Source organism: Pantoea sp. E2023-21 (genome assembly GCF_051302795.1).
In the GTDB taxonomy this organism is placed as follows: domain Bacteria; phylum Pseudomonadota; class Gammaproteobacteria; order Enterobacterales; family Enterobacteriaceae; genus Pantoea; species Pantoea ludwigii_A.
On sequence record NZ_CP195344.1, the window covers coordinates 4,014,695 to 4,072,365 of the forward strand.

Consider the following 57,671-nt stretch of genomic DNA (forward strand, 5'->3'; position numbering starts at 1 on the left):
AAGGGAAGAAAAATATCTTCTCTGGACGCATTCTGGAAATTGAAGGTCTGCCAGACTTGAAAGTTGAGCAGGCATTTGAACTCTCAGATGCATCAGCCGAACGCTCTGCCGCCGGTTGTTCAATCAAGTTGAGCAAAGAGCCGATTATCGAGTATTTGAACTCTAACATCGTGCTGCTGAAGTGGATGATCTCGGAAGGCTACGGCGATCGTCGTACGCTGGAGCGCCGCGTTGAAGGCATGGAAAAATGGCTGGCCGATCCGCAACTGCTGGAAGGCGATGCGGATGCTGACTACGCTGCGGTGATCGACATCGATCTGGCGGACATTAAAGAGCCCATTCTCTGTGCACCGAACGATCCAGACGATGCACGTTGGTTGTCTGACGTGCAGGGCGAGCAAATCGATGAAGTATTTATCGGTTCGTGCATGACTAACATCGGTCACTTCCGCGCAGCCGGCAAACTGCTGGATGCCCATAAAGGCCAGCTGCCAACCCGTCTTTGGGTTGCGCCGCCGACTAAAATGGACGCCGCGCAGCTGACTGAAGAGGGCTATTACAGCGTGTTCGGTAAGAGCGGCGCGCGTATCGAGATTCCGGGCTGTTCACTGTGCATGGGTAACCAGGCGCGAGTGAAGGATGGCGCGACGGTGGTTTCCACCTCCACGCGTAACTTCCCGAACCGTCTGGGTAATGGTGCGAACGTCTTCCTGGCATCGGCTGAACTGGCCGCGGTAGCCTCGCTACTCGGTAAATTGCCAACGCCGGACGAGTACCAACAGTTTATGTTGCAGGTGGATAAGACCGCGGCAGACACTTACCGTTACCTCAACTTTGATCAGCTGGGACAATACACTGACAAAGCAGATAGCGTAATCTTCCAGACTGCCGTTTAATCGGTTATCGGGATGAACTGAGGGACGATGAAAATCGTCCCTTTTTTTATGCCCTTTTTTCTGCTGACATCTCCAGGCATAATGCGAGCGCGATCCCACTTTATTCAGCGTGCTGCGCACAAAATGCACTAATACGCTGCCGCACGGCACGTCATCAGTAAGAGGCAAACCCATGGAGTATGAATTTCTGCGTGATTTGACCGGTCAGGTCAAAGTGCGTATGTCGATGGACCACGAAGCGGTGGGGCACTGGTTCAATGAAGAGGTCAAAGACAATCTGCCGTTACTGGATGAGGTTGAGGCTGCAGCTAAGCAGGTGAAAGGTACCATCAATCAGTGGCAGCGTGTCGGGCATGAATACACGCTATGGCTGGATGAAGAAGAGGTGATGATTCGTGCCAATCAGCTGGCGCTGGAAGATGATGGCATGGAAGAGGGGATGACCTATTACGATGAAGAGAGTTTGTCGTTTTGCGGTGTGGAAGACTTCCTCGCGGTGATTGCGGCTTATCGGCGGTTTTTAGCCGGTAAATAACACTGACGCATTGACGCGTTCCTGCTGCTATTTGGCTGCGATTGGAATTAACCTCACAATGCGCTGCGTCGCCCTCTCCCGTGGAAGAGGGCTGGGCTGATTACTTAACGTAAGCCAGTAAACTCAACGAATCGCGCGCCAGCGACTTACATTTTTTGTCGTTGGTAATGGCGATGCCGCTCAAATCCTTGTAGCTCTCTTCGCCAAGCGACTTCATATTGTAGTTACTGTAGTTGCTTAAATCCCAACGGTTCTGTTGGGCGAAAAACACCAGCGCTTTGCGAATCTGCGCGTCCGGCAAATCCTGATAACCACAATCGTTCTTGAGATAAACGAACACGGCGGTGAGGTCTGCCAGATCTTCAGCTTCGGATTCGCTTAGAGCAAAACTGGTGGAGGAGAAGCCAAGGAGTCCCGCCAGCAGCAGGATCTTGATGCCTTTCGTCATAATCATTCTCAACAAGGGACAATTTATTGACGTTAGCACAGTTATTGCCGCTATTCCGCTAAATTTGCCCTTTCGGGCCATTCCCCCGCTTTTTCTCGGCGCATTCTGTTTCAGGACTTGACCCTCCCGCAGGGTAAAGGTTTACGCTGTGCCCATATTCACGATAAGGATAAGAATATGCAACGTCGTCATTTTCTAAAATTGACTGCCGCACTCAGCGCCGCCGGTGCGCTGCCGCTGTGGAGCCGTTCACTAATGGCCGCCACGCGCCCCTTATTGCCGATCCCTTCCATTTTGGAACCTGACGCACGCGGCCAATACACGCTGACCGCCATGGCCGGCAGCAGCCAATGGAACGGTAAAGCGGTGCCAACCTGGGGTTACAACGGAGGATTGCTCGGTCCCGCGCTGCGTCTGCAGCGTGAAAAAGCCGTCACGGTGAATATCCATAACCAGCTTCCTGAGGCAACGACCTTGCACTGGCATGGACTGGAAATTCCCGGTGATGTTGATGGTGGACCGCAGGGCATCATTGCGCCGGGTGCCACGCGTCAGGTGAGTTTCACCCCCGATCAACCCGCCGCGACCTGCTGGTTCCATCCGCATCAACATGGCAAAACGGGTTACCATGTAGCGCAAGGCCTTGCCGGTTTAGTGCTGCTGGAAGATGAAGCATCCGGTCAGTTGCGTTTGCCGATGCAGTGGGGCGAAGACGATGTGCCGCTGATTTTCCAGGATAAGCAGTTGAACAAAGCGGGCACGCAAATCGATTATCAGCTTGATATTATGCGTGCCGCCGTCGGCTGGTTCGGCGATCTGATGCTCACGAACGGCGTACAATATCCACAGCATGCAGTCCCACGCGGCTGGCTGCGCCTGCGTTTGCTTAACGGTTGTAACGCGCGTTCACTGCATATCGCCACCAGCGATCAACGTCCGCTGTATGTGATCGGCAGCGACGGCGGTTTGCTGGCCGAGCCGGTGAAAGTTTCGAGCCTGCCGCTGTTGCCGGGCGAGCGTTTTGAAGTGCTGGTGGATACCTCAGATGGCAAAGCCTTCGACGTGGTGACGCTGCCGGTCACGCAGATGGGCATGACGCTGGCGCCGTTCGATCAGCCGCTGCCGCTGGTCAACATACTGCCGCTGCGTGTGATGGCGAGCGGCACGTTGCCAGACCAGTTGGTGGATCTGCCGCCGGTCCCTTCCACTGACGGCCTGCAAAGCCGTTGGCTGCAGCTGATGATGGATCCGCAACTCGATCAGCAAGGTATGCAGGCGCTAAGGGATCGTTACGGCGATAAAGCCATGGCCGGCATGAAAATGGATCACGGCAATATGGTCATGAGTAACAGCACTAAGCCGATGGATCATGGCGATATGGCGATGGATCACGGCAGCCACGGTAAAGCCGCCGCGTATGATTTCCACAATGGTAACAAGATCAACGGCCAGGCGTTCAACATGACTAAGCCGATGTTCAATGTCGAATTAGGCAAGCTGGAAAAGTGGACCATCTCCGGCGAAGGCGATCACATGCTGCATCCGTTCCACATTCACGGCACGCAGTTCCGCATTCTGTCAGAAAACGGCAAGCCGCCAGCGGCACATCGCGCCGGCTGGAAAGACATGGTCAGCGTCAACGGCTGGCGCAGCGAAGTGTTGGTGCGCTTCAATTATGTCGCCAATGCCGACCATGCCTATATGGCGCATTGTCATCTGCTGGAGCATGAAGATACCGGCATGATGCTCGGTTTTAGCGTCAGTTAACCGAGGCTTCCAGCGCCAGGCGGATATCTTCGATTAAATCATCAGGATGCTCGATACCAATCGACAAGCGCACAGTGGCATCGCTGATGCCAATGCGCTGCCGCACATCCTGCGGCACGCCCGAATGGGTGGTGCTAGCAGGATGGCTGGCGAGCGATTCGGTGCCGCCGAGGCTCACCGCCAACTTGAACAGTTCCAGCGTATTAAGGAAACGGAACGCTGCCGGTTGCCCACCACGAATATCAAATGAGAAGGTTGAACCCGCGCCGCTGCATTGACGCTGATACGTTTTACCGGCGGGACTCTCCGCATCCAGATACGGCAGCCAATGCAATTTTTCCACCTGCGGATGATCGCGCAAAAACGCCGCGACTTGCCCGGCATTGCTGGTGGCTTTCTCCATGCGCAGCGATAGCGTTTCCAGCGAGCGGCCAAGCATCCAGCTGGAGTGCGGATCCAACTGCGTGCCGATGGCACTGCGCAGCGAGCGCACTTTGCCGACCAGCGCTTTACTGCCGAGCACTGCGCCAGCAATTAAATCCGAATGCCCGCCGACATATTTGGTCAGTGAATAGAGCGACAAATCCGCGCCGTGCTGCAACGGATGCTGAAACACCGGGCCGAGCAGCGTGTTATCGCAGGCGAGGATTGGCCGTGAACCTTGCTGCTGCGCAATCACATCCGCCACTTGTTGCATCAACTGAATGTCTACCAGGCTGTTGGTGGGATTGGCGGGGGTCTCAATCAAAATCAGCGCCACGCGTCCGCGCTGCCACGCCAGCTTCGCCGCTTCATGCACCTTGTCTTCATTGGTGCCATCGCTGAAACCCACCGCTTTGATCTCCAAATCGTGCAGCGTTTTGCTCAGCAGGGTTTCGGTACCGCCGTACAGCGGCTGAGAATGCAGAATCACTTCGCCCGGACGCGCAAACGTCAGCAGCGTGGTGGCAATCGCCGACATGCCGGAGGAGAACAGCGCCGCGCTTTCAGCGCCTTCATACACCGCCAGCCGATCCTCAACGATTTCGCTGTTGGGATGGTTAAAGCGTGAATAGACCAATCCGCCACTTTTGCCTTCTGGCGGCTGCTTGCGTCCGGCGACAAAATCGAAAAAATCCTGTCCCTCTTCCGCGCTGTTAAACACAAAGGTGGAGGTGAGAAACACCGGCGGTTTCACCGCACCTTCCGACAGCTGCGGATCGTAACCGTAATTCAACATCTGCGTTTCCGGGTGCAACTCGCGCGTACCAATCCTGGTCTTTTTACTGGATGAAGCGGTCATAGGAACTCCAGAACTCAACGGTGAAGGGGCGGACGTGTCACTACAGTTAACGCCAGCGCGATAAATTTCGCCACGGAATCGTTTGCGTTCTGTGCGCGGCGTTAGACGTCAGCGCGACTATGATAGACTTCGTGGCTTTCCAAAAACCGTAATTGGACGCATGCAATGAAACATACCGTCGACGTGATGATCTCCGAACAAGAGATCGCAACCCGTATTGCCGAACTGGGCAAGCAGATTAGCGAAAACTACCGCGACAGCGGCAGCGAAATGGTGTTGGTGGGTCTGCTGCGCGGCTCCTTTATGTTTATGGCCGATCTATGCCGCACCATCGACGTGCCGCATGAAGTCGACTTCATGACGGCGTCAAGTTACGGCAGCGGCATGTCGAGCACCCGCGATGTGAAAATCCTCAAAGACCTTGATGAGGATATTCGTGGCAAAGATGTGTTGATCGTTGAAGACATCATCGATTCCGGCAACACGCTGAGTAAAGTGCGCGAAATCCTGCGCCTGCGTGAGCCAAAGTCGCTGGCGATTTGTACTTTGCTGGATAAGCCCGAGCGTCGTGAAGTAGATGTCACCGTGGAATACGTCGGCTTCACCATACCGGATGAGTTCGTGGTGGGCTTTGGTATTGATTACGCCCAGCGCTATCGCCATTTGCCGTATATCGGCAAAGTTATCCCGACCGGTGAATAACCGCACAATCGTCCAAGGCTAATCTCCCCCGCCTGCGATAAACTGCGCAGCCCGTGAGTCAATGACTTATGGGCTGGCTTGACTCTCTGCTAAACTCCATTGATTTCTTAATCTTAATGACCCGCGACAGCGCATGCAGATTCGCGCGCACTATCATTTCATAGGCCTTTGATGTCACTACAACAAGGTATGGATTCGCAATGACATATGCACTGGAAATTTCCGGGCTGACCAAAACCTATCCCGGCGGCGTACAGGCGCTGAAAGGACTCGATCTTAATGTGGAAGCGGGGGACTTTTACGCCCTGCTGGGGCCAAACGGTGCCGGAAAATCCACTACCATCGGCATTATCAGTTCGCTGGTGAATAAATCTGGCGGCAGCGTGCGGGTGTTTGGCTATGACCTGCAAAAAGATGTGGTCAACGCCAAGCGTCAGCTCGGACTGGTGCCGCAGGAATTCAACTTCAACCCGTTTGAAACCGTGATGCAGATTGTGGTTAATCAGGCCGGTTATTACGGTGTCGAACGCGCCGAAGCGAATAAGCGCGCGGAAAAATACCTCAATCAGCTCGATTTGTGGGGCAAACGTAACGAACGTGCGCGCATGCTTTCGGGGGGCATGAAGCGTCGCCTGATGATCGCGCGTGCGCTGATGCATGAGCCGAAGCTATTGATCCTGGATGAACCCACCGCCGGCGTCGATATCGAGCTGCGTCGTTCAATGTGGAGTTTCCTGAAAGAGCTGAATATCAAAGGCACCACCATCATCCTCACCACGCACTATCTGGAAGAGGCGGAGATGCTGTGCCGCAATATCGGTATTATCCAGAGCGGCGAGCTGGTGGAAAACACCTCGATGAAAGGTTTACTTTCCAAGCTGCAATCCGAAACCTTCATTCTGGATCTCGCCCCGCGCAGCCCACTGCCGCAGCTTGATGGCTTCCAGTATCGTCTGGTGGATACTTCTACGCTGGAAGTAGAAGTCATGCGCGAGCAAGGTTTGAATAGCGTGTTCAGTCAGCTGAGCGCGCAGGGCGTGCAGGTGTTGAGTATGCGAAATAAAGCTAACCGCCTTGAAGAGCTGTTCGTTAGCCTGACACAGGGAAAAACAGGAGTGAAAGCATGACGCACTTGTATTGGGTGGCGCTCAAGAGCATCTGGAGTAAAGAGATTAACCGCTTTGCCCGCATCTGGATTCAGACGCTGGTGCCGCCGGTGATCACCATGACGCTCTATTTCATCATCTTCGGCAACCTGATTGGTTCACGTATCGGCGATATGCACGGTTTCAGCTACATGCAGTTTATCGTGCCGGGCCTGATCATGATGGCGGTCATCACCAACGCTTACGCCAACGTGGCATCGTCGTTCTTTAGCGCCAAGTTCCAGCGCAACATTGAAGAGCTGCTGGTGGCGCCGGTGCCCACGCATATCATCATCGCCGGTTATGTCGGTGGCGGCGTGGCACGCGGCGTGTGTGTGGGGATTTTGGTGACGGCGATTTCGCTGTTCTTCGTCCCGTTCCACGTCCATTCATGGTCGATGGTGGCTATCACGCTGCTGCTGACGGCGATTCTGTTTTCGTTAGCGGGCCTGCTGAATGCGGTCTTCGCGCGTACTTTCGATGATATCAGCCTGATTCCGACCTTCGTGCTGACGCCATTAACCTATCTTGGCGGCGTGTTCTATTCGTTGACGCTACTGCCGCCATTCTGGCAAGCGGTGTCGAAGCTGAACCCGGTGGTGTATATGATCAGCGGCTTCCGTTACGGTTTCCTCGGCATCAACGATGTGCCGCTGGTGTTCACGCTGTCGGTGCTGATCGCCTTTATCGTGGTGTTTTATGTGCTGGTGTATACGCTGATTCAGCGTGGACGGGGATTGCGTACCTAATGATGGTCGCGGTCGCCATGAATGGCGACCCTACGAAATAACAAGGGCGCGGTGTAAAAACCGCGCCCTTGTTGTATCAGGCTACCTGAACCGGCAACGCTTTGGCGAGGCGCTTCATTTCGTTATCACCTTCGAAGTAGGCGACTTTCGGTTGCCAACTGCGGGCGACTTCATCTTCAACCTGCACATAAGAGCAGATGATCATAATATCGCCAGCGCAGGCGCAGCGTGCGGCGGCACCGTTAACTGAAATAATCTTCGAACCACGCTCGGCGGCGATAGCGTAGGTGGAAAAACGCTGGCCGTTGGTGACGTTGTAGATGTCGATGGCTTCATACTGCAGAATGCCGGATGCGTCGAGGAAATCCTGGTCAATGGCGCAGGAACCTTCGTAATGCAAATCTGCCTGGGTGACTTTTACGCGGTGCAGTTTGCCTTGAAGTACGGTGCGAATCATAACTGTCTAACCTTGTTAAGCTGCCAATAAACGACGGAAAACTACTCCGTCAGATCCACTTGCTGATTATCGATCAATCGCGCATTGCCGAGCCATGCGGCCATCAGAATCACCGCACGCTGGCTGTCGACGTTTAACGGTTGTAAGGTTTCGGCATCGCAAATCGCTAATCCGTCCGGACGGAAACCCTTCTCACGCAGCGCCACTTCCGCTTGCTCGATAATCTCTTCGACATGACGCTCGCCGTTGCTCAGACGTTCAGCCATGTTGTTCATCACCTGGCTGAGACCTGCCGCGATTTTACGCTCGTCGGCGGTGAGATAGCCATTGCGCGAACTCAGCGCCAAACCATCTTTAGCCCGCACCGTTGGCACGCCAACAATCTCAATATCGAAGCCCATATCCACCACCATCTTGCGGATAATTGCCAGCTGCTGAAAATCTTTCTCGCCAAAGCACGCGATGTCTGGCTGTACCAGATTGAACAGTTTACTGACCACGGTGGAAACGCCACGGAAATGGCCCGGACGACTGGCACCTTCCAGCAGCGAGGATAAGCCCGGCACCTCAACAAACGTCTGGCTGTCGAGACCTTGCGGATAGACTTCGGCCGGCGCGGGGGCGAATACGACATCGACGCTGTGACGATTAAGCTTCTCGCAATCGTCCTGTAGCGTACGCGGATAGCGCGCCAGATCGTCGGGACGCTCAAACTGCATTGGGTTAACGAAAATCGATACCACCACAATGTCGGCACGTTCACGCGCTTCATCGACCAACGTCAGATGTCCGTCATGCAGGTTGCCCATGGTGGGAACCAGCGCGATACGTTTGCCTGCCTGACGCCAGCGACGAATTTCACGGCGCAGCATCGGGAGTGTTTCAATGATCAGCACTGCAAATCTCCTGATTTACTGGAAACTGTGTTCAGCGGCGGGATAGAGGCCCGCTTCAACGTCGGCGATATAGTGGCGAATCGCCGCACGAATGTCGCCGGTTTCGGCGAGGAAATTTTTGGCAAACTTAGGAATGTGGCCGCCGGTAATGCCAAAGGCGTCGTGCATCACCAAAATCTGGCCGTCAGTCACGTTGCCCGCGCCAATACCGATCACCGGCACAGACAGCGCTTTAGTGACGCGTTCCGCCAGCGCCACCGGCACGCACTCCAGCACCAGCAGCTGCATACCTGCCGCTTCCAGCGCCAGCGCATCGGCCAGCAGGCGGTCGGCGGCGGCTTCATCACGGCCTTGCACTTTGTAGCCACCGAAGATGTTCACCGATTGTGGTGTCAGGCCCAGGTGACCGCACACCGGCACGGCGCGCTCGGTCAGCATACGTACGGTCTCCGCCAGCCATTCGCCGCCTTCCAGTTTCACCATATTGGCACCGGCGCGCATCAGCTGCGCAGCGTTGCTGAACGTCTGTTCTGGGGTGGCGTAACTCATAAATGGCAAGTCGGCCATCAGCAGTGCCAGCGGTGCGCCACGGCGCACGGCGGCGGTGTGATAAGCGATATCCGCCACGGTGACCGGTAAAGTCGATTCGTGGCCCTGCACGGTCATGCCGAGCGAGTCACCAATCAACATCACCTGAATGCCTTCATCGGCAAACAGACGGGCAAAACTGAAGTCATACGCCGTCAGCGTGGCAAATTTGCGACCGCTGGCTTTCAGTTGGCGTAAATGGGAGAGGGTTGTTGGTTTCATCACACGCTCCAGAGTTTTCTGATGCGCGCAGTGTACTACGGGTTACTCAGACCACAAACGGATAGCGCTGCGATTGAGCTGGGCGAGAAGGGTAGACAAGGCTTGACCGTTTGGTAGCGCCAGCTGCGGGGCAATTTCCAGCAACGGTACCAGCATAAAGGCGCGATTGTGCATATCGTAATGCGGCACGGTCAGGCGCGGCGTGTTAATTGTCGCGTTGCCAAACAGCATGATGTCGAGATCCAACGTGCGCGGTCCCCAACGTTCGGCTTTACGCACGCGGCCATGTTCCATTTCAATGCGTTGCGTATGGTCGAGCAGCGCTTCGGCTTCCAGCGCAGTTTCCAGCTCAACGACCGCATTGAGGTAATCAGGCTGATCCGGTGGGCCGTATGGCGGTGTGCGATACAACGATGAAGTGGTGATACGTGAGGTGTGCGGGAGGGCATCCAGCGCGGCCAACGCTGCATCAACCTGATGCAGCGGATCGGCCAGATTACTGCCTAAAGCGAGGAAAACGCGGGTCATTGTGCGCTGTTGGTATCGCGACGTGGCCCGGTTGGACGGCGGCGCGGACGGCGCGGTTTACGGCGCGGCGCCGGATCGTCACCCAGCGTCGTCATCATGGTTTTCTGCTGCACCGGCGCAGCGGCCTGGAACTCGCCCCACCAATGTGTCAGCTTTTGCAGTTCAGGATTCTTTTCCACGTCGGCACGCAGCGCCATCAAATCGTAGGCGGCACGGAACTTAGGATGCTCCATCAGCTTCCATGCACGTTTGCCGTGGCGGCGAGACATGCGCAACTGCAGCTGCCAGATATCGCGAATCAACGTGGTAATACGCTTCGGAATCGCCAGCGCGCGGCAGGCTTCATCCAGCGTTTCGTTCATCGACAGCGCGAAAGCATCGTAATAAGTCAGACCGCTTTCCTGCGCAATGCGCTCGGCGGATTCCAGTTGCGGATACCAGAACATCGCGGCGAACAGGAAGGCCGGATTGACGCGCATATCATTTTGAATACGCGTATCGGTATTTTTCAGCACTTGCGCCAGCATAAGCTCCATCAGGCTGTCGCTTTCAGCGGTGAAACCGCGTGTTAGCATCGGGAACAGCGGCTGGAACAGCTGATATTCACGCATCATTTGATAGGTGCGGTAGCCGTAACCCGCCTGCAGCAGCTTGAGCGACTCTTCAAACATACGTGCTGGAGGGATGTCATTCAGCAGCGTTGCCAGACGCGGAATCGGCTCGGCGGTTTCTGCCGCAATACGCATCTGCAGCTTGGCGGCGAAACGCACCACGCGCAGCATCCGCACCGGATCTTCGCGGTAGCGCGTTTCCGGATCGCCAATCATGCGAATGATGCCTTCCTGCAAATCGTGCAAGCCACCCACATAATCGCGCACGGTGAAATCCGCCACGCTGTAATAGAGGCTGTTGATGGTGAGATCGCGGCGCTGCGCATCATCTTCTATGCTGCCGAAAATGTTGTCGCGCAGCAGCATACCGTTCTGGCCACGCTGTGAGCTATTGCGATCTTCTTCGCTCTCTTCCTGATGATGACCACGGAAGGTTGCAACTTCGATCACTTCCGGACCGAACATCACATGCGCCAGACGGAAACGACGCCCCACCAAACGACAGTTGCGGAATAGCTTACGCATCTGCTCAGGCGTGGCGTTGGTGGTGATATCAAAATCTTTTGGCTTGCTGCCGAGCAGCAAATCGCGCACGCCGCCGCCAACCAGATAGGCTTCGTATCCGGCTTTATTCAGGCGATAGAGCACTTTGAGGGCGTTTTCGCTGATATCTTTGCGTGAGATGTTGTGGCTTTCTCGTGGAATGACAGTCATCAGATTTGGACTCTCAGTTTCCACCTCTTCAGGCGCCTCCTCATCACGCTTGAGGACTCTCCGGCAAAAATTAGCGACTCGGGTAAAAATGGGACACCTCGACAGTGATAAAAGGGTGTTAATAAAATCAGCGGCTAATCATAGCCTGTTGAGAACCATTTAGGAATGGCGATGTCGTTTCATCGCCTATCAGACCGTTCTGCAACGGAATCAGGCGGATATTCCACTGTGCGACCGCCTGTTTCAGCAGGCTTTCCAGCGATTCATCCTGCCAGCCCGGCGAAACCGGCTGACCAAGAAAGCGCAATGCCTGCACTAACAGCGGCCGCGCGTCACCGTCGGGCAACGCGGGGGCATGATTCTGCTTGGAAAGCTTGTTGCCATCACGATTGACCGCTAGCGGCAAATGCAGGTAATCCGGCACTGGCCAATCAAACTGCTGATACAGCGCAATCTGGCGCACCGTTGGCTCAATCAAGTCCGCGCCGCGCACAATTTCCGTCACGCCCTGAAAATGGTCATCGACCACCACCGCCAGGTTGTAAGCAAACAATCCATCCCGGCGGTGGATAATAAAATCTTCCTGTGCCAGCTGCGATTCAGCCTGCAAATGGCCACGCAGACGATCGTCAAAGCCGAAAACCGGCGCGTGCTGGCGCAGGCGCAGCGCGGCGTTCTCTGCCGGTAATTGCCCATCGCGGCAATGACCGTCGTAAAAACCGCCCAGCTGCTGAACGCGACTGCGCGTGCAGGTGCAGTAGTAACTTTGACGATGGGTTTGCAGCCAGCTTAATGCTGCGCGATACGCTTCATGACGCTGTGACTGCCACAGAACATCGCCATCCCAGTAAAGACCATAATGTTCCAGCTGCTGCAGAATACGCGTTGCGGCACCGGGAACTTCACGCGGGGGATCAATGTCTTCGATTCGCACCAGCCAGCGTCCCTGTTGCGCGCGCGCACTCAGGTAACTGCCTAAAGCAGCAATAAGCGAACCAAAATGCAGGTCACCAGAAGGGGAGGGAGCGAAGCGCCCAATGCAGGATGAAGTACTCATAATGAAGTGTACCGCACGTCGGGAAAACAGGGATTCTCCCGGCTGTGCGGTAGCAATTTTCTGACGGCCATTAGCCAGCCATCTGCTTCTCGCGGATTTCTGCCAGCGTTTTGCAGTCAATGCAGAGATCGGCAGTCGGACGCGCTTCAAGGCGGCGAATACCAATTTCTACACCGCAGGAGTCGCAGTAGCCAAAATCGTCGTCATCCACTTTCTTGAGCGTTTTCTCAATCTTTTTAATGAGTTTGCGCTCACGATCGCGGTTACGCAATTCCAGGCTGAACTCTTCTTCCTGTGCGGCACGGTCGACCGGATCCGGGAAGTTGGCAGCTTCGTCCTGCATATGCGACACAGTGCGATCTACTTCATCCCGAAGTTGGTTGCGCCAGGCTTCCAGAATCTTACGGAAATGGCCTAGCTGGGCGTCGTTCATATACTCTTCGCCCGGTTTCACCTGATACGGTTCCACTCCAGCGATGGCGAGGATACTCAGGGACGATGTTTTACGGTTTTGCCCTTCTTGCATGTTGTTTCTCCTGGATAACACGCACTACCCACCATATTTCAAGCTGCGGGTGTGTTGGCTGCGTTCAATCTGTTGCCGCCATCCTGCAACTCAAATTACTTAGGGTTTATCGATTCCCATAAAGGGAAAAAAACAGGCCGCTATAAATAGCAGAAGCAATCAAGGTTGGCAATTAATCCTGACCACTACTTGACAAGCCTCTGAACAATCGCGTATTCAGCGCCTCGCCCAGAACATTCCTATCACATCAAATTGCTATAAATATTACAACGCTACGTTAATCGGACGCGTCAGTAACATCTTTAACGGCGATATCTGAGCTTGATACGCTAACACCTCTACACCACAGCGCTGCGCCTGTTCCAGTAGTTCTGCGTATCGCACGTCGATATGGCGTGCCGGGGAAACGTCCTCAATCCCCGTATGCAAAACTGCGAACAACAAAACGGCTCGATGGCCTTCTGCCACGATAGTGCTCAGTTCGCGCAGATGCTTCTGTCCACGAGTCGTCACGGCATCCGGAAAATAGCCTTTACCTTCTTGTAAAAGGGTGACGGACTTAACTTCAATATAGCAGTTCGATCGGCCCTCCGCTTGCAGCAGAAAGTCAATTCGGCTTTTTTCCGTGCCGTATTTCACTTCAGGCTGGCAGCGGCTGTAAGCGGATAATTCCGGAATCATGTTGAGCATGAGCGCCTCACGCACCAGCGGGTTGGCACGCAGCGTATTCACGCAGATCCAGTGGCCTTGTTGGGTTTCGGTGAGCTCCCAACTGTGCGGATACTTTCGCGTGGCGCTGCTGGACGTCGAATACCACACGGTATCGCCGGGTGTGGCGCAGCCGGTCATCGCGCCGGTATTGGCGCAGTGAATGGTCAGCGTGTCACCTTCTGGCGTGACCACATCGGCTAAAAAACGCTTGTAACGGGCAATCAAACGGGCGGGTTTGAGCGGCGGATCGAACTCCATTTACTCTCCTGTGGATGATACTAGCGGCCAGCGGGCCAACGCCTGATAACGCGTGCGGCCGCGCGTCAGGTTTGAGGCGAACAGCGCAAAATGCTGGATTTCGGCGCGCCAGTGAAAACCGCGCGGTGGCAGCGCGATGTTTGGCGCAGCGTGGCGCAACAGCGTGACGTGCGGATGAAACGGCTGCGGACTTTGCGCGCAACCATGGCGTGCCGCTTGCGCGCGCAGCAGGCTCGCGAGCTGCAGCAATCCGCGCGGCGCACGCTGACAGCCCAGCCACACCACGCCGGGACGCGGCCAGTGACCGGCATCATCCAAATCGAGGGCAAAACCGGGCTGTTCGATGCGTGAGGCCAGCAGTTGCAGCCTGCGTGAAGTCTCATCGCTGACCTCGCCGAGAAACGCCAGCGTCAGGTGCAGGTTAGCTGCCGCCACCGGTTTTCCGGCCTCGGCGGCAAAATTATCTGCGCGCCACTGCACCAGCTGTTGCTGGAGTGGGTCGGGCAGTTCAAGAGCAAAAAACAGACGTTGCGTTGCCAGGTTGGCCTCCGGTAATCCGCGCCTCAGAGTGCTACAATGCGCGCCATCTTAGCACAGGCATTTGGGGAGTTGAGTTTGAGTGAGTTACCGGTAAGCGAGGTATTGCCTGCGTTGCTGGCCGCGCTGGCGCAGTCGCCGCAGGTGTTGCTGGCGGCGCCGACCGGCGCAGGTAAATCGACCTGGCTGCCGTTACAGCTGCTGCAATACGCCGCATTGCCTGGCCGTATTATCATGCTGGAGCCGCGTCGCCTGGCGGCGCGCAATGTGGCACAGCGCCTGGCGGAACAACTTGGCGAGCAGCCGGGCGGCATCGTCGGCTATCGCATGCGCGGTGAAAACTGCTGTGGTGCTAACACGCGCCTCGAAGTGGTCACCGAAGGCATTCTGACGCGCATGGTGCAGCGCGATCCGATGCTGGAAGGCATTTCGCTGGTGATTCTCGATGAATTCCACGAACGTAGCCTGCAGGCCGATCTCGCGCTGGCGCTGCTGCTTGATGTGCAGCAAGGACTGCGCGACGATCTGAAAATCCTGCTGATGTCAGCCACCCTCGACAATCAGCGGCTGCGTCAGTTGCTGCCGGATGCGCCTTTTGTGGTCTCGGAGGGCCGCAGTTTCCCGGTCACGCGCCGCTATGCCTCACTCAATAGCCAGCAACGCTTTGAAGACGCGGTGGCGCGCGAGGTCGCCCAACTGCTGCGCGAAGAAGCGGGGTCGCTGCTGCTGTTCCTGCCCGGTGTGGCGGAGATCGACCGGGTGAAGCGCGAGCTGGAAGCGCGGGTCAGTGACGAGGTGGATCTTTCTCCTTTATATGGCGCGTTATCGCTGGATGCGCAACGCCGCGCGATTCTGCCGTCTCCAGCGGGACGTCGCAAAGTGGTGTTGGCAACCAACATCGCCGAAACCAGTTTGACGATTGAAGGCATTCGTTTAGTGGTGGACAGCGCGCTGGAGCGTTCGGCGCAGTTTGACGTGCGCAGCGGCGTGACGCGGCTGCAAACCCAGCGCATCAGCCAGGCCTCAATGACGCAGCGCGCCGGGCGTGCCGGACGACTCGAACCCGGAATCTGTCTGCATCTACTGCCGCAGGAGCAGGCATTAAGAGCCGCAGCGCAGAGTGAACCGGAGATCCTCAATAGCGATTTAACCTCGCTGCAGATCGATTTGCTGCAGTGGGGCTGTCAGGATGCGGCACAGCTTAGCTGGCTCGACATGCCGCCGCCGCGCAACCTGCGCGCGGCGCGCGAGCAGTTAACCCGCTTAGGCGCGATGACGAACCAAACGCTCAATGCGCGTGGCCGCAAAATGGCTGCGCTGGGCAGCGATCCGCGACTAAGCGCGATACTGGTTGCTGCCGGTCAAAACAACGATGCCATCGCCAGCGCCGCGCTGCTGGTGGCGATTCTGGAAGATCCTCCGCGCAGCGGCAGCGCCGATCTGCGCGATGCACTCAATCATCCGCAGTCGCACTGGCAGCGTCGCGCACGGCAGTGGCAAAAGCGTCTCAACGCCAGCGGCGGCAGCGTGAATCCTGACCTGTTCCCGCAGCTATTAGCCGCCGGATTTGCCGATCGTCTGGCGCAGCGTCGTGGCGACAGCGCACGTTATCAGCTGGCGAACGGCATTGGTGCGATGCTTAACGAGCAGGATGGTTTGAGCCGCTACGAGTGGCTGATTGCGCCGACGCTGTTACAGGGCGCCAGCGCCGCCGATGCGCGCATGTTACTGGCGCTGCCGGTGGATATCGACGCGCTAAGCCGCGCGTGTCCCACGCTGATTGAGCAGCGTACCGACGTGGAGTGGGATGAAGAGAAAGGCACCTTGCGTGCGTGGAAACGCGAACTCATTGGTGCGCTGGTCCTAAAAGCGCAGCCGCAGGCGCGTCCAGAAGCTGAAATATTGCATCCGGCAATGCTGCGCTGGATCCGCGAAAAAGGATTGTCGGTGTTGGGCTGGAAAGCGGACGCTGAGCAGCTACGCTTGCGGGTACAGTGTGCTGCGCAGTGGTTGCCGGAAGAGGCGTGGCCGCCGCTGGACGATGAGAGTTTGCTCGACACGCTGGAGAACTGGCTGCTGCCGGAGATGAGCGCGGTGCGCGATCTGAAAGGATTGCAGAGCATCAATCTTGTCAGCGCATTATTACATTTGCTGACATGGTCACAACGTCAGCGGCTGGATACTGTGCTGCCAACTCATTACACTGTGCCGACCGGAAGCCGACTGCCGATCCGCTATGATGCGGATAAGCCGCCTGCGCTGGCGGTGCGGATTCAGGAGATGTTTGGCGAAGCACAAAATCCGGCGGTGGCGGATGGCCGCGTACCGCTAGTGTTGGAACTGCTCTCACCCGCGCACCGTCCGTTGCAGATCACCCGTGACCTCGCGGCGTTCTGGCGCGGTGCCTATCCCGAAGTGCAGAAAGAGATGAAAGGGCGCTATCCAAAGCATCCGTGGCCGGACGATCCGGCCAACGCCTTACCCACAAGGCGGACCAAGAAATTTTCATCGTGAAACGCTGTGGATCGAATTCAGAGGGTTCTGCCATGCGCAGCACGAGAAAGCAGTTAGAGTAACGGCCGCCGCCGTAGCAATACCTGGAGACTAAAAGCATGTCTGGGAACGATCGCGAACCTATTGGGCGCAAAGGAAAAGCGCCAAAGCCGCCGCGCAGCACTGCGCGTCGGGGTCGCCGCAGGGAACTTGATGATGATATCGATCAGGACGATTTTGACGAAGAAGATGAGGAGAGTGGACCGGTGCCACCAAAAGGTAAAGGTAAAGGAAAACGTCCGCCACGCGGCAAACGTCGCTGGTTAGGCTGGTTGATCAAGCTCTTCCTGGTGTTTGTGGTGGTGATGGCGGCCTGGGGCGTCTATCTCGACTCGGAAATCCGCAGCCGCATCGACGGTAAAGTGTGGCAACTGCCTGCCGCCGTTTATGGCCGCATGGTAAGCCTTGAACCGGGTATGTCTTACGACAAAAAAGAGATGATTGCGCTGCTAGAAGGCACGCAGTATCGCGAAGTGTCACGCATCACCCGTCCGGGCGAATTTAGCGTCAAAGGCAATACTATCGACCTGCTACGCCGTCCGTTTGATTTCCCGGACAGCAAAGAAGGGCAGATTAACGCGCGCCTGACGTTTAGCAACGATGAGCTAAGCGAGATTAAAAACCTCGATACCGGGCGTGATTTTGGCTTCTTCCGCCTCGATCCGCGTCTGATCACCATGTTGCAGTCACCGAACGGTGAGCAGCGTCTGTTCGTGCCGCGCGCCGGTTTCCCGGATCTGCTGGTCAGCACCTTGATCGCCACCGAAGATCGTCACTTCTACGAGCACGACGGCATTAGCCCGTATTCGATTGGTCGTGCGTTCCTCGCCAACATCACCGCCGGTAAAGCGGTGCAGGGCGGCAGTACGCTGACGCAGCAGTTGGTAAAAAACCTGTTCCTCACCAACGAGCGTTCGCTGTGGCGTAAAGCGCGTGAAGCCTATATGGCGGTGATCATGGATGCGCGCTACAGCAAAGATCGCATCCTCGAGCTGTATCTCAATGAGGTGTATCTCGGCCAGACCGGCAACGATCAGATCCGCGGCTTCCCGCTGGCGAGTCTTTACTATTTCGGTCGTCCGGTGGATGAGTTGAGCCTCGATCAGCAGGCGATGCTGGTGGGCATGGTGAAAGGGGCGTCGCTGTATAATCCGTGGCGCAACCCGAAACTGGCGCTGGAGCGACGTAATCTGGTGCTGCGTTTGCTGCAACAGCAGAACGTTATCGATCAAGAACTGTATGACATGCTGTCGGCACGTCCGCTTGGCGTGCAGCCGAAAGGCGGCGTGATCACGCCACAGCCGGCGTTTATGCAGATGGTGCGCAACGAGCTGCAGGCTAAACTCGGCGACAAAATGAAAGATCTCTCCGGCGTGAAGATTTTCACGACGCTGGATGCGATCTCGCAGGATGCTGCCGAGAAAGCGGTCATTGAAGGTATTCCAACGCTGAAAAAACAGCGTGGCCTGAAAGATCTGGAAACCGCGATGGTGGTGGTGGATCGCTTCAGTGGTGAAGTACGCGCCATGGTCGGCGGGGCCGATCCGCAGTTTGCCGGTTATAACCGTGCGCTGCAGGCGCGTCGTTCGATTGGCTCACTGGCAAAACCGGCGACTTATCTCACCGCGCTGAGCCAGCCGAACAGCTATCGCCTCAACAGCTGGATCGCCGATGAGCCGATTGCGCTGAAACAGCCGAACGGCACCATCTGGAAACCGATGAATGACGATCGTCGTTTCAGCGGCAAAGTGATGCTGGTGGATGCGTTAACCAACTCCATGAACGTGCCAACGGTCAATTTGGGTATGACGCTGGGGTTGAACGCGGTGATGGATACCTGGACCAAGCTGGGCGTGCCGAAAGATCAGCTGCATCCGGTGCCCTCTATGCTGTTGGGTGCATTGAATCTGACGCCGATTGAAGTGGCGCAGGCGTTCCAGTCGATCGCCAGCGGCGGTAACCGCGCTGACCTTTCCGCTGTACGCTCGGTGATTGCCGAAGATGGCACCGTGTTGTATCAGAGCTATCCACAGGCACAGCGGGTTGAACCGGCGCAGGCTGCGTATCTGACGCTTTACACCATGCAGCAGGTGGCGGATCACGGTACGGCGCGTGCGCTGGGTGCGCGTTATCCTAAAGCCCATCTGGCGGGCAAAACCGGTACCACCAATGATCTGATCGACAGCTGGTTTGCCGGTGTTGATGGCAAAGAAGTGGCGATTACCTGGGTGGGCCGCGATAACAACCAGAGTTCGAAGCTCTACGGGGCCAGCGGTGCGATGCAGCTTTACCGCCGCTATCTCGACAACCAGGCACCGATGCCGCTGGTGCTGACGCCGCCGGAAGATATCACGCAGATGAATGTCGATTCTGCCGGTAACTTTATCTGCGGTACGGGCAGCAGCACATGGCGTTCGCTGCCAGTCTGGTCTCTGGATCCGAATGCGCTGTGTCAGCAGCAGCAAGAGCAGGTTCAGCAACAACAGCAGCAGTTGCAGCAACAGCAACAGCAGGAACAACAGCAACAGCAGCAACAACAGCAACAACAGCAACCGCAGAATGAACAGAAAGATTCTGACGGCGTGGCAGGTTGGATTAAAGATATGTTCGGCAGCAAATAAGTTGCCGAGAAAACCAAGGGCGCTGCGGCGCCCTTTTTCATACTTAAGTCTTGTTGAATGGTCTTAGCGAGGCACAAATAATGTCAGCGATTTTTTCACCTGCCGTTTTTTCTTCAATTTGCAGTTCTTCCATCAAAACCTGCCCCCGGCTGGCTTTCATCGGATCGCGTCCAGCGACGATATTGTCGACGAAAGTGAAAATATCCTCCTCCTGCCAGGCCACGTCGTAGGCGTTATAGATAAAGTCAGCGGTGCGATTCAGGCCATAACAGCTTTCATGAGTCAGGTAGAGAATCGGTTTGTTCGACGGCAAATATTCGAACAAGAATGAACCCGCGTCGGCGAGCAATGCATCCGATCGGGCAAAAGTGAGTTTGTAATCATGCCCGCTATCCCACTCCACATTAGCGCGATGTTGTGCGGCATTAAGCAGTTGGTGATAGAGGCTGCGCGCGGCTGGGCTAGCATCCCCCATCCACTGACTCAGCAGCGGGTGAGGGCGAATGATCAGATGGATATCGTCACGTTCAATCAGCTTTAAAAAAGCGGCGCCGTAGATCGTGAAGGTGGTAGACATTTTGCGACCGTCAGGCAGCACAAAATGCGGCGTCCACAGCAACGTTTTGACCTTTGTGGCTGGCTTCTCGTCGTGGAGATGAAAGCGTCGCTGATAATGGTCAAACTTGGGGTGACCCGTCACATAAACGTGATCGTTGCCCGCGTCGCACTGAATACCAAACTCCGCTTTATGCCGCGCCGAACGAGAAAAAATCCACGTCGCCAGATTCTGGCACAGCAAATTAAATTGATAGCGCTGGACCTCTTCACTGATGCCGCTGTCGAGCGCATAAGGGATGTAAGCGATCTTCACGCCGCGTTCGTGCAAATATTCGCTGCGAAACGCTTCGGGTCGCGCTTCGTCGTAAGGGTTCTGCAGAAACACCACGTCCGGCTGACGGTCCTCCAACCGATACGCTTCAAATCCTGTGTAGTCGAGCCCTCTGTCGCGCAGAATGCCGCGCTGAATGTCGCCATTAACATCGCTCGCCTTCCAGTTGAGGTATGGCACCACCACGATGCGGCAATCGAACGCGGGGTTGGCCTGCATCGCGTCAATCACCGATTCAAAGTTCGTCCAGCCCGGCGGCCACTGGAAGTAAAAGTCGACTTTAATTGGGCCGGAGGTGGAGGGCGTGAATTTAGCAGGCGCAACGATTTGACTTAACGGCTTTCTGAAGAGCGTGCGGTAATCTACCGTTCTATTTTCGATATCGCTTTTATCGAGGCGCTGTGCACCGGCGTTGGGGAAGACGCCCAGCCATAGATCCCGCTGCATCAGGCTATTCCAATGCACATCCAGCGCATAGTCTGCCTGTGCGCCGCCCTGCAATTGAGCGTGTAGTGCCGCGCGATAATTCCCGATTAAGGTGGCGTAATAGTGCTGGTTAACAATATAGGCACATGCGCACCATGCGAAATTGGCACGTACAATATAGTTCACGCTGTTTAACGGCGTTACCCGACGATAATTTGCCGCCAGGAAAGCCACCTGCCAGTTAATGTTGGGCAGAGCGGTAAAGTAGCGATTGAGATTGTCGTAATTCGCCTGTGTTTCATTAAAGGCGAAGTCATCTTCAAGAATCAGCACGCGATCCCAGCCGTTGTCCCGCGCCATCTCCAGCGCCGCGATATGCGATTGCGTACAGCCGATGAACCCTTTTTCATGTTTTATCGCATCAAGACGTACGATTTTGTCGCTCGGCACGCCCAGTTTTTTGAGCTGCCTGGTGATGCGGGTTAATCGGTCTTTGCGTTTTTTTAAATTGATGAAAATAACGCGTTCAACAATATTCCAGTTTATTGAGGGCATGACATGGTCTGTATGAAGAGGGATGCCTGCTGTAAGCAAATATCGGGCCACTTTATAAATTGTTGATTGTCTTATTTATCGCGATTGAAAGCGGCTTCTGGAAGGGAATGAACTTCCTCTTTGCGGCAATGCTCCTTCCGTTAAAGGGGCAGCGAAATGCTTCGATGCATTTTTATTATTCTCGATCATAAACATGCGCGATCTGGTCGCAAACGCCCCGCCAACAGCCATTAGACGTTGCGAATATGGCGGGATTTCGCCTAAAATCCGTCCGTCATAATAATCATTCTCGTTTGTATTCGCCTGCATCGACTTTTTTCGAGAGACCTCATTTATGAATACGCGAAAGACTCATCCTTGTTCTTTACGTCCAGGCTCATCCCGCCGTCCACTGGCCTGGCTTATTTCCCTGACGTTGGGCACGTTAAGCGCACAGGCGCTGGCTGAAGATACCGTGGTGGTTAGCGCCGACGGTGGCAGCGGCGTCGCACAAGAGAAAGCGTGGGGCCCGTCGCCGACCATCGCAGCCAAACGCAGCGCCACTGGCACCAAAACCGATACGCCGATTGAGAAGAACCCGCAGTCAATCTCTGTGGTCACGCAGGAAGAGATGGCGATGAAAAACGTCACCAGCGTGAAAGGGGCTTTCAACTACACGCCAGGCGTATTAACCGGTAATCGCGGCAGCTCCAATGTGATCGATGCGTTGTCGATTCGCGGCTTCAGCGAAACCAACACCAACCAATATCTTGATGGCCTAAAACTACAGGGTGATAACTACTCTGAGTTCGCTATCGATCCCTATTTTCTTGAGCGTGCCGAGCTGTTGCGCGGTCCGGTTTCGGTGCTGTATGGCAAGAGTAATCCGGGCGGCGTAGTGTCGCTGGTAAGCAAGCGTCCAACGCAGGAGACGCTGCGTGAAGTGCAGTTCCAGATGGGCACCAATAATCAGTTTTCCACCGGTTTCGATTTCGGCGGCGCGCTGGATGATGACGGCGTTTACAGCTATCGCCTGACCGGACTCGCACGCAGCGCCGACGCACAGCAGGATATGAATAAAGAGAAGCGCTATACCATCGCGCCATCGTTCAGCTGGCGTCCGGATGAAAACACGCGCTTCGATCTGCTGACCTACTTCCAGAACGAACCGGAAACCGGCTACTACGGTTGGTTGCCGCGTCAGGGCACCGTGGTGGGGATGACGCGCCCGGACGGCAGCAGCTATAAATTGCCAACCAACTTTGATGAAGGCGAAGACAGCAACAAGATTTCGCGCAGCACCAAGATGGTGGGCTACAACTTCGAGCACAGTTTCAACGAGACATGGACGGTACGACAGAATCTGCGTTATGCGGATTTGAGAACCGATTATCGTAGTATTTATGGCAATGGTTATCTTCCTGCATCGCAACAAATCACCCGCGGTTCAGCGGTTTCCAATGAAAAACTCAATCAGTTTGCCGTCGATAACCAGGCACAGGCCAAATTCGCCACAGGCCAGGTTGATCACACGTTGTTGCTGGGTGTCGATTTCCAGCGCACCCGCAACGACATTGATGCGCAGTTTGGTACTGCATCACCGTTGAGTGCGGTAAATCCGCAATACGGCAACGATAGCGTGACGCCGTTTGCCGACCCTTATCAGCATCTTAATAAGCAACGTCAAACCGGCTTGTATGCACAGGATCAGATGGAGTGGAACCGCTGGGTGTTCACTCTTGGCGGCCGCTACGATTACGCCATGAACTCGGTCTACGACCGCGTAACGGATAAAGTTGATCGTCAGAACGATCAGGCTTTCACCTGGCGTGGCGGTCTGAACTATGTGTTTGATAACGGCATCGCGCCTTACTTCAGCTACAGCGAAGCTTTTATCCCGAATGCGGGCTCGACTTATGGTGGCGAAGCCTTCGATCCTTCGCGTGCCAAACAGTATGAAGCGGGGGTGAAATACGTACCGAAAGACCGTCCAGTGGTGTTGACGGCGGCGGTGTATCAGTTGACCAAAACCAAAAACCTGACGGCCGATCCGGACACGGTTAATCATCCATTTGCCAGTATTCAGAGTGGTGAGATCCGTTCACGCGGCGTGGAGCTGGAAGCTAAAGCGGCGCTGAATGCCAACATCAATATGACCGCGTCTTATACCTACACTGATGCGGAATACACCGAAGACACAAATCTCAAGGGTAAAACGCCGGTGCAGGTGCCGAAGCATATGGCATCGCTGTGGAGCGATTACACCTTCCATGAGACGGCGTTGTCGGGCGTGACCGTGGGTGCGGGTGTGCGTTATGTGGGTGAGAGCAAAGGGTTGTACGCCGATACAGAGCAGAACGGCAGTAACTCAAACCAAAACTTCGACGTAGCCGGTTACACCACCGTTGATGCCGCACTGAAATACGATCTCGCACGCTTTGGTATGCCGGGCTCAACCATCGGCGTTAATGTGAATAACCTGTTCAACCGTGAATATGTCGCCAGCTGCTACCGCGATTACGCCTGCTATTGGGGCGCTGAGCGCCAGATCGTTGGTACCGCGACCTTCCGCTTCTGATACTGATAAAAAGGGCGCTTAGGCGCCCATTAACCAGGGATTATCATGCAGCATCCGCACCATGCAGAAACCACCTTCAGGCTGGATAACGTCAGTTTTCGTGTGCCAGGCCGCACGCTGTTGCATCCGCTGTCTCTCACCTTTGCAGCGGGCAAAGTTACCGCGCTGATTGGCCATAACGGCTCAGGCAAATCCACGCTGCTAAAAATGCTCGGTCGTCACCATGCGGCGAGTGAAGGGCGCGTATTGCTGAATGAGGAGGCGGTGGAGAGCTGGGGCAGCAAAGCATTTGCGCGTCAGGTCGCGTATCTGCCACAGCAACTTCCTGCGGCGGAAGGCATGACGGTGCGTGAGCTGGTAGCCATTGGTCGCTATCCGTGGCACGGGGCGCTGGGCCGTTATGGTCAGGAAGATCGCGATCGCGTGGACGAAGCGATTACGCTGGTAGGATTAAAACCTTTCGCTGGGCGCTTGGTAGATAGCCTTTCAGGCGGCGAGCGCCAGCGTGCGTGGCTGGCGATGCTGGTGGCGCAGAACAGTCGCTGCCTGCTGCTGGATGAACCCACTTCGGCGCTGGATATCGCACATCAGGTTGATGTGCTGGCGCTGATTCAACGTCTTAGCCGCGAACGTGGGCTGACGGTGATTGCGGTATTGCACGATCTCAACATGGCAGCACGCTATTGCGATCGTCTGGTGGCGTTACGCAGTGGCGAAGTGATTGCCGAAGGCGGCCCTGAAGTGATCATGCAGGCCGATGTGCTGGGCACCATTTACGGTATTCCGATGGGCATTTTGCCGCATCCGCTGGGCGGCGCGCCCGTCAGTTTCGTTTACTAAGGCCACGCCATGTTCGACATTTCCCGCCGCCGCCTGCTGACGGCGCTGGCGCTTTCTCCCATGATGTCTGCGTTGCCACTGCGTGCCGCTGTGCCGGATGCACAGCGCATTCTGGCGCTGGAGTGGCTGCCGGTGGAGCTGCTGATGGCGCTCGGCGTGACGCCACTCGGCGTGGCCGACATGCACAACTACAACATTTGGGTTGGCGATCCGCCGCTGCCGTCCAGCGTTATCGATATCGGTCTGCGCACCGAACCCAATCTGGAGCTGATGACACAGCTCGAACCTGCGCTAATCCTGCACTCGAAGGGTTACGGCCCGGCGCTGGATAAATTGCAGCGCATCGCACCCACCATGGGCTTTGACCTCAACAGCGGCGATGGCAAACCACTGAGCACCGCGCGTCATTCGCTGCTGGCGCTCGGCGCCCGTCTTGGACGTGAAGCGCTGGCCGTGCAGCATTTGCTGTTTGTGGATGAACAACTGGCGGCGGCGCGTGAACGTCTTAAGCCGTGGGCCGATCGTCCGGTGCTGCTGATGTCGCTGATGGATAGCCGCCACGCGATTACCTTCGGTAAAAACAGCTTGTTCCTTGAAGTGATGGAAACCCTTGGGTTAAGCAATGCGTGGCAAGGTGAAACCAACTTCTGGGGGAGCGCGGTAGTGGGATTAGAGCGGCTGGCAGAAGTCGGTGATGTGCAGGTGATCTGCTTCGATCACGATAACGATCGTGACATGCAGCAAGTGATGGCCAGCGCGCTGTGGCAGGCGCTGCCGTTTGTCCGGGCGCAACGTTTCCAGCGCGCTCCGGCGGTGTGGTATTACGGCGCGACCTATTCAGCGCTGAAATTTGTCCGCGTGCTGGAACACGCGCTGGAGTCGCACTGATGCGCAATCGTCTTTTTCCCGTCGCGCTGCTAAGTGCCGTCTTCCTGCTGGCGTTGGCATTAACCTATACCAATCTGCGCCAGGCGCTGCCAGGCGATCAGTGGTCGCAAGCGTTTTTCGCACCTGACATCAACAATATCCAGCAAGTGGTATTTCATCACAGTTTGCTGTCGCGGCTGGCGCTGTCGCTGCTGGTCGGCGCGGGTCTTGGCCTGGCCGGTTTACTGTTTCAACAGGTGCTGCGCAATCCGCTGGCGGAACCCACCACGCTCGGCGTGTCGTCGGGGGCTCAGCTGGGCATTACGGTGGCGACGTTATGGCATTTGCCGGGCGGCGAGCTCACGCAGCAGTTTGCGGCGATGGGCGGCGCGCTGATTGTCGGCATTCTGGTCTTCGGTGTGGCTTGGGGCAAACGTCTGTCACCCGTGACGTTGATTCTGGCTGGCCTCGTGCTGAGTTTATATGCCGGTTCGGTGAATCAAATCTTCGCCATCTTTAATCACGATCAGCTGCAGAACATGTTCCTGTGGAGCACCGGCGCGTTGAATCAGCTGGATGGGCACAATGTGGCGCAGCTGTGGCCGCGTCTGCTGCTGGCATTTGTGGTGGCGCTGGCGCTGCTGCGGCCTCTCACGCTGATGGGGCTCGACGATGGCGTGGCGAAAAACTTGGGTCTGGCATTGTCGGCGGCGCGTATTGCTGCGCTGGCGCTGGCGATTTTGCTCAGCGCACAGCTGGTCAATGTTGCGGGCATCATCGGCTTTATTGGCCTGTTCGCGCCACTGTTGTCGAAGTTACTGGGCGGACGTCGTCTGGTCAGCCGCATGCTGCTGGCACCGTTAATTGGTGCGTTACTGCTGTGGCTGGCGGATCAGAGCGTGTTGTGGCTCACCCGCCATTGGCGTGAAGTGTCTACCGGTACGGCGACCGCGCTGATCGGCGTGCCCATTTTGCTGTGGCTGTTGCCGCGCCTGCGCACGGGATCGGTGCCGCCAGCACTTAATCAGGGTGATAGCGTGCCGACTGAGCGGCAGAACGTTTTGCGCTGGTGCCTGCTCGGATTACTGATTCTCGGCGTGCTCAGCTGGGTTGGCATTACCTTTGGTCGTGATGCCCACGGCTTTGCATGGGTGGGCGGCGACATGCTGCAGCAATTGCTGCCGTGGCGCGCACCGCGTGTGCTGGCAGCGCTGATCGTCGGCATGATGCTCGGCGTGGCGGGCGCGCTGATCCAGCGCCTGACCGGCAATCCCATGGCGAGTCCGGAAGTGTTGGGCATCAGCTCGGGCGCGGCGTGTGGTGTGGTGGTAATGATGTTCTTCGTGCCAGGCGATGCGGTGGCGTGGTTGCTGCCAGCCGGTGCGCTGGGCGCGGCCATGACATTGTTGATTATTATGCTGGTGGCCAGTCGCGGCGGTTTCTCGCCAGAACGCATGCTGCTGGCGGGCATGGCGCTCAATAGCGCATTTGTCACTATTTTGATGGTACTGCTGGCCAGTGGCGACCCGCGAATGGGCGGCTTGCTGAGTTGGATTTCCGGTTCAACCTACAACATCAATATGCAGCAGGCCGTGCAAAGCGCAGTGGTAGGAATCGTGCTGATTGCACTGGCCCCGCTGGCAAGTCGCTGGTTGACGCTGCTGCCACTCGGCAGCGCCACCGCGCATTCGGCGGGCATGGCGTTGACGACTTCTCGCCTAAGTCTGCTGTTGCTGGCGGCGGCATTGACTGCCACGGCAACGTTAACTATTGGGCCGCTGAGCTTTATTGGCTTGATGGCACCGCATATTGTGCGCATGCTCGGTTTCCGCCGTGCATTACCGCAGGTGATGATGGCCGGCTTGTTGGGCGGGGGATTAATGATCTTCGCTGACTGGTGCGGCAGGATGCTGGCGTTCCCGGATCAGATTCCAGCCGGGTTGATGGCGACCTTCTTCGGCGCACCGTACTTTATCTGGCTATTGCGGCGGGCATAGCAAAAGGGCGCCAGCCGGCGCCCTTGTTATTTACAGCTGCGCGAAGCTGCGACGTGCGGCATCGATAGTGCGTTGGATATCTTCTTTGCTGTGCGCCAGCGACATAAAGCCAGCTTCGAAGGCGGAAGGCGCGAGATAAACGCCTTCTTCCAGCATCAGGTGGAAGAAACGCTTAAAGCGTTCAACGTCACATTGCGTGACGTCTTGATAGCAAGTCACTTCATCGGCATCGGTGAAGAAAATCCCAAACATGCCGCCAACGTGGTTGATGACCAGCGGAATATTTTCTGCCTTCGCCGCAGCCAGCAAGCCTTGTGCTAACTGCGTGGTCAGATCGGTCAGCGTGCTGTGCGTGCCTGGCTGCGCAATTTGCGACAGACAAGCGAAGCCCGCTGCCATGGCAATCGGGTTACCTGACAAGGTCCCGGCCTGATAAACCGGACCGGTGGGTGCCAGCGCATCCATCACATCGCGACGACCACCAAAAGCACCCACCGGCATGCCACCGCCGATGATCTTACCGAGACAGGTCAGATCTGGCGTCACATCGTAATACGCCTGAGCGCCGCCCAACGCGACACGGAAGCCGGTCATCACTTCGTCGATGATCAGCAGTGCGCCAAATTCGTCACACAGCGCGCGCAGGCCTGGCAGGAAGTCCGGCTGCGGTGGAATGCAGTTCATGTTGCCTGCTACCGGCTCAACGATGATACAGGCGATATCGTCAGGATATTGCTCGAAAGCCGCACGTACGGTGCTGAGATCGTTATAGGTGCAGGTCAGCGTGTGCCTGGCGAAATCGGCCGGTACGCCCGGCGAGTTTGGCTGGCCGAGCGTCATCGCGCCTGAACCGGCTTTCACCAGCAGGCAGTCGGCGTGGCCGTGGTAGCAGCCTTCGAACTTGATGATTTTGTCGCGATGGGTGAAGCCGCGCGCCAGGCGAATCGCACTCATGGTGGCTTCGGTACCGGAGTTAACCATGCGTACCATGTCCATGCTGGGCACCAGCTCACACACCAGCTCGGCCATTTTCACTTCCATCTCAGTCGGTGCGCCGAAGCTCAGACCGCGCGCGGCGGCTTCAATCACCGCATTGCGGATATTGGCGTTGTTATGACCCAACACCATTGGGCCCCACGAACCGACATAATCGATATAGCCTTTGCCGTCAGCGTCATACAGATACGCACCGTCAGCGCGTTCGATGAACAGCGGCACACCGCCCACACCGGTAAATGCACGTACCGGGGAGTTCACACCGCCGGGGATCAGGCGCTGCGCTGCGGCATACAGGTTTTCTGACTTACTCATTGTTCTGCTCCTGCTGTTCGGGAAAAATCTGGCGCCATTCTACGGGAATAACGGCTTGCGCTAAAGTTTAGGGTATATACTTTCATGCGCATGCGGCGGCACGCAGTGTCAAGCTTGAGACTTGATTGCACTGGACGGCTGGCAGATAATAGCGAAATTAAGGTCGTTTTCTGACCTCGACGTTTACCCGGAGTTAAAGATGAGTGACGACTTAGCAGCGCTGCCTTTGCAATTCACTGATGCAGCAGCAAAAAAAGTGAAAAACCTGATTTCTGATGAAGAGAATCCTGAGCTGAAACTGCGCGTTTATATCACCGGCGGCGGTTGCAGCGGCTTCCAGTATGGCTTCACGTTTGACGATCAAATGAATGACGGCGACATGACCATCGAGAAACAAGGTGTGGCGCTGGTGGTGGATCCCATGAGCCTGCAATACCTGGTGGGCGGTTCGGTTGATTACACCGAAGGCCTGGAAGGTTCTCGCTTCATCGTAACTAACCCGAATGCCAAAACCACCTGCGGTTGCGGTTCTTCCTTCAGCATCTAATGCTGCTTCTGGCTGTCGTTCTGGCAGCCAGATTCCTACCACTCAATGGTCACTAAACGCGTAGATTCACGGCGCGTGGCATCGCGTTTTAATATCCGTTCGCTAATGCGCGGTTGCGCGCTGAAGTGGCGCCCACAATTAACGGTCGGCAGAGTGTGTTCGTTCTGGCGTGAAATATCGCAACGCGAGAATAACGTCAAGGTGACGGCAATAGAGCCGGTGGACGTGGCGGCACTCAGTGGTGCAGCGATCACGAGCCCTATGGCCAGCAGCAGTGCTCTGGTCATGAATAGTTCCTGGTGAAGACAAAATGGCGCTAAGCGCTAAAATGGGCACAGAGCATACGTGGCTGCTGCGCCTTGTAGTATGATTTACGACAATTTCTGCCGAATCTTTAATCTTTTATGGTGCTTTTTTTCGTCGGATGTAAATCGGCACACAACTGTTTTGCCGCTAACAGCATGCGAGGGCCGGGTCGGCTTAGCCAGTCGTCATTGATGGCGATCACTGGCACATCCAGCTGAGGCTGCCAGAACCTGACGATGCTGGCGGCATGCGCGGCATCACCCCCTATCACAATCGCCTGCGGATGGCGCAGCAACACTTGTTCGCGGCTCACCTGCGGCCAACTCACGCTGCTATCGGCAAAAATATTCCTGCCACCACACAACTCAATCACCTGGTTTTGCATCGTGTTACGCGAAGCAGTAAATAGCGGCTGCTGACCAAACTGCAAAAACAGCGGGATCGGTGTACTTTGCTGATACTGCGTGCGCAGCGCCGCTTCCTGCGCACGTAATGTCTGCGCCGCATCAATGGCTTGTTGTGGTTGTGGACTCCACTGTTGTAATGCCGCCAGCGCATCAATCATTTGATCGATGGTTTGAGGATCAATCCACTTAACCGGAATACCGAAACGCTGCAGCTGTTCGATTTGCCGCTGCGGATTACCGCCACGCCACGCCAGCACCACATCGGGTTTTAATTGCAGAATGCGTTCAACCTTGATGCCTTGCCAGTTCGCAACCTGTTCCAGCGCGTTAGCCTGCGCGGGAAAATCAGAGAAGGCGCTGACTGCCACTGGCGTAATGCCGGCGGCAAAGGCCAATTCCGTCAGATGTGGCGAAAGGGTAATAACGCGCGGTGCGGCGGCGAACAGGCTGTTACACAGCAGCAACAGCCCGAAAAGAAGGGGTTTAGCCACGCGCCAGCTGAACCAGCAGGTTCTCTACCATCAGTGACGATTGTTTTGCCGCAACGCTGAGGAACTCGTCGAAGCTGAGGTGTGATTCCTGATCGGCCACGTCAGAAATCGCGCGTACCACCACAAAAGGCACGTTGAACTGATGGCAAACGTGACCGATGGCGGTGGCTTCCATCTCTACCGCAATCGCCTGCGGGAAAGTGGTACGGATACGCGCCAGCGGTTCAGCTCCGTTGATAAACGCATCGCCGCTCACCACCAAACCGCGTACCGCGTTGAGGTCGAGCTGCTTGATAACCCGTTCAGCAGCGGCAATCAGTGTGTCATCCGCTACGAAAGCGGCCGGGCAACCGGCCATCTGGCCTGGCTCGTAACCGAATGCGGTCACATCGGCATCGTGATAGCGCACTTCATCCGATACCACGATATCGCCCACTTTCAACGTGGGGGCTAATCCGCCAGCAGAACCGGTATTGATCACCGCATCGGGTTTGCACAGTTGCAGCAGCAGCGTGGTGCCTAGCGCGGCGGCGACTTTGCCAATGCCTGATTTCAGCAGCGCAACTTCAACACCGTTTAGCGTGCCGGTGTAAATTTCGCAGCCAGCCAGCGTCAACGTCTGGCGGTTTTCGATTTTGTCACGCAGCAGAGTAACTTCCTGCTCCATCGCGCCAATAATGCCTACTTTCATAAGAATCTCGCTAATTTAATGGATGTAACCCGCAAAAGTGAGGCATAGTCTAACATGGCTGATTGAGGAAGAATTCACGAAAATATAAGGGGTAATTATGGCGACGATCAATTTCAGGAAGAAGATCAGTTTCACTCGCCCTTATACCAGCCGCAAAGATCCCGAAGGGGAATACTTTATTACCCGCCATTTTGAAAGCGATCGCGGACGTATTATTAACTCCGCGGCGATTCGTCGTCTGCAGCAGAAAACGCAGGTATTTCCGCTGGAACGCAATGCGGCGGTGCGTTCGCGTCTGACGCATTCACTGGAAGTGCAGCAAACCGGGCGTTATATCACCAAAGAGATTCTGCAAGCGCTGAAAACGCAGGGCGGCGGGCTGGCCAATTATGGGTTGGATGAGTTTGAAGGTGCATTCGAAAGCCTGATTGAGATGGCCTGTCTGCTGCACGATGTCGGCAATCCGCCGTTTGGGCATTTTGGGGAAGCGGCGATCAATGATTGGTTCGACGATAACTTACCTGCCGAGCTTGTCGACCCGCTGGTAGCGGGCGTTGCCAATGAGGCCGAGCGCTCAGCGTTCGACCAGTTAAATGCCATGATTCGTCAGGATTTATGCCATTTCGAAGGTAATGCGCAGGCGATTCGTTTGGTGCATACATTGCTGCAGCTCAATCTCAGCTATGCGCAGGTGGCCTGCATTTTAAAATATACTGCCCCCGCATGGTGGCAAGGCGATAAACCGGCGGCCTTCAGTGTATTAATGAAAAAACCAGGCTTCTACTTATCCGAACGCGAATATGTGGCCGAGTTGCGTGAAGCCACCGATATTAAAGAACATCATCGTTTCCCGCTTACCTGGATAATGGAAGCCGCCGACGACATCTCTTATTGCATTGCCGATTTGGATGACGCCGTAGAAAAAGACATCTTCGATGTTGAAACGCTGTATAAACATTTGCTCGGCGTCTGGGGCACAGTAAAAAGCGGTGATGTATTCAGCCGGACTATCGGCGATGCGTGGAAAGAGGCTAATCAGAAAAAACGCCGCAGTATCAGCGATCAATTTTTTATGTCGTTACGGGTAAATGTACAAAACGTATTGGTCAGCCATGCGGTTAAGCGGTTCATCGATAACTTACCGGCTATTTTCCAGGGCGATTTTAATCACGCTTTACTGGAGGATGATGGCGAAGAAGGGCGCTTACTGACATTATTTAAAACCGTCGCGCGTCAGCAAGTGTTTAATCATCCAGAAGTCGAGCAGCTGGAATTGCAGGGTTACCGTGTAATTAAAGGTTTGCTGGAAATATACCAGTCATTGCTTTTATTAAACTATGAACAGTTTACTACCTTGATGAACGAGGATTTTCTGGCAAAGCATCCGATTGAAACACGTCTGTTTCATAAGCTTTCCGGAAAACACCGTAAAGCTTATCAACAACACATGCGTTCATTAATCGTTGAGCATAAATATCAGCGCCTGTTGTGGGAACGTTATTATCGTGCGCGTCTGATTCAGGACTACATTAGTGGGATGACAGACAATTATGCCTGGGATGAATATCGTCGTTTAATGGCGGTTGAATAAGCGCAGAATTGTAAAGACGAAGAACAATTTTTTACCTTTGCCTAAAACTTTATTAGGAACTTCGCGCTAAAAACTTAATCTCACCATCACGACCACAGCAATGGTCTGGCCGTCATTCTTAGAGAGACACAGATAAATGAAAAAAAACACAATTATGCTGGCGTTGGCGCTGAGTTTCGGCGCAACGGCATTGAGCCCTGTGAGCGTTTTCGCCGCGGAGAGCGCTTCTTCTTCAAGCCAACAGTTGCCAAGCCTGGCACCCATGTTGGAAAAAGTCATGCCTTCCGTGGTGAGTATCAGTGTTGAAGGCAGCACCACGGTTAAAACGCCGCGTATGCCACAGCAGTTCCAGCAATTCTTTGGTGATAATTCTCCGTTCTGCCAGGACGGTTCACCGTTCCAGAGTTCGCCAATGTGCCAAAACGGTGGCGGTGATGGCGGCGGCGCGGATGGCGGTGCTAACGCGCAGAAACAGCAGTTCCGTGCGCTCGGCTCCGGTGTGGTGATCAACGCGGATAAAGGTTATGTGGTGACCAACAACCACGTGGTGGACAACGCCACTAAAATTCAGGTGCAGCTCAGCGATGGCCGTCGCTACGACGCCAAAGTGATTGGTAAAGATCCGCAGTCTGATATCGCGCTGATTCAGCTGCAGGACGCGAAAAACCTCACGGCGATTAAGATTGCCGACTCTGACGACCTGCGTGTGGGTGATTATACCGTGGCGATCGGTAACCCATACGGCCTCGGTGAAACGGTGACCTCAGGGATTGTTTCGGCGCTGGGCCGCAGCGGCCTGAACGTTGAAAATTATGAAAACTTTATCCAAACCGATGCAGCAATTAACCGCGGTAACTCCGGGGGTGCGCTGGTTAACCTTAACGGTGAACTGATCGGGATTAACACCGCGATTCTGGCGCCGGACGGCGGCAACATCGGTATCGGCTTTGCTATCCCCAGCTCGATGGTGAAAAACCTCACCGCGCAGATGGTGGAATACGGCCAGGTGAAACGTGGCGAACTGGGCATTATGGGTACCGAGCTGAATTCCGAGCTGGCGAAAGCGATGAAAGTCGATGCGCAGCGCGGCGCCTTTGTCAGCCAGGTGCTGCCGAACTCCGCAGCGGCAAAAGCTGGAGTGAAAGCGGGTGACGTGGTGGTGTCAATGAACGGTAAAGCGCTGACCAGCTTCGCGGCACTGCGTGCAGAAGTGGGCTCGCTGCCGGTCGGCACCAAGCTGCAGCTCGGTCTGCTGCGCGAGGGTAAACCGGTGAATATCACGGTTGAATTGCAACAGAGCTCGCAGGATAAAGTGCAGTCGGCCACCATTTACACCGGTATTGAAGGTGCCGATCTCAGTAATATCGATTCTAACGGCCAGAAAGGCGTGCGTGTCGATAATGTGAAAGCAGGCAGCGCTGCGGCGCGTATCGGCCTGAAGAAAGGTGACGTGATTCTGGGCGTAAACCAGCAAGCCGTGGCGAATCTCGGCGAGCTGCGTAAGGTACTCGACACGAAACCTTCTGTATTGGCACTGAACGTACAGCGCGGTGATAGCAGTCTGTATCTGCTGATGCAGTAAGTTTCCAGGTTATTGATAATAGGCGAGCTTTGGCTCGCCTTTTTTATGTCTGTGCAAATGTCCGGTACTGAATGTGACGCTTACCGCAAATCCCGCATAATCCCCTTGGCTATGTGCAGTTGCACAATGTCAGCGCCTTAAAAGGATGCGTATTCTGTCGGTTCGTCCTTTTCTCCGGAGTGATTGATGGCCACTTATCATCTCGATGCGCGACTGGCTCAGGATATTGTTGCCCGCACGATGCAAATTATTGATAGCAATGTCAACGTGATGGATGCGCGCGGCCGCATCATTGGCAGTGGCGATCGTGAGCGGATTGGCGAATTGCACGAAGGGGCGCTGCTGGTACTGTCTCAAGGCCGCGTAGTGGATATTGATGAAGCGGTGGCAAAACATCTGCACGGCGTGCGTCCTGGCATCAATTTGCCGCTACGTATTGATGGCGACATCGTCGGCGTTATCGGTTTGACCGGTCAACCGGCGACGCTGCGTCATTACGGCGAGCTGGTGTGTATGACCGCCGAAATGATGCTGGAACAGGCGCGTTTGCTGCATATGCTGGCGCAGGACAGCCGTTTGCGTGAAGAGCTGGTGCTGAATCTGGTGCGCAGCGAAACCTTATCGCCAGCGCTGAGCGAATGGGCGCAGCGGCTCGGTATCGATCTTAATCAGCCACGTGTGGTTGCGGTGGTGGAAGTTGACAGCGGTCAGCTCGGCGTTGATAGCGCGATGTCCGAACTCCAGCAGTTACAAACGCTGCTGACCACGCCAGAACGTGACAACCTGATTGCGATTGTTTCACTCACTGAAATGGTGGTGCTAAAACCGGCACTGAATGCGCATGGGCGCTACGATCAGGACGATCATCGTCGTCGGGTTGATCAACTGCTGCAACGTATGAAGGAGAGCGGGCAAGTGCGGATGCGCATTGCGCTCGGCAACTACTTTACCGGCCCCGGCAGCATCGCACGTTCGTACCGCACCGCGCGCACCACTATGATGGTGGGCAAGCAGCGCATGCCCGAACAGCGCAGCTATTTTTATCAGGATCTGGTGCTGCCGGTACTGCTCGACAGTTTACGCGGCGGCTGGCAGGCCAACGAACTGGCGCGCCCATTGGTGAAACTAAAAAGCATGGATAACAATGGTTTGCTGCGACGCACGCTGGTGGCATGGTTCAGCCATAACGTGCAACCCAGCGCGACAGCACGCGCGCTGTTTATTCACCGTAATACGCTGGAGTATCGACTCAATCGTATTTCCGAGCTTACCGGACTCGATCTGGGCAACTTTGACGATCGTTTGCTGCTGTATGTGGCGCTACAACTGGATGAGCAGAGTTAATGAAGACACTGTGGATGGCGCTAGTGTGGCTGTACAGCGCAATAAGTATGGCCAACGAACCGGCCTTTCTGTCTTTAAGCGATCTTCAGCGGGTTAAGCAGCAGCTGACGCAGCATCGAGCTGCGCCACCGACGGTCGCAGCCTGGCATCAGCTGCAACAGCAGGCAGACAACGCGCTGAAGCATCTTAATCCCAGCGTCATAGATAAAGGCATGCTGCCGCCGAGCGGTTCGAAGCAGGATTATTTGAGCCTAAGCGCCTATTGGTGGCCGGATGCCAGCAAAGCCAACGGCCTGCCGTGGCAGCGTCGCGACGGCGAAGTGAATCCCGCCAGTAAAAACGGTCAGAGTGATGGCGTGCGGCTGGCGCGTTTTACTGCCGATTTCCAGGCACTAACGTTGGCCTGGTATTTCTCTGGCGATCAACGCTATGCCGATAAAGCGCTGGCGATGATGCGTCACTGGTTTATCCATCCCGCCAGCCGTATGCATCCCAACCTCAATTTTGCGCAAGGCATTCCGGGAAGATCCGCTGGACGCCATGATGGCGTGCTGGATGGGCGCTATTTTGCCACGCGCGTGGTGGATGCGTTGACCTTGCTTCGCAACGCGCCGGGCTGGCAGCCTGCAGATCAGCAGGCGATGCAGCAGTGGTTTAGCGAGTATCTGCACTGGCTGCGGCACAATCCGCTAGCACTCAAGGAAGCGGCGGCGGCGAATAATCATGGCAGTTGGTATTGCACGCAGGTGGCGGGAATAGCGTGGTATCTGGGCGATCGCGAGACGGTAAAAGCGATGGTGGCGCTGGCACGCAGTAAACTTGCGCTGCAAATTCGTGCCGATGGCAGCCAACCAGCCGAGCTGGCGCGCACCCGATCCTTCCATTACAGCTACTTCAATCTGCAGGCTCTTACCGCATTGGCGCAGCTTGCCAGTAAAGCGGGGCTGGGAGATTTATGGCATAACCAACAGCAAAAGCAGCAAAGCGGTTCGTTGCTGGATGCGCTTGACGCGATGGCGCCCTATAGCGACGCCAACAACGTCTGGCCGTGGAAGAACCGCGATCGGGTGAGCCAAAGGATCATTCCGCTGCTTTCAATGGCTGACAACAGCCTGCAGCAGCCGCGTTATCAGCAGTGGATCATGCAGACGCGATGGACAGATCAACAAAGTGGGGCGGTGCTGCAGGCACAGCGCGATACCTGGCTGCTTTCGCTGCCTTATCCGCAGCCATAAAAAAGGCCAGCATTAGCTGGCCTCTCATCTAAAGCGGGAAATTAACGATTATTGCGGGTCAGCTGATCGAGGTCAGATTCGATCTCAGCGATCTTGTTTGAGACCACGCTTTCCAGATGGCGCAGATCCGCCAGAATTTTACGCTTCAGATCCACTTCAACCTGGTCGCGCTGGCAAATCTGGTCCAGCTCATCAATCACGTAACGCAGGTTCGGGCTGATTTCCTGAACTTCTTTGTAACCCTGGCTGGTGTGATCGGCGACAACGGTTTTACGCTGACGTGGGTATTTGAATTTCACGCTTTTGGCGAAGAATTCACCTTTGTCTTTGCGGAAGTAAATTTTAAGAATGTCGTTGTTTGCTTCCTGACGCAGGCTGTAACGGTCGATGTCGTCAGGGTTGCTGATACCTAAGCTTTTCAGGTTGTCGTACATAGCGTTTATATTCCATCTAAGAGTGGGTGAGCGCGCAGGACTATCATCATCATTCGGGATGCAGCAGAAACGCGGCAACCGGAACGCTTACGGCATACTTAATCAACTGTAGACACAAAAACCGGGATGAACAGTGCGCGACCGGAGTTAACTTGGCGCGGATTATGAACTGTTTGAAAAATAAACGCACGTGTTAATTCGCGGCGCGAAACAGGTAAATCGGGCGGGCGTGTAAACAAATAATTACGGGCCTGTAAGCAGGCCCGTCAGGAAGATTTTAAGGCAGGAGAAGCTTAGTCGATGCTACGTAACAGCTCGTTAATACCTGTTTTGCTCAGTGTTTTAGCATCAACCTTCTTCACGATTACCGCGCAGTACAGGCTGTAGCTGCCATCTTTAGAAGGCAAGTTTCCTGAAACCACGACAGAACCGGCTGGAACGCGGCCATAATGCACTTCGCCCGTTTCGCGGTCGAAGATTTTGGTGCTTTGGCCGATGTAAACGCCCATGGAGATTACTGAACCTTCTTCGACGATCACGCCTTCAACGATTTCTGAACGTGCACCAATGAAGCAATTATCTTCAATGATGGTTGGGTTAGCCTGCAGCGGCTCCAGCACGCCACCGATGCCCACGCCGCCTGACAGGTGGACGTTTTTACCGATCTGCGCGCAAGATCCCACGGTCGCCCAGGTATCCACCATGGTGCCTTCATCAACATAAGCGCCGATGTTGACGTAAGAAGGCATCAGCACGGTATTACGCGCGATGAATGCGCCCTGACGCACTGCAGCAGGTGGTACAACGCGGAAACCGGCGTTTTTGAAGCGCGCTTCATCCCAGCCAGCAAATTTCATCGGCACTTTATCGTAGAAACGGGTTTCAGAACCTTCCATTACCTGGTTATCGTTGATGCGGAACGACAACAGCACAGCTTTCTTCAGCCACTGATGCGTTACCCACTCACCGTTGATCTTTTCAGACACGCGCAGTTCACCGCTATCCAGCAGGCCAATAACCTGGGTGATAGCATCGCGGGTCGCGCTGTCTACGCTAGATGGCGTGATGTCGGCGCGGCGCTCAAAGGCAGATTCGATAACGCTCTGTAACTGTTGCATATTTATTTCCTGATTCTGTCATAGCGGAATGCACGCCAGATCGCGTACATAGTAAAATTACCTGGCAAACATCCTTCATGATGCAGGAAGGCGGCGACGCAGCAAATCCCCGGGAGCATACATCAGTATGTGATCGGGGTGAGCGAGGAAAGCCAACGCACCTGCAACGTGAAGGATGAAAGCCAGGTCACTGTTTATCGGTTGGATTAAGGGCCTCTGTCAACCTCTGTTGCAACACATTGCGCATTTCCACGCCAAGCGCACGCCGCTCGCTATCGGCCAGGATGAAAAGATCCTCAACCCGCTCACCAATCGTACTGATGCGCGCACCGTGCAGCGATACGCCCAAATCGGCAAACACTTCACCTACGCGCGCCAGCAAGCCGGGCTGATCGAGCGCGACCAATTCCAGATAACTGCGGCGATCGGTGTGTGTCGGCAGGAAATTCACTTCCGTATCGACACTGAAATGCTTGAGACGCGCTGACTGGCGACGCGTACGCGGCGGCACCCATTCGTTTTGCGTGATGGCTTGTTCCAGCGCCTGAATGATCAGCGGATGACGATCGGCAGCCAGCGGGCTGCCATCCGGCTCCAGCACAATAAAGGTATCCATCGCCATGCCGTCACGGCTGGTAAAAATCTGCGCATCATGCACGCTGAGGTTGCGTCGATCTAACTCGCCGGCCACCGCCGCAAACAGGTGTGGGCGATCCGGACTCCAGATAAAGATCTCCGTGCCGCCGCGCGTAGCCTGCGGGCTGACCAGCACCATCGGCTTATTGAGATCGTGGTGAATCAAATGACGCGCGTGCCAGGCGAGCTGATTCGGCGTGTGACGCAGGAAATAGTCGGCGCGGCAGCGGCTCCAGATATGGTGCAAACGCTCTTCGTCGAGGTTTTCCATACGCAGTAGCGCCAGCGCTTGCAGGCGGTGATGGCGCACGCGTTCGCGCAGATCCGGGCTATTTTCCATGCCGCGTCGTAACTGTTTTTCGGTGGCGAAGAACAGCTCGCGCAACAGGCTTTGCTTCCAGCTATTCCACAAGCTTTCATTGGTGGCGCAGATATCGGAAACCGTCAGGCAGGCCAGATAACGCAAGCGATTTTCGTTCTGCATCACCTCAGCGAACTGCTGAATAACGGTGGGATCCTGAATGTCGCGGCGCTGCGCGGTCACGGACATCAATAAATGATGGCGTACCAGCCAGGCAACCAGCTGCGTTTCGCGTGAATTCAGGCCGTGTAATTCGGCGAAATCCAGCGCATCTTGCGCGCCAAGAATCGAATGATCGCCGTTGCGGCCTTTGGCGATATCGTGCAACAGCGCGGCCATCAGCAGCAGCTCCGGCTGTGGCAGACGCGGCCAAAGTTCCACGCACAGCGGATGCATCGGGCGCGTGGCTTCATCGGCAAAACTTTCCAGCTTCTGCAGCACGCGAATGGTGTGTTCATCCACTGTGTAAGCGTGGAAGAGGTCGAACTGCATTTGACCGACGATATTGCCCCACAGTGGCGTATAAGCCCACAACACGCTGTGACGATGCATCGGCAGCAGCGCGCGTTTTACCGCACCCGGATGACGCAGAATCGCCATAAAAGTTTCTCGCGCTTGCGGAATCTGGCACAGCGGCTGTTTCAGGTGGCGGCGCGCATAGCGCAACTGACGCAGCGTGGTGGAGTAAATGCCTTTGATGTTTTCGTTACGCACCATCACGTAGAACATACGCAGGATGGCTTGCGGCTCTCGCTCAAACAGCGTGAGATCGCGCAGGTCGATCAGGTCACCGCGAATCTGGAAATCGTCATCAATGTTGCGCGGCTTTTCGGTGGTCGACAGTGCGAGAATCGCTTCATCGAACAGCTGCAGCAGCATTTGATTGAGTTCACCGATGCGGCGCGTGACGCGGTAGAAGTCCTTCATCATGCGCTCAACCGGCTCGTTGACTTCACCCAGGTAGTTGAGGCGCTGGGCGACGGTCAGCTGGCGATCAAACAGCAGGCGGTTGTCATAGCGCGGCAGCGTTAAGTGCAGCGCAAAGCGAATGCGCCACAGAAACTCCTGACATTCATTAATTTCATTGCGCTCTGCTTCGGTGATAAAGCCGAAACCGACCATCTCATCCATGGTCGTGGCGCCAAAGTGGCGGCGCGCGACCCATTGCAGCGTGTGAATGTCACGCAGGCCGCCAGGGCTGCTTTTGATATCCGGTTCGAGGTTGTAGCTGGTGCCGTGATAACGCTGGTGGCGCTCCTGCTGCTCTTCAATTTTGGCGGCGAAAAAGCGCGACGATGGCCAGAAGCCATCGCTGAAGATGTTCTTTTGCAGTTCGAGAAACAGCGCGACATCGCCGGTGAGCATGCGCGATTCGATCAGGTTGGTGGCTACCGTCAGATCGGATAAGCCTTCCAGCAAGCACTCTTCCAGCGTACGTACGCTGTGACCCACTTCCAGCTTCAGGTCCCACATCAACGTCAGCAGCTCGCTGGTGCGCTGCGCGGCGGCGTCGTCCAGCGGCTGGCGGCTGAGGATCAGCACATCAATATCGGAGAGCGGGTGCAGTTCGCCGCGACCATAGCCACCCACGGCAACCAGCGCGATCTCTTTCATCTGGTCGAAACCAAAGAAGCGCCACAGACGACGTAATAAGCGGTCGATAAATAGCGTGCGGGCATCGATCAGGGATTCGATATCGGTGCCCGCATCAAATGCGATGCCCAGATGTTGCTGGAATTGCTCAAGATACTGTTTGAGCTTGTCGCGCGTCAGGGCGTCATCGGGCCAACTGGCGGGGGAATCGGTCAGGCCTTTGTGTACTGCTTCGGTCACGCTACCACTCATCAACATGCCTCATCATTACGCACATAAAAAAGGCCAGCTACAAGCCGGCCTGGTACTGTCAGGAAGATGATTACGCGACGTTTTCGAGCACCGCTGGAATGGTGTCATCTTCACGCAGCGTCAGAATCTCACAGCCGTTTTCTGTCACCACAATAGTATGCTCATACTGCGCGGACAAGCTGCGATCTTTGGTTTTCACGGTCCAGCCATCCTTCATGGTGCGGATGCGGTAATCACCGGCATTGACCATCGGTTCGATGGTGAAAGTCATGCCCGCTTGCAATACCACGCCGCTGTCATCCGCGTCGTAATGCAGGACCTGCGGCTCTTCATGGAAACCTTTACCGATGCCGTGACCACAATATTCGCGTACCACCGAGAAATCCTGAGCTTCGACGTACTGCTGAATCGCACGGCCCAACTCACGCAGACGAATACCCGGTTTTACCAGGCGCAACGCGATATACAGGCTTTCCTGAGTAACGCGACACAGACGCTCGCCTTGAATGGTTGCGTTACCGACGATGAACATTTTTGAGGTATCGCCGTGATATTCATCTTTGATCACCGTGACGTCGACGTTAACCACGTCACCGTCTTTCAACACGCGATCGTCGCTTGGGATACCGTGACAAACCACTTCATTCACCGAAATACACACCGATTTCGGGAAGCCGTGATAGCCGAGACAGGCGGAAATAGCCTGCTGCTTCTGCGTGATGTGTTCGTGGCAGAGACGATCCAGTTCACCGGTGGTCACGCCAGGCACCACGTGCGGTGCGATCATTTCCAGCACTTCAGCGGCAAGACGGCCCGCGACGCGCATTTTTTCGATTTCTTCAGGGGTTTTAATTGAAATGGCCATTAAATTAATCCGCGATCGTCGAAATTTTCGACAATAATGAGTTCTGTGGCAGTCATGTTAGCAGCCAGCAAATGGGCTGCCAAATAGCGATTGTCTGCGCCTGCTCAAGCTAACTACTATTGGCGTATTCCTGCGCATTGTGGTATAAAGCGCGCCGACGATTCTCTGTCGCCGACGTTTGGCTGGCAGGAAACGCATAAAACTCATTATGTGTACTAAAACACACATGTATCGACACATACGCCGGGGTGCCTTGAAAGAGGTCGGTCGTATGGGATACATGGAGGCCCAACCCCAAATCAAACTTTAGAGGTAATCATGGCAACTGTTTCAATGCGCGACATGCTCAAGGCTGGTGTTCACTTTGGTCACCAGACCCGTTACTGGAACCCGAAAATGAAGCCATTCATCTTCGGCGCACGTAACAAGGTTCACATCATCAACCTCGAGCAGACTGTGCCAATGTTCAACGACGCTCTGGCTGAGTTGAAAAAGATCTCTTCCCGTAAAGGTAAGATTCTGATCGTTGGTACTAAGCGCGCTGCTGCCGAAGCGGTAAAAGAGTCAGCGCTGAGCTGCGACCAGTTCTTCGTAAACCACCGCTGGTTGGGTGGCATGCTGACTAACTGGAAAACCGTTCGTCAGTCAATCAAACGCCTGAAAGATCTTGAGTCTCAGTCTCAGGACGGTACTTTCGACAAACTGACCAAGAAAGAAGCGCTGATGCGCACTCGCGAACTGGCCAAGCTGGAAAACAGCCTGGGCGGTATCAAAGATATGGGCGGTCTGCCGGATGCACTGTTCGTTGTTGACGCTGATCACGAGCACATCGCTATCAAAGAAGCAAACAACCTGGGTATCCCAGTATTTGCTATCGTTGATACCAACTCTGATCCAGACGGCGTTGACTTCGTTATCCCAGGTAACGACGATGCGATCCGTGCTGTAAGCCTGTACCTGACTGCCGTTGCCACTACCGTGCGCGAAGGCCGTTCACAGGACCTGGCTGAGCAGGCTGAAGAAGCTGCTGAAGCTTAATAAGGTTCGCTCTTTTTAAGAGCCCTTAGACATCAGATGTTATCTGTTAAGGGGGCCGTTCAGGCCCCTTTATTTTATCTAAGTCTGTCACGCTCACATCTGAGAGCGGGGCAGAGTAAATTTTCCGCAACAAGTTTCTGACAGTGTGTGAGCACACAGAGACGAATCGAGGATTCTGGAATGGCTGATATTACCGCTGCATTGGTAAAAGAACTGCGTGAGCGTACTGGCGCAGGCATGATGGACTGCAAAAAAGCGCTGACCGAAGCGAATGGCGACATCGAGCTGGCGATTGAGAACATGCGCAAATCTGGCGCAATCAAAGCCGCTAAAAAAGCAGGCAACGTTGCTGCTGATGGCGTGATTAAAACCAAAATCGCTGACGGCTTCGCCGTGATTCTGGAAGTAAACTGCCAGACCGACTTCGTGGCTAAAGATGGCGGTTTCCAGGCGTTTGCTGACAAGGTTCTGGATGCAGCAGCTGCTGGCAAAGTTACCGATGTGGAAGTTCTGAAAGCGCAGTTCGAAGAAGAACGCGTAGCGCTGGTTGCAAAAATCGGTGAGAACATCAACATCCGTCGTGTTGCTATCCTGGAAGGTGCTGAGCTGAACAGCTATCAGCACGGCGCGCGTATCGGTGTTGTGGTTTCTACCACCGGTGCTAACGAAGAGCTGAGCAAGCAAGTTGCCATGCACATCGCTGCAAGCAAGCCAGAATTTGTTAAGCCAGAAGACGTATCTGCAGACGTGGTTGATAAAGAGTACCAGGTTCAGCTGGACATCGCCATGCAGTCTGGTAAGCCAAAAGAGATCGCAGAGAAAATGGTTGAAGGCCGCATGAAGAAATTCACCGGCGAAGTTTCTCTGACTGGTCAGGCTTTCGTTATCGACCCAAGCAAAACTGTTGGCCAGGCGTTGAAAGAGAAAAACGCTGACGTCATCAACTTCATCCGCTTCGAAGTGGGTGAAGGCATTGAGAAAGCTGTCGCTGACTTCGCAGCAGAAGTTGCTGCAATGTCCAAACAGTCTTAATGGTCCGAAAGAACCGCCAATAGGCGGTTCTTTTTTGTCTGCAATTTAGTGCAGCACTTTTCAGTCTCATCCCAATAGCTTTTCTCGCGGGCTTTGCGGATGATCGACCAGATTTTACTTCTCCTTTTCATCATATCTTCCAGGAAGAATCGACCATGGCGACCAACGCAAAACCTGTATATCAACGTATCCTGCTAAAACTGAGTGGCGAAGCACTGCAAGGTGCCGAAGGTTTTGGCATCGACGCGAGCGTGCTTGACCGCATGGCGCAAGAGGTGAAAGAGCTGGTTGAACTGGGCATCCAGGTGGGTGTGGTTATTGGTGGCGGTAACCTGTTCCGCGGCGCAGGCCTGGCTCAGGCGGGCATGAACCGTGTGGTCGGCGACCATATGGGCATGCTGGCAACCGTGATGAATGGCCTGGCAATGCGTGACGCGCTGCACCGTGCGTATGTCAATGCACGCTTGATGTCAGCGATTCCGCTGAACGGCGTGTGTGATAACTACAGCTGGGCAGAAGCGATCAGCCTGCTGCGCAATAACCGCGTCGTTATCTTTGCGGCCGGTACCGGCAACCCGTTCTTTACCACTGACTCTGCAGCCTGCCTGCGCGGCATCGAAATTGAAGCCGACGTGGTACTGAAAGCCACCAAAGTAGACGGCGTCTACTCTGAAGATCCGGTAAAAAACCCGGATGCCACGCTTTATGACCAACTAAGCTATGCAGAAGTGTTGGATAAAGAGCTTAAAGTGATGGATCTCGCGGCCTTTACGCTGGCGCGTGACCACAAACTGCCTATCCGCGTCTTCAACATGAACAAGCCTGGCGCACTGCGTCGCGTAGTAATGGGTGAAAAAGAAGGCACCCTGATTACGCATTAATACCCGACGCACGTTAAAATAAGGTATATTCTTTTGCCGCGATGCTCTGTCATCGCGCAGCAATTAGGATGATCGATGTTTATCGATACCGCTTCCGGTTAGCCCGGAAATGGCCAGGTCAACCGAATTCAAGGGTTTCAACGTGATTAACGACATTAAAAAAGATGCAGACACGCGCATGGAAAAATGCGTGGATGCATTCAAAAACAACATCAGCAAAGTACGCACCGGCCGTGCTTCTCCTTCACTGCTCGACGGCATTGTGGTTCCTTACTACGGTACACCTACGCCGCTGCGTCAGCTGGCTAGCGTGACGGTAGAGGATTCACGTACGTTGAAAATCAACGTATTCGATCGCTCGCTGAGCGCTGCAGTTGAGAAAGCGATCATGACCTCTGATCTGGGTCTGAACCCAAGCTCTGCCGGTACCGATATTCGTGTGCCGCTGCCAGCGCTGACCGAAGAGCGTCGTAAAGACCTGATCAAGATCGTACGTGGCGAAGCTGAGCAGGGCCGTGTTTCTGTGCGTAACGTCCGCCGTGACGCGAACGACAAGATCAAAGCGCTGCTGAAAGACAAAGAGATCAGCGAAGATGACGAACGTCGTTCGCAGGATGAGATCCAGAAAATGACCGATGCGCACATCAAGAGTGTTGATGCGGCATTGGCCGATAAAGAAAAGGAACTGATGGACTTCTAATTCCATCAACTGCTTTTCAAAACGCCGTTCAGAGACGTGTTCGACTCTGGCGGCGTTTTACATTGTGTCCGGCGCCGTTGCGGGCACCCTCCACGACTTCACAGGGATAGCATGATGAAGCGATTAACTCTGCTGGGATCGACCGGCTCCATTGGTACCAGCACGCTGGCGGTCATTGCCGCAAATCCTGAACTGTATCAGGTGACTGCGCTGGTGGCTGGCCAGAATGTGGCGTTGATGGCTGAGCAATGCCTGCAATTCCAACCGCGCTATGCCGCGATGTCCGACGAGACCTCCGCACGAGCGCTGCGTGAGCGACTGAAAGCACTCAACGTGAATACCGAAGTGCTCTCCGGCGTTCAAGCCGCCTGCGAACTGGCTGCGCTGGATGAGGTGGATCAGGTGATGGCGGCGATTGTTGGCGCGTCAGGTTTACAGCCCACATTGGCGGCGATTCGCGCCGGTAAAACCGTGTTGCTTGCTAACAAAGAATCGCTTGTCACATGCGGCCGTCTGTTTATGGAGGCGGTACGCCAACATCAGGTGCAATTGCTGCCGGTCGATAGCGAACACAACGCCATTTTTCAGAGTTTACCCGCTTCCATACAGCATCAGTTGGGGTACGCTGATCTGCGGGGGAACGGCATCGAGTCGATTCTCCTTACGGGATCGGGTGGTCCTTTTCGTGACACGCCATTAGCGGATTTAGCCGGTATGTCGCCGGATCAGGCTTGTGCGCATCCGAACTGGTCAATGGGGCGTAAAATCTCTGTCGATTCGGCCACCATGATGAATAAAGGTCTTGAATACATTGAAGCCCGCTGGCTGTTTAATGCGACTGACGCGCAGATGGAGGTGATCCTGCATCCGCAATCGGTTATCCATTCGATGGTGCGTTATTGCGACGGCAGTGTGCTGGCGCAATTGGGTTCTCCAGATATGCGAACGCCCATCGCGCATAGCATGGCATGGCCAGCACGTATCTCTGCCGGTGTAACACCGCTCGACTTCACTCGCATGAAGTCGTTGACGTTTGCCGAGCCGGACTACGAGCGCTATCCCTGCCTGAAGCTTGCGATTGATGCCTGTGCCACAGGTCAGGCCGCTACAACGTCGCTGAACGCAGCGAATGAAGTGGCGGTGGCAGCTTTTCTGCAGCACCAGATTCGCTTTACCGATATCGCCGCCATCAACAGCGAAGTGCTGGCGTCCCTGAATTGTCAGGAGCCGGACAGCATTGACGAGGTAATGGAGATCGATCGATTAGCACGTGTGCGTGCTAATGAATTGTTACCGCGCTTTCGTTTAGCAGGTTGATAGTTCCCGCTATTTGTTCGCTCTGGGTGAAAATGGTATAGTCGCTCGCTCGCGTTTCACAGCCCGACATTGTTTCGATGTCATCTGGCGTGTTTGCCGGATTTTGCTGCAGGCGCAATGTATTCAGAAACCACAGCATTTCTGATGAAAGGAATTATTACGCGTTATGTCGTCCAACAATCACAATACAATCGATGACGAGTCGTACTGCACGCCACGTCACGTGGCCATCATTATGGATGGTAATGGTCGCTGGGCAAAAAATCAGGGCAAACTGCGTATTTCAGGCCACAAAGCCGGGGTAAAATCAGTACGCCGGGCTGTCAGCTTTGCGGTTAGCCATAAACTGGAAGCGCTCACGCTTTATGCGTTTAGCAGTGAAAACTGGAGCCGACCGATTCAGGAAGTGACAGCGTTAATGGAGTTGTTTGTCTGGGCATTAGACAGCGAAGTCAAAAGCCTGCACAAGCACAATGTGCGTCTGCGCGTCATTGGTGATATTGGCCGTTTCAATAACCGTATTCAGGAACGCATTCGCCGCGCCGAGGAACTGACTCAGCAAAATAATGGACTGACCCTTAACATTGCTGCTAATTATGGCGGCCGTTGGGATATTATCCAGGGTGCCAGAAAATTGGCCGAACAGGTTCAGGAAGGCATACTGCGTCCTGACCAGATTACCGAAGAAAGCCTGGCTCCGTATCTGTGTATGCAGGAGCTGGCGCCAGTGGATTTAGTGATAAGGACCGGGGGAGAGCATCGGATTAGCAACTTCCTGCTGTGGCAAATCGCCTATGCTGAGTTTTGGTTTACCGATGTTCTTTGGCCTGATTTTGATGAAAACGTTTTTGAAGGTGCACTGAATGCATTCTCTACGCGGGAGCGACGCTATGGCGGTACTGCACCAGGCGGCGCCTAAGCAATTTGGGGGTAACCTTTGCTGAAGTCTCGTCTGATTACCGCGTTGATTTTGATTCCGCTGGTGATCGCTGCACTGTTCTGGTTACCCCTGTCCGGTTTTGCGATCATTACTATCATTATTTGCATGCTTGCCGCCTGGGAATGGGGGCAGTTTGCTGGTATGAAAACGCGTCAGCAACGTATCTGGCTGGCCGTGCTATGCGGGCTATTGCTGTCCGCGATGCTGTTTACCCTTGCACCCTATCAACGCAACCTGCACCAATTCCAGATGGAAGGCTCGCTCTGGGCATCGCTGGGCTGGTGGGTTGTCGCGCTATTTTTAGTGCTGTTTTATCCTGCTTCTGCCGCGCTGTGGCGCCATTCGCGTTCGTTGCGCCTGCTGTTTGGCCTGCTCACCTTGATTCCCTTCTTCTGGGGCATGATGGCGCTGCGTCAGTATCATTATGATACCGACCACTTCGCCGGTGCCTGGTGGCTACTGTTCGTGATGTTCCTTGTCTGGGGAGCCGATTCCGGTGCCTACATGTTTGGTCGTCTGTTTGGCAAACATAAGCTGGCCCCAAAAGTCTCTCCAGGTAAAACCTGGGAAGGATTCTTCGGCGGCCTATTGTCATCTGCCATCATAGCCTGGCTGTTTGCACTGTTGGCACCGCTCTCAGTTGCGCCGGGCACGCTGATCATCTGTGCGGTAATCGCCACCCTGGCATCAGTCCTGGGCGATTTGACAGAAAGTATGTTTAAGCGTGAAGCGGGCATTAAAGACAGCGGTAACTTGATTCCGGGGCACGGTGGTATTCTCGATCGTATTGATAGCCTGACGGCTGCGGTGCCGGTGTTTGCCTGCCTGCTGCTGTTGGTGTTCCGCACCCTCTGAGGATAGCCGACGATGTTGAGTATACTCTGGAGTTTTGCCGCCTTTATCGTGGCGCTTGGCGTGCTGATTACCGTGCACGAGTTTGGCCATTTTTGGGTGGCGCGCCGCTGCGGTGTCAAAGTCGAGCGTTTCTCGATTGGCTTTGGCAAAGCGTTGTGGCGCCGTACCGATCGTCAGGGCACTGAGTATGTCATCGCGCTGATTCCCCTCGGCGGCTACGTCAAAATGCTCGACGAACGCGTTGAGAGCGTTCCCGCCGAACTGCGTCATCAAGCCTTTAATAATAAAACCGTGCTGCAGCGTGCTTCCATCATCGCGGCCGGCCCCATCGCTAACTTCATTTTTGCCATCTTCGCTTACTGGGTAGTATTCATCCACGGCGTACCTGGTGTACGCCCGGTAGTTGGTGAAATTCTGAACGGTTCCGTCGCTGCTGAAGCGCAAATTAACTCTGGCATGGAACTTAAAGCGGTAGATGGTATCGAAACGCCTGATTGGGATGCTGTGCGTATGGCGCTGATCGGTAAAATCGGCGACAGCGATGCAACGCTTACCGTCTCGCAATTTGGCGAAGAAGCCACGCAGCAAAAGCAATTAAATTTGCGCGATTGGCAATTCGAACCTGATAAACAGGATCCGGTGGTCGCTTTAGGTATTCGTCCACGTGGGCCGCAGATTGAAACGACCTTAGCCGAAGTTCAGGCAAACTCTCCGGCAAGCAATGCTGGTTTGCAAGCGGGCGATAGGATCGTTAAAGTCGATGGTCAGCCATTGTCACAGTGGCAGGCTTTTGCGGCACAGGTACGGGATAACCCGGGTAAAAACATGGCGCTAGATATTGAGCGCAACGGCGAACCTGTGGCGTTGACACTAACGCCGGAAGCAAAACCGGGCAACGAAGCGGAAGGCTTTGCGGGTGTCATACCGCGTGTAATTCCGCTGCCTGATGAGTACAAAACGGTAAGGCAGTATGGACCTTTTGCGGCGATCGGCGAAGCCAGTGTAAAAACCTGGCAGTTGATGAAGCTAACAGTCTCCATGCTGGGCAAGTTGATAATCGGGGATGTGAAGCTGAATAACCTGAGCGGGCCGATTTCTATCGCGCAAGGTGCCGGGTTATCAGCAGAGTACGGGGTAATTTATTACCTGATGTTCCTGGCGCTCATCAGCGTCAACCTGGGCATCATTAACCTGTTCCCTCTGCCGGTTTTAGATGGTGGTCATCTGCTCTTTCTGGCGATCGAAAAGATCAAAGGTGGACCGGTGTCCGAGCGAGTTCAGGACTTTAGTTATCGCATTGGCTCAATTTTGCTAGTGCTGTTAATGGGGCTTGCACTTTTCAATGATTTCTCACGTCTGTAATAGCTGGAACGCATACAGGCGCGGGATGTGTTAGGAAAACGCATAACAACGATGGCGATGAAAAAGTTGCTCATAGCGTCGCTGCTGTTTAGCAGCGCCACCGTTTACGGTGCAGACGATTTCGTAGTGAAGGACATTCATTTCGAAGGTCTCCAGCGAGTCGCCGTCGGCGCGGCTCTGCTCAGCATGCCGGTACGTGTCGGTGATACGGTGAATGACGATGACGTCAGAAACACCATTCGCTCACTGTTCGCCACCGGTAACTTTGAAGATGTGCAGGTTCTGCGTGACGGTACAACCCTGATTGTTCAGGTTAAAGAGCGTCCAACCATTGCCAACATCACTTTCTCCGGCAACAAAGCGGTGAAAGAAGATCAGCTGAAACAGAACCTCGAAGCTTCTGGCGTGCGCGTTGGCGAAGCGCTGGATCGCACCACGCTCTCAGCCATTGAGAAGGGCCTGGAAGACTTCTACTACAGCGTCGGTAAATACACCGCCAGCGTCAAAGCGATTGCTACGCCACTGCCGCGCAATCGTGTCGATCTGAAATTCGTCTTCCAGGAAGGCGTTTCGGCGCAGATCCAGCAGATCAATATCGTTGGCAATAAAGCTTTCAGCTCTGACGAACTGATCTCCCGCTTCTCACTGCGAGATGAAGTGCCGTGGTGGAACGTCGTTGGCGATCGCAAATACCAGAAGCAGAAGTTAGCGGGCGATCTCGAAACCCTGCGCAGCTTCTATCTGGATCGCGGTTATGCGCGTTTCAACATTGATTCTACGCAGGTGAGCCTGACGCCAGATAAAAAAGGCATCTACATCACCGTGAACATTAACGAAGGCGATCAGTACAAGATTGCCGGCGTGATTGTGAACGGCAGCATGGCGGGCCATTCTGCTGAAATCGAAAAGATGACCAGAATTCCAGCGGGTGAGCTGTATAACGGCACCAAAGTCACCCAAATGGAAGATGACATCAAGAAATTGCTGGGCCGCTATGGTTACGCCTATCCACGCGTAATGACGCAGCCTGAAATTAACGATGCTGACAAAACTGTCAAACTGCACATCAACGTGGATGCGGGCAACCGTTACTACGTGCGTAAAGTGCGTTTTGAAGGTAACGACACCTCAAAAGATTCAGTACTGCGCCGTGAAATGCGTCAGATGGAAGGTGCCTGGTTGGGCAGCGACCTGGTCGATCAGGGTAAAGAGCGTCTGAATCGTACCGGTTACTTCGAAACCGTTGACGTTGATACGCAACGTGTTCCGGGTGCACCGGATCAGGTTGATGTGGTCTACAAGGTGAAAGAACGTAACACCGGTACCTTCAACTTTGGTGTCGGTTACGGTACTGAAAGTGGCGTGAGCTTCCAGGTTGGCGTGACCCAGGAAAACTGGCTCGGCACCGGTAACACCGTCGGCATCAGCGGGACCAAAAATGATTATCAGACCTATGCTGAATTCTCACTGACCGATCCGTACTTCACGGTTGATGGTGTGAGCCTCGGCGGTCGCTTGTTCTATAACGACTTTAAAGCCGACGACGCGGATCTGTCTGACTATACCAACAAAAGTTATGGTCTCGACGGTACGCTGGGCTTCCCGGTCAATGAAAACAACACGCTGCGTGTTGGCTTAGGTTACGTGCATAACGACCTGTCCAACATGCGTCCACAGGTTGCGATGTGGCGTTATCTGGATTCGGTCGGTCGTCATCAGGGCTTAAATGATGACGGTGATTTCTCTGCAGATGATTTCACCTTCAACTACGGTTGGACTTATAACACCTTAGACCGCGGCTTCTTCCCAACGCGCGGTAACCGTACCAACCTGAACGGTAAAGTGACTATTCCTGGCTCTGATAACGCATTCTACAAAGCGACGTTGGATAGCCAGCAATATGTGCCGCTGAACCGCGATGGTACGTGGGTGGTATTAGGCCGTGGCCGTGTAGGATATGGTGACGGACTTAATGGTAAAGAGATGCCGTTCTATGAGAACTTCTACGGCGGTGGTTCGAGCACGGTTCGTGGCTTCCAGTCCAACACCATTGGTCCTAAAGCTGCGTATCTGAACGATGGCTCGTCAACCTGTAACATCTCTGATCCGAACGGTGTCTGTAAGTCGGATGATGCGGTCGGCGGTAACGCTATGGCGATTGCCAGCCTTGAGCTGATTACGCCAACGCCGTTCCTGAGCGAGAAGTATGCAAACTCTGTGCGTACCTCGGTGTTTATGGATGCCGGTACCGTTTGGGATACCAAATGGCAGAACACCGCAGAAACACGTGCGGCGGGTGTGCCAGACTACAGCGATCCTAATAACATTCGCGTCTCTGCCGGTGTGGCACTGCAGTGGATGTCACCGTTAGGACCGCTGGTGTTCTCATACGCCCAGCCGATGAAGAAAGTCGAGGGAGACAAGTCAGAGCAATTCCAGTTTAACATCGGTAAAACCTGGTAATGCTCTGAGCAGGGAAGTGAAAATACCGTCTTGTATGCGTGTCGCTTAATGATGCGACACGCTGCAAACACACACGTTGAGGTAAGGAGTTTATAGTGAAAAAGTTGTTCTGTGCTGCTGCTCTGGGTGTTGCATTAGCTGCTTCTGCGGGTGCCCAAGCGGCTGATAAAGTTGCCGTCGTAAACCTGAGCCAGGTTTTCCAGCAGTCTCCGCAGCGTGCCGCGGTTGCTAAACAACTGGAAGGCGAATTCCAGAGCCGCGCCTCTGACCTCCAGTCTCAGCAGCAGAAGATCCAGCAAGAAATTCAGGATCTGCAGCGTAATGCTTCGACCATGAAAGCGAGCGACCGCACGAAGAAAGAGAAGCAAATCTCTTCTGAGCGCGCTGCCTTTGAACAAAAAGCACAGGCTTTTGACAAAGACAACCAAACTCGTCAGATGCAGGAGCGTAACAAGCTGCTGGCTAAAATCCAGACCGCTGTGCAGTCTGTAGCGAAAAGCGAAGGTTACGATCTGGTCCTGGATTCTCAGGCCGTGCTGTACTCTTCTTCTGATGCTAAAGACATCACTGCTGACGTTGTAAAACAGGTTAAATAATTGATGTCATCAATTCGACTGGCTGATTTAGCCCAGCAGTTGGATGCAGAATTGCACGGAGATGGCGATATCGTCATCTCCGGCATTGCTTCTATGCAATCCGCCACAACTGGCCAAATCACTTTTCTTGCAAACAGCCGCTACCGCGAGCAACTCGCTGCTATCCAGGCTTCAGCCGTGGTGCTGACGGAAGCGGATCTGGAGTGGTGTAAAACGGCCGCCCTGGTGGTGAAAAATCCTTACCTGACTTATGCCCGTATGGCACAACTGCTGGACACCACGCCGCAGCCCGCGCAGAATATCGCGCCCAGTGCGGTGATCGATGCAACGGCTAAGCTGGGTAAGAATGTTTCGGTAGGTGCAAATGCGGTGATCGAATCCGGCGTAGAGCTGGGTGACGACGTCGTTATTGGCGCCGGATGTTTTGTTGGTAAGCAGACGCGCATCGGTCGCGGCTCACGTTTGTGGGCTAACGTCACCATTTATCACGAAATCCAAATGGGCCAGGATTGTCTGGTTCAGTCGGGCACGGTAATTGGTGCTGATGGTTTCGGGTATGCTAACGATCGTGGCAATTGGGTGAAAATCCCGCAGCTGGGTACCGTCGTGATTGGTGATCGGGTAGAAATTGGTGCCTGTACCACCATTGATCGCGGCGCGCTGGATAACACTCTGATCGGCAATGGTGTTATCATAGATAACCAGTGTCAGATTGCGCACAACGTTGTGATTGGTGATAACACCGCAGTTGCGGGTGGTGTGATCATGGCGGGTAGTCTGAAGATTGGACGTTACTGTATGATTGGCGGCGCCAGCGTCATTAACGGCCATATGGAAATTTGTGACAAAGTGACCGTAACCGGCATGGGCATGGTAATGCGCCCGATCACAGAGCCAGGCGTGTATTCGTCGGGTATTCCACTGCAACCCAACAAAACATGGCGTAAAACAGCAGCGCTGGTGATGAACATCGATGAAATAAGCAAACGCTTAAAAGCCATCGAACGTAAGGTCGGCAAAGACGACTAAACGCATCCCACGCTACTCGCTTTCATAACAAGAAGTGTACTTTCTTCCAGATTGGGGTAACCCGAGAATGGCAGCAGGTAACGTAAGAAAGCGAAACGCCCCGAACTAATTTGCGGCCTGCGGAAGATCATTTTGATCGGTGCAGGCCGTGTTATTGTTGCCATCAGAATTTTTAGGACAGGAAGAGTATTTTGACTACTGAAACGCATACTCTGAAAATTGAAGAGATTTTAGAACTGCTGCCACACCGCTATCCTTTCTTGCTGGTTGATCGCGTGCTGGATTTTGAAGAGCATAAATACCTGCGCGCGGTGAAGAACGTTTCTGTTAACGAACCGTTTTTCCAGGGACACTTCCCTGGTAAGCCGATTTTCCCAGGCGTTCTGATCCTGGAAGCGATGGCGCAAGCGACCGGTATTCTGGCGTTCAAAAGCGTTGGAAAACTGGAACCAGGCGAACTCTATTACTTCGCTGGTATCGATGAAGCCCGTTTCAAGCGTCCGGTTGTGCCGGGCGATCAGATGATCATGGAAGTGACATTCGAGAAAACCCGTCGTGGTCTGACGCGCTTTAAAGGTGTGGCGACCGTTGACGGCAAAATTGTCTGTGAAGCGACCATGATGTGTGCCCGTAGCCGGGAGGCATAATAAGTGATTGATTCAACCGCCAATATCCATCCCAGTTCTGTCATTGAAGACGGTGCCATTATCGGCGCTAATGTTCACATCGGCCCGTTCTGCTTTATCGGCGCCAATGTAGAAATTGGTGAAGGTACGGTACTCAAATCGCACGTGGTGGTGAACGGCCACACGCGCATCGGCAAAGACAATCAGATCTACCAGTTTGCTTCCATTGGTGAAGTGAACCAGGACCTGAAATATGCTGGTGAACCGACGCGCGTTGAAATTGGCGATCGCAACCGCATCCGCGAGAGCGTCACCATTCATCGTGGCACCACGCAGGGTGGCAACGTGACCAAAGTTGGCAGTGATAACCTGCTGATGGTGAATGCTCACATCGCGCATGACTGCGTGATCGGTAATCGCTGCATCTTTGCTAACAATGCCACGCTGGGCGGTCACGTTACCGTTGATGATTTCGCGATTATCGGCGGTATGACTGCGGTACATCAGTGGTGCATCATTGGTGCACATGTGATGGTTGGCGGTTGTTCAGGCGTCGCACAGGATGTGCCGCCTTATGTCATTGCGCAGGGCAACCACGCCACGCCGTACGGTATTAATATCGAAGGTTTGAAGCGTCGCGGCTTTAGTAAAGAAGCACTGCACGCCATTCGCAACGCGTACAAATTGCTGTACCGCAGCGGCAAAACGTTGGATGAAGTGAAACCAGAGATTGAACTGCTGGCGAAACAACACAGCGAAGTGCAGCCTTTCTATGATTTCTTTGCCCGTTCAACGCGTGGATTGATTCGTTAATCCATGTCAGCGCGTCCCCTAACGATTGCCCTGGTCGCCGGAGAAACCTCCGGCGATATTCTTGGTGCAGGGCTCATCCGTGCGTTAAAAGCGCGTCATCCTGATGCGCGCTTTGTTGGCGTGGCCGGCCCGCTGATGCAGGCCGAAGGCTGCGAAGCCTGGTATGAGATGGAAGAGTTGGCGGTGATGGGCATCGTCGAAGTGCTGGGACGCCTGCGGCGTCTGCTGAAAATTCGTCGTGACCTGACGCAGCGCTTCACGGAACTCAAGCCGGATGTATTCGTTGGCATTGATGCGCCTGATTTCAACATCACGTTGGAAGGTAGCCTTAAGCGCTCAGGTATTCGCACGATTCATTACGTCAGTCCTTCCGTTTGGGCGTGGCGTCAAAAGCGCGTTTTCAAAATCGGCCGCAACACCAATTTGGTGCTGGCATTCTTGCCGTTCGAAAAAGCCTTCTACGATCGTTTTAACGTGCCGTGCCGTTTTATCGGTCATACCATGGCTGATGCGATGCCGCTACAGCCCGATAAGCTGGCGGCGCGCCGCGAGTTAGGCATTGCCGCAGAGGCGATTTGCCTTGGCTTATTGCCAGGCAGTCGCGGTGCGGAAGTCGAAATGCTCAGCGCCGATTTCCTGCGCGCCGCGCAGTTGCTGCGTCAGCGCTATCCAACGCTGGAAATTGTGGTACCGCTGGTTAACGCCAAACGCCGCGAGCAGTTTGAGCAGATCAAAGCTGAAGTGGCGCCAGAACTGCCCATGCATTTGCTGGATGGCAAAGGCCGTCAGGCGATGCTGGCCAGCGATGCCGCTATTCTTGCGTCCGGCACCGCCGCGCTGGAGTGCATGCTGGCGAAATGTCCGATGGTGGTCGGTTATCGCATGAAGCCGTTTACCTTTTGGTTGGCAAAGCGTCTGGTGAAAACACCGTACGTTTCCCTGCCAAATCTGTTGGCCGGTCGTGAATTGGTCAAAGAGTTACTGCAGGATGAATGTCAGCCCGAAGCGTTAGCCGCGGCACTGGAGCCGTTGCTGCACGCCGGCCCTGAGCGTGAAGCGCTGCTTAATACCTTCACCGAACTGCATCAACAGATCCGCTGGAATGCTGATGAGCAAGCGGCGGATGCGGTACTGGAGATCATCAATGGCTGAGTTTATTTATCCCAACGCGCAGCTGATTGCTGGCGTTGATGAAGTCGGGCGCGGTCCGCTGGTTGGCGCCGTGGTGACTGCGGCGGTGATCCTCGATCCTGCTAACCCGATTGCGGGACTGGCAGACTCGAAAAAGTTATCAGAGAAACGCCGTCTGGCGATGTATGAC

At 54.8% G+C, this 57,671-nt stretch carries 52 protein-coding genes (2 of these 52 running past the window's edge); 32 read left to right on the forward strand and 20 right to left on the reverse strand.

Translation table 11 applies throughout. The annotated features are described in order from the left end of the window. Both acnB and yacL read left to right on the forward strand, forming a co-directional pair. Positions 1 to 896, forward strand: the 3' end of a protein-coding gene (gene acnB / locus ACRQ84_RS18675; protein WP_483816824.1) for a bifunctional aconitate hydratase 2/2-methylisocitrate dehydratase. Its footprint begins 1,702 nt before the window's first position; only the last 896 of its 2,598 coding nucleotides appear in the window; its start codon lies beyond the left edge, outside the window; its stop codon occupies positions 894 to 896. A gap of 172 nt (positions 897 to 1,068) precedes the next feature. Further along, entirely contained in the window at positions 1,069 to 1,431 is a 363-nt protein-coding gene (yacL, locus tag ACRQ84_RS18680; RefSeq protein WP_483816825.1) for a protein YacL, read from the forward strand. A gap of 100 nt (positions 1,432 to 1,531) precedes the next feature. Here the strand turns inward: yacL and ACRQ84_RS18685 are convergent, their stop codons facing one another. Further along, positions 1,532 to 1,879 carry a YacC family pilotin-like protein gene (locus tag ACRQ84_RS18685; protein ID WP_064737544.1) on the reverse strand — a complete coding sequence of 116 codons (348 nt, stop codon included), beginning with the start codon at positions 1,877 to 1,879 and terminating at the stop codon, positions 1,532 to 1,534. A 177-nt stretch (positions 1,880 to 2,056) separates the two neighbouring features. On the opposite strand from ACRQ84_RS18685, the gene cueO reads away from it, so the two are divergent. Further along, entirely contained in the window at positions 2,057 to 3,646 is a 1,590-nt protein-coding gene (cueO, locus tag ACRQ84_RS18690; protein WP_483816826.1) for a multicopper oxidase CueO, read from the forward strand. Here the strand turns inward: cueO and ACRQ84_RS18695 are convergent. Continuing rightward, complete coding sequence (locus ACRQ84_RS18695) at positions 3,639 to 4,928, reverse strand: cystathionine gamma-synthase family protein (protein WP_064737542.1); 1,290 nt, start codon at positions 4,926 to 4,928, stop codon at positions 3,639 to 3,641. The genes cueO and ACRQ84_RS18695 overlap by 8 nt on opposite strands. A gap of 165 nt (positions 4,929 to 5,093) precedes the next feature. Between ACRQ84_RS18695 and hpt the strand changes: the two genes are divergently transcribed. From hpt to ACRQ84_RS18710, 3 genes are all read left to right on the forward strand, one after another. After that, positions 5,094 to 5,630 (forward strand): hypoxanthine phosphoribosyltransferase, encoded by a 537-nt coding sequence (gene hpt / locus ACRQ84_RS18700; protein ID WP_064737541.1) that lies wholly within the window; start codon positions 5,094 to 5,096, stop codon positions 5,628 to 5,630. A gap of 200 nt (positions 5,631 to 5,830) precedes the next feature. After that, complete coding sequence (locus ACRQ84_RS18705) at positions 5,831 to 6,757, forward strand: ABC transporter ATP-binding protein (RefSeq protein ID WP_064737540.1); 927 nt, start codon at positions 5,831 to 5,833, stop codon at positions 6,755 to 6,757. Further along, positions 6,754 to 7,524 (forward strand): ABC transporter permease, encoded by a 771-nt coding sequence (locus tag ACRQ84_RS18710; RefSeq protein ID WP_064737539.1) that lies wholly within the window; start codon positions 6,754 to 6,756, stop codon positions 7,522 to 7,524. The genes ACRQ84_RS18705 and ACRQ84_RS18710 overlap by 4 nt, the downstream gene beginning before the upstream one ends. Before the next feature lie 76 nt (positions 7,525 to 7,600). Here the strand turns inward: ACRQ84_RS18710 and panD are convergent, their stop codons facing one another. From panD to thpR, 9 genes are all read right to left on the reverse strand, one after another. Then, a complete protein-coding gene (gene panD / locus ACRQ84_RS18715) occupies positions 7,601 to 7,981 on the reverse strand; it encodes an aspartate 1-decarboxylase (protein WP_007888760.1) in 381 nt (126 codons plus the stop codon). A 41-nt stretch (positions 7,982 to 8,022) separates the two neighbouring features. Continuing rightward, entirely contained in the window at positions 8,023 to 8,877 is an 855-nt protein-coding gene (gene panC, locus ACRQ84_RS18720) for a pantoate--beta-alanine ligase (RefSeq protein ID WP_483816827.1), read from the reverse strand. A gap of 15 nt (positions 8,878 to 8,892) precedes the next feature. Beyond that, positions 8,893 to 9,687 carry a 3-methyl-2-oxobutanoate hydroxymethyltransferase gene (panB, locus tag ACRQ84_RS18725; protein ID WP_064737537.1) on the reverse strand — a complete coding sequence of 265 codons (795 nt, stop codon included), beginning with the start codon at positions 9,685 to 9,687 and terminating at the stop codon, positions 8,893 to 8,895. Positions 9,688 to 9,729: 42 nt separating this feature from the next. Beyond that, positions 9,730 to 10,215 carry a 2-amino-4-hydroxy-6-hydroxymethyldihydropteridine diphosphokinase gene (gene folK, locus ACRQ84_RS18730; RefSeq protein WP_483816828.1) on the reverse strand — a complete coding sequence of 162 codons (486 nt, stop codon included), beginning with the start codon at positions 10,213 to 10,215 and terminating at the stop codon, positions 9,730 to 9,732. Next, complete coding sequence (gene pcnB, locus ACRQ84_RS18735) at positions 10,212 to 11,630, reverse strand: polynucleotide adenylyltransferase PcnB (RefSeq protein WP_231102680.1); 1,419 nt, start codon at positions 11,628 to 11,630, stop codon at positions 10,212 to 10,214. The genes folK and pcnB overlap by 4 nt, the downstream gene beginning before the upstream one ends. 37 nt (positions 11,631 to 11,667) lie before the next feature. Next, a complete protein-coding gene (gluQRS, locus tag ACRQ84_RS18740; RefSeq protein ID WP_483816829.1) occupies positions 11,668 to 12,597 on the reverse strand; it encodes a tRNA glutamyl-Q(34) synthetase GluQRS in 930 nt (309 codons plus the stop codon). Between the two features lie 70 nt (positions 12,598 to 12,667). Beyond that, on the reverse strand, positions 12,668 to 13,123 hold the full coding sequence (gene dksA / locus ACRQ84_RS18745) for an RNA polymerase-binding protein DksA (RefSeq protein ID WP_007888770.1): 456 nt from the start codon (positions 13,121 to 13,123) through the stop codon (positions 12,668 to 12,670). A 264-nt stretch (positions 13,124 to 13,387) separates the two neighbouring features. Then, positions 13,388 to 14,092 carry a DNA/RNA nuclease SfsA gene (sfsA, locus tag ACRQ84_RS18750; RefSeq protein ID WP_064737534.1) on the reverse strand — a complete coding sequence of 235 codons (705 nt, stop codon included), beginning with the start codon at positions 14,090 to 14,092 and terminating at the stop codon, positions 13,388 to 13,390. Further along, a complete protein-coding gene (thpR, locus tag ACRQ84_RS18755) occupies positions 14,093 to 14,632 on the reverse strand; it encodes an RNA 2',3'-cyclic phosphodiesterase (protein ID WP_483817951.1) in 540 nt (179 codons plus the stop codon). 36 nt (positions 14,633 to 14,668) lie between these two features. Here thpR and hrpB point away from each other — a divergent pair, with 36 nt between their 5' ends. Both hrpB and mrcB read left to right on the forward strand, forming a co-directional pair. After that, a complete protein-coding gene (hrpB, locus tag ACRQ84_RS18760) occupies positions 14,669 to 17,143 on the forward strand; it encodes an ATP-dependent helicase HrpB (protein WP_483816830.1) in 2,475 nt (824 codons plus the stop codon). Between the two features lie 98 nt (positions 17,144 to 17,241). Then, entirely contained in the window at positions 17,242 to 19,803 is a 2,562-nt protein-coding gene (gene mrcB, locus ACRQ84_RS18765; protein ID WP_483816831.1) for a bifunctional glycosyl transferase/transpeptidase, read from the forward strand. Between the two features lie 43 nt (positions 19,804 to 19,846). On the opposite strand, the gene ACRQ84_RS18770 is transcribed toward mrcB, so the two are convergent. After that, positions 19,847 to 21,673 (reverse strand): glycosyl transferase, encoded by a 1,827-nt coding sequence (locus tag ACRQ84_RS18770; RefSeq protein ID WP_483816832.1) that lies wholly within the window; start codon positions 21,671 to 21,673, stop codon positions 19,847 to 19,849. A gap of 334 nt (positions 21,674 to 22,007) precedes the next feature. Here ACRQ84_RS18770 and fhuA point away from each other — a divergent pair, with 334 nt between their 5' ends. From fhuA to fhuB, 4 genes are read left to right on the forward strand one after another with little or no spacing between them, the layout of a single operon-like run. Next, entirely contained in the window at positions 22,008 to 24,230 is a 2,223-nt protein-coding gene (gene fhuA / locus ACRQ84_RS18775; RefSeq protein ID WP_483816833.1) for a ferrichrome porin FhuA, read from the forward strand. A 45-nt stretch (positions 24,231 to 24,275) separates the two neighbouring features. Beyond that, positions 24,276 to 25,070: a Fe3+-hydroxamate ABC transporter ATP-binding protein FhuC gene (gene fhuC / locus ACRQ84_RS18780; protein WP_483816834.1), complete on the forward strand. Its 795-nt coding sequence runs from the start codon at positions 24,276 to 24,278 to the stop codon at positions 25,068 to 25,070. A gap of 9 nt (positions 25,071 to 25,079) precedes the next feature. After that, positions 25,080 to 25,958 (forward strand): Fe(3+)-hydroxamate ABC transporter substrate-binding protein FhuD, encoded by an 879-nt coding sequence (fhuD, locus tag ACRQ84_RS18785; protein ID WP_483816835.1) that lies wholly within the window; start codon positions 25,080 to 25,082, stop codon positions 25,956 to 25,958. Continuing rightward, positions 25,958 to 27,934 carry a Fe(3+)-hydroxamate ABC transporter permease FhuB gene (gene fhuB, locus ACRQ84_RS18790; protein WP_483816836.1) on the forward strand — a complete coding sequence of 659 codons (1,977 nt, stop codon included), beginning with the start codon at positions 25,958 to 25,960 and terminating at the stop codon, positions 27,932 to 27,934. The genes fhuD and fhuB overlap by 1 nt, the downstream gene beginning before the upstream one ends. Before the next feature lie 30 nt (positions 27,935 to 27,964). Here fhuB and hemL read toward each other — a convergent pair whose 3' ends face one another. Next, positions 27,965 to 29,245 carry a glutamate-1-semialdehyde 2,1-aminomutase gene (hemL, locus tag ACRQ84_RS18795; protein ID WP_483816837.1) on the reverse strand — a complete coding sequence of 427 codons (1,281 nt, stop codon included), beginning with the start codon at positions 29,243 to 29,245 and terminating at the stop codon, positions 27,965 to 27,967. A 199-nt stretch (positions 29,246 to 29,444) separates the two neighbouring features. Here hemL and erpA point away from each other — a divergent pair, with 199 nt between their 5' ends. Further along, a complete protein-coding gene (gene erpA / locus ACRQ84_RS18800; protein WP_007893884.1) occupies positions 29,445 to 29,792 on the forward strand; it encodes an iron-sulfur cluster insertion protein ErpA in 348 nt (115 codons plus the stop codon). A 35-nt stretch (positions 29,793 to 29,827) separates the two neighbouring features. On the opposite strand, the gene ACRQ84_RS18805 is transcribed toward erpA, so the two are convergent. From ACRQ84_RS18805 to mtnN, 3 genes are all read right to left on the reverse strand, one after another. Then, a complete protein-coding gene (locus ACRQ84_RS18805; protein ID WP_064737524.1) occupies positions 29,828 to 30,079 on the reverse strand; it encodes a hypothetical protein in 252 nt (83 codons plus the stop codon). 107 nt (positions 30,080 to 30,186) lie between these two features. Beyond that, a complete protein-coding gene (gene btuF, locus ACRQ84_RS18810; protein WP_483816838.1) occupies positions 30,187 to 30,996 on the reverse strand; it encodes a vitamin B12 ABC transporter substrate-binding protein BtuF in 810 nt (269 codons plus the stop codon). After that, entirely contained in the window at positions 30,989 to 31,687 is a 699-nt protein-coding gene (gene mtnN / locus ACRQ84_RS18815) for a 5'-methylthioadenosine/S-adenosylhomocysteine nucleosidase (RefSeq protein ID WP_064737522.1), read from the reverse strand. Before mtnN ends, btuF begins: the two co-directional genes overlap by 8 nt. Positions 31,688 to 31,784: 97 nt before the next feature. Between mtnN and dgt the strand changes: the two genes are divergently transcribed. The 4 genes from dgt (at position 31,785) to ACRQ84_RS18835 (ending at position 37,439) form a co-directional block, all read left to right on the forward strand. Further along, positions 31,785 to 33,278, forward strand: coding sequence for a dGTPase (dgt, locus tag ACRQ84_RS18820; protein WP_483816839.1), 1,494 nt, complete (start codon positions 31,785 to 31,787; stop codon positions 33,276 to 33,278). Positions 33,279 to 33,414: 136 nt separating this feature from the next. Further along, positions 33,415 to 34,860, forward strand: a complete 1,446-nt coding sequence (gene degP, locus ACRQ84_RS18825) for a serine endoprotease DegP (RefSeq protein ID WP_483816840.1) — start codon at positions 33,415 to 33,417, stop codon at positions 34,858 to 34,860. A 186-nt stretch (positions 34,861 to 35,046) separates the two neighbouring features. Further along, positions 35,047 to 36,204: a CdaR family transcriptional regulator gene (locus ACRQ84_RS18830; RefSeq protein ID WP_064737519.1), complete on the forward strand. Its 1,158-nt coding sequence runs from the start codon at positions 35,047 to 35,049 to the stop codon at positions 36,202 to 36,204. Beyond that, positions 36,204 to 37,439: an alginate lyase family protein gene (locus ACRQ84_RS18835; protein ID WP_483816841.1), complete on the forward strand. Its 1,236-nt coding sequence runs from the start codon at positions 36,204 to 36,206 to the stop codon at positions 37,437 to 37,439. The genes ACRQ84_RS18830 and ACRQ84_RS18835 overlap by 1 nt, the downstream gene beginning before the upstream one ends. Before the next feature lie 41 nt (positions 37,440 to 37,480). Here the strand turns inward: ACRQ84_RS18835 and ACRQ84_RS18840 are convergent, their stop codons facing one another. From ACRQ84_RS18840 to map, 4 genes are all read right to left on the reverse strand, one after another. After that, entirely contained in the window at positions 37,481 to 37,873 is a 393-nt protein-coding gene (locus tag ACRQ84_RS18840) for a DUF3461 family protein (protein WP_007893894.1), read from the reverse strand. A 293-nt stretch (positions 37,874 to 38,166) separates the two neighbouring features. Beyond that, positions 38,167 to 38,991, reverse strand: coding sequence for a 2,3,4,5-tetrahydropyridine-2,6-dicarboxylate N-succinyltransferase (gene dapD, locus ACRQ84_RS18845; protein WP_008108489.1), 825 nt, complete (start codon positions 38,989 to 38,991; stop codon positions 38,167 to 38,169). A 187-nt stretch (positions 38,992 to 39,178) separates the two neighbouring features. Next, positions 39,179 to 41,833, reverse strand: coding sequence for a bifunctional uridylyltransferase/uridylyl-removing protein GlnD (gene glnD / locus ACRQ84_RS18850; protein WP_064737517.1), 2,655 nt, complete (start codon positions 41,831 to 41,833; stop codon positions 39,179 to 39,181). A 70-nt stretch (positions 41,834 to 41,903) separates the two neighbouring features. Beyond that, the gene (map, locus tag ACRQ84_RS18855; protein WP_064737516.1) at positions 41,904 to 42,698 is read right to left on the reverse strand and encodes a type I methionyl aminopeptidase; all 795 of its coding nucleotides are present in this window, start codon (positions 42,696 to 42,698) and stop codon (positions 41,904 to 41,906) included. Between the two features lie 318 nt (positions 42,699 to 43,016). Between map and rpsB the strand changes: the two genes are divergently transcribed. The 15 genes from rpsB to rnhB form a co-directional block, all read left to right on the forward strand. Beyond that, positions 43,017 to 43,736 carry a 30S ribosomal protein S2 gene (gene rpsB, locus ACRQ84_RS18860; protein ID WP_007893898.1) on the forward strand — a complete coding sequence of 240 codons (720 nt, stop codon included), beginning with the start codon at positions 43,017 to 43,019 and terminating at the stop codon, positions 43,734 to 43,736. 180 nt (positions 43,737 to 43,916) lie between these two features. Continuing rightward, positions 43,917 to 44,768: a translation elongation factor Ts gene (gene tsf, locus ACRQ84_RS18865; RefSeq protein ID WP_064737515.1), complete on the forward strand. Its 852-nt coding sequence runs from the start codon at positions 43,917 to 43,919 to the stop codon at positions 44,766 to 44,768. A 155-nt stretch (positions 44,769 to 44,923) separates the two neighbouring features. Next, a complete protein-coding gene (gene pyrH, locus ACRQ84_RS18870) occupies positions 44,924 to 45,649 on the forward strand; it encodes a UMP kinase (RefSeq protein WP_007893903.1) in 726 nt (241 codons plus the stop codon). A 142-nt stretch (positions 45,650 to 45,791) separates the two neighbouring features. After that, complete coding sequence (frr, locus tag ACRQ84_RS18875; RefSeq protein ID WP_064737967.1) at positions 45,792 to 46,349, forward strand: ribosome recycling factor; 558 nt, start codon at positions 45,792 to 45,794, stop codon at positions 46,347 to 46,349. Between the two features lie 114 nt (positions 46,350 to 46,463). Continuing rightward, the gene (gene ispC, locus ACRQ84_RS18880; RefSeq protein WP_483817952.1) at positions 46,464 to 47,666 is read left to right on the forward strand and encodes a 1-deoxy-D-xylulose-5-phosphate reductoisomerase; all 1,203 of its coding nucleotides are present in this window, start codon (positions 46,464 to 46,466) and stop codon (positions 47,664 to 47,666) included. 166 nt (positions 47,667 to 47,832) lie between these two features. Then, a complete protein-coding gene (gene ispU, locus ACRQ84_RS18885) occupies positions 47,833 to 48,585 on the forward strand; it encodes a (2E,6E)-farnesyl-diphosphate-specific ditrans,polycis-undecaprenyl-diphosphate synthase (protein ID WP_064737513.1) in 753 nt (250 codons plus the stop codon). 18 nt (positions 48,586 to 48,603) lie between these two features. Then, positions 48,604 to 49,461: a phosphatidate cytidylyltransferase gene (cdsA, locus tag ACRQ84_RS18890; protein ID WP_064737512.1), complete on the forward strand. Its 858-nt coding sequence runs from the start codon at positions 48,604 to 48,606 to the stop codon at positions 49,459 to 49,461. Between the two features lie 12 nt (positions 49,462 to 49,473). Beyond that, positions 49,474 to 50,823 carry a sigma E protease regulator RseP gene (gene rseP, locus ACRQ84_RS18895; RefSeq protein WP_064737511.1) on the forward strand — a complete coding sequence of 450 codons (1,350 nt, stop codon included), beginning with the start codon at positions 49,474 to 49,476 and terminating at the stop codon, positions 50,821 to 50,823. 51 nt (positions 50,824 to 50,874) lie between these two features. Further along, on the forward strand, positions 50,875 to 53,286 hold the full coding sequence (bamA, locus tag ACRQ84_RS18900; protein ID WP_064737510.1) for an outer membrane protein assembly factor BamA: 2,412 nt from the start codon (positions 50,875 to 50,877) through the stop codon (positions 53,284 to 53,286). A gap of 95 nt (positions 53,287 to 53,381) precedes the next feature. After that, positions 53,382 to 53,882 carry an OmpH family outer membrane protein gene (locus tag ACRQ84_RS18905; protein ID WP_007893920.1) on the forward strand — a complete coding sequence of 167 codons (501 nt, stop codon included), beginning with the start codon at positions 53,382 to 53,384 and terminating at the stop codon, positions 53,880 to 53,882. Between the two features lie 3 nt (positions 53,883 to 53,885). Then, positions 53,886 to 54,911, forward strand: a complete 1,026-nt coding sequence (lpxD, locus tag ACRQ84_RS18910) for a UDP-3-O-(3-hydroxymyristoyl)glucosamine N-acyltransferase (RefSeq protein WP_064737509.1) — start codon at positions 53,886 to 53,888, stop codon at positions 54,909 to 54,911. Positions 54,912 to 55,102: 191 nt separating this feature from the next. Next, positions 55,103 to 55,558, forward strand: coding sequence for a 3-hydroxyacyl-ACP dehydratase FabZ (gene fabZ, locus ACRQ84_RS18915; protein WP_007893924.1), 456 nt, complete (start codon positions 55,103 to 55,105; stop codon positions 55,556 to 55,558). Between the two features lie 3 nt (positions 55,559 to 55,561). After that, positions 55,562 to 56,350 (forward strand): acyl-ACP--UDP-N-acetylglucosamine O-acyltransferase, encoded by a 789-nt coding sequence (gene lpxA, locus ACRQ84_RS18920; RefSeq protein WP_064737508.1) that lies wholly within the window; start codon positions 55,562 to 55,564, stop codon positions 56,348 to 56,350. Between the two features lie 3 nt (positions 56,351 to 56,353). Further along, positions 56,354 to 57,502 carry a lipid-A-disaccharide synthase gene (gene lpxB / locus ACRQ84_RS18925; RefSeq protein ID WP_483816842.1) on the forward strand — a complete coding sequence of 383 codons (1,149 nt, stop codon included), beginning with the start codon at positions 56,354 to 56,356 and terminating at the stop codon, positions 57,500 to 57,502. Further along, positions 57,495 to 57,671, forward strand: the beginning of a protein-coding gene (rnhB, locus tag ACRQ84_RS18930; protein ID WP_483816843.1) for a ribonuclease HII. Its footprint extends 450 nt past the window's final position; 177 of the gene's 627 nt are visible here — the first part of the coding sequence; it begins with the start codon at positions 57,495 to 57,497; its stop codon lies off the right edge, out of view. The genes lpxB and rnhB overlap by 8 nt, the downstream gene beginning before the upstream one ends.

What these genes read in the sequence shown, in the direction of transcription:
- fhuD (WP_483816835.1), top strand. Translation starts at nt 25,080, where the DNA reads ATGTTCGACATTTCCCGCCGCCGCCTGCTGACGGCGCTGGCGCTTTCT.
- hemL (WP_483816837.1), bottom strand. Translation starts at nt 29,245, where the DNA reads ATGAGTAAGTCAGAAAACCTGTATGCCGCAGCGCAGCGCCTGATCCCC.
- degP (WP_483816840.1), top strand. Translation starts at nt 33,415, where the DNA reads ATGAAAAAAAACACAATTATGCTGGCGTTGGCGCTGAGTTTCGGCGCA.
- ACRQ84_RS18710 (WP_064737539.1), top strand. Translation starts at nt 6,754, where the DNA reads ATGACGCACTTGTATTGGGTGGCGCTCAAGAGCATCTGGAGTAAAGAG.
- cueO (WP_483816826.1), top strand. Translation starts at nt 2,057, where the DNA reads ATGCAACGTCGTCATTTTCTAAAATTGACTGCCGCACTCAGCGCCGCC.
- dksA (WP_007888770.1), bottom strand. Translation starts at nt 13,123, where the DNA reads ATGCAAGAAGGGCAAAACCGTAAAACATCGTCCCTGAGTATCCTCGCC.
- panD (WP_007888760.1), bottom strand. Translation starts at nt 7,981, where the DNA reads ATGATTCGCACCGTACTTCAAGGCAAACTGCACCGCGTAAAAGTCACC.
- ACRQ84_RS18835 (WP_483816841.1), top strand. Translation starts at nt 36,204, where the DNA reads ATGAAGACACTGTGGATGGCGCTAGTGTGGCTGTACAGCGCAATAAGT.
- mrcB (WP_483816831.1), top strand. Translation starts at nt 17,242, where the DNA reads ATGTCTGGGAACGATCGCGAACCTATTGGGCGCAAAGGAAAAGCGCCA.
- lpxB (WP_483816842.1), top strand. Translation starts at nt 56,354, where the DNA reads ATGTCAGCGCGTCCCCTAACGATTGCCCTGGTCGCCGGAGAAACCTCC.
- hpt (WP_064737541.1), top strand. Translation starts at nt 5,094, where the DNA reads ATGAAACATACCGTCGACGTGATGATCTCCGAACAAGAGATCGCAACC.
- ispU (WP_064737513.1), top strand. Translation starts at nt 47,833, where the DNA reads ATGTCGTCCAACAATCACAATACAATCGATGACGAGTCGTACTGCACG.
- ACRQ84_RS18770 (WP_483816832.1), bottom strand. Translation starts at nt 21,673, where the DNA reads ATGCCCTCAATAAACTGGAATATTGTTGAACGCGTTATTTTCATCAAT.
- folK (WP_483816828.1), bottom strand. Translation starts at nt 10,215, where the DNA reads ATGACCCGCGTTTTCCTCGCTTTAGGCAGTAATCTGGCCGATCCGCTG.
- glnD (WP_064737517.1), bottom strand. Translation starts at nt 41,833, where the DNA reads ATGAGTGGTAGCGTGACCGAAGCAGTACACAAAGGCCTGACCGATTCC.
- ACRQ84_RS18840 (WP_007893894.1), bottom strand. Translation starts at nt 37,873, where the DNA reads ATGTACGACAACCTGAAAAGCTTAGGTATCAGCAACCCTGACGACATC.
- ACRQ84_RS18805 (WP_064737524.1), bottom strand. Translation starts at nt 30,079, where the DNA reads ATGACCAGAGCACTGCTGCTGGCCATAGGGCTCGTGATCGCTGCACCA.
- hrpB (WP_483816830.1), top strand. Translation starts at nt 14,669, where the DNA reads ATGCGCGCCATCTTAGCACAGGCATTTGGGGAGTTGAGTTTGAGTGAG.
- gluQRS (WP_483816829.1), bottom strand. Translation starts at nt 12,597, where the DNA reads ATGAGTACTTCATCCTGCATTGGGCGCTTCGCTCCCTCCCCTTCTGGT.
- mtnN (WP_064737522.1), bottom strand. Translation starts at nt 31,687, where the DNA reads ATGAAAGTAGGCATTATTGGCGCGATGGAGCAGGAAGTTACTCTGCTG.
- dgt (WP_483816839.1), top strand. Translation starts at nt 31,785, where the DNA reads ATGGCGACGATCAATTTCAGGAAGAAGATCAGTTTCACTCGCCCTTAT.
- yacL (WP_483816825.1), top strand. Translation starts at nt 1,069, where the DNA reads ATGGAGTATGAATTTCTGCGTGATTTGACCGGTCAGGTCAAAGTGCGT.
- ACRQ84_RS18705 (WP_064737540.1), top strand. Translation starts at nt 5,831, where the DNA reads ATGACATATGCACTGGAAATTTCCGGGCTGACCAAAACCTATCCCGGC.
- tsf (WP_064737515.1), top strand. Translation starts at nt 43,917, where the DNA reads ATGGCTGATATTACCGCTGCATTGGTAAAAGAACTGCGTGAGCGTACT.
- erpA (WP_007893884.1), top strand. Translation starts at nt 29,445, where the DNA reads ATGAGTGACGACTTAGCAGCGCTGCCTTTGCAATTCACTGATGCAGCA.
- rpsB (WP_007893898.1), top strand. Translation starts at nt 43,017, where the DNA reads ATGGCAACTGTTTCAATGCGCGACATGCTCAAGGCTGGTGTTCACTTT.
- ACRQ84_RS18830 (WP_064737519.1), top strand. Translation starts at nt 35,047, where the DNA reads ATGGCCACTTATCATCTCGATGCGCGACTGGCTCAGGATATTGTTGCC.
- sfsA (WP_064737534.1), bottom strand. Translation starts at nt 14,092, where the DNA reads ATGGAGTTCGATCCGCCGCTCAAACCCGCCCGTTTGATTGCCCGTTAC.
- fhuC (WP_483816834.1), top strand. Translation starts at nt 24,276, where the DNA reads ATGCAGCATCCGCACCATGCAGAAACCACCTTCAGGCTGGATAACGTC.
- map (WP_064737516.1), bottom strand. Translation starts at nt 42,698, where the DNA reads ATGGCCATTTCAATTAAAACCCCTGAAGAAATCGAAAAAATGCGCGTC.
- bamA (WP_064737510.1), top strand. Translation starts at nt 50,875, where the DNA reads ATGGCGATGAAAAAGTTGCTCATAGCGTCGCTGCTGTTTAGCAGCGCC.
- rseP (WP_064737511.1), top strand. Translation starts at nt 49,474, where the DNA reads ATGTTGAGTATACTCTGGAGTTTTGCCGCCTTTATCGTGGCGCTTGGC.
- ACRQ84_RS18685 (WP_064737544.1), bottom strand. Translation starts at nt 1,879, where the DNA reads ATGACGAAAGGCATCAAGATCCTGCTGCTGGCGGGACTCCTTGGCTTC.
- ACRQ84_RS18695 (WP_064737542.1), bottom strand. Translation starts at nt 4,928, where the DNA reads ATGACCGCTTCATCCAGTAAAAAGACCAGGATTGGTACGCGCGAGTTG.
- ispC (WP_483817952.1), top strand. Translation starts at nt 46,464, where the DNA reads ATGAAGCGATTAACTCTGCTGGGATCGACCGGCTCCATTGGTACCAGC.
- lpxD (WP_064737509.1), top strand. Translation starts at nt 53,886, where the DNA reads ATGTCATCAATTCGACTGGCTGATTTAGCCCAGCAGTTGGATGCAGAA.
- fhuB (WP_483816836.1), top strand. Translation starts at nt 25,958, where the DNA reads ATGCGCAATCGTCTTTTTCCCGTCGCGCTGCTAAGTGCCGTCTTCCTG.
- pyrH (WP_007893903.1), top strand. Translation starts at nt 44,924, where the DNA reads ATGGCGACCAACGCAAAACCTGTATATCAACGTATCCTGCTAAAACTG.
- panB (WP_064737537.1), bottom strand. Translation starts at nt 9,687, where the DNA reads ATGAAACCAACAACCCTCTCCCATTTACGCCAACTGAAAGCCAGCGGT.
- dapD (WP_008108489.1), bottom strand. Translation starts at nt 38,991, where the DNA reads ATGCAACAGTTACAGAGCGTTATCGAATCTGCCTTTGAGCGCCGCGCC.
- fhuA (WP_483816833.1), top strand. Translation starts at nt 22,008, where the DNA reads ATGAATACGCGAAAGACTCATCCTTGTTCTTTACGTCCAGGCTCATCC.